Genomic DNA, 54,843 nt, shown 5'->3' on the forward strand with positions numbered 1-54,843 from the left:
GGAGTCCCTGGAGGGCCTGCTCGGCAAGGAGGGCGTGGCCACGGCGAACGGCCCGCGCCACCGGCGCCAGCGGCGCACCATACAGCCCGCCTTCCGGCTCGACGCCATCCCCGCCTACGGCCCGATCATGGAGGAGGAGGCCCACGCGCTGACCGAGCGCTGGAAGCCCGGCGAGACGATCGACTGCACCTCGGAGTCCTTCCGGGTGGCCGTGCGCATCGCGGCCCGCTGTCTGCTGCGCGGCGACTACATGGACGAGCGGGCGGAACGGCTGTGCGTCGCTCTCGCCACCGTGTTCCGTGGGATGTACCGGCGGATGGTGGTCCCGCTCGGGCCGCTCTACAACCTGCCGCTCCCGGCCAACCGTGAATTCAACCGGGCACTGGCCGATTTGCATCTCCTCGTCGACGAGATCGTCGCCGAGCGCCGGGCATCCGGTCAAAAGCCGGACGATTTGCTGACGGCATTGCTGGAGGCGACGGACGAGAATGGAGACCCGATCGGGGAACAGGAGATCCACGATCAGGTCGTCGCCATCCTCACCCCCGGCAGCGAGACCATCGCCTCCACGATCATGTGGCTGTTGCATATGCTCGCGGAGCACCCCGAACACGCCGACCGGGTACGCGACGAAGTGCTGGCCGTCACCGGTGGGAGGCCGGTGGCATTCGAAGACGTCCGAGGACTCAGGCACACCAACAATGTCGTCGTCGAGTCCATGCGTTTGAGCCCCGCCGTCTGGATTCTGACGCGCCGGGCGGTACGGGACACGGAACTCGGTGGATACCGCATTCCGTCCGGGGCGGACATCATCTACAGCCCGTACGCGATCCAGCGCGACCCGAAATCCTACCGACGGAACCTCGACTTCGACCCCGACCGCTGGCTTCCGGACCGGGTCAAGGACATTCCGAAACACGCCATGAGCCCGTTCAGCGTGGGAAACCGCAAGTGCCCGAGCGATCACTTCTCGATGGCCCAGCTGACGCTCGTCACGGCGGCCCTGGCCACCAGGTACCGGTTCGAGCAGGTCCCGGGGTCCAAGGACGCCACCCGCGTCGGCATCACGCTCCGGCCGCACGACCTGCGGGTGCGGGCGGTGCCGAGGTGACGGGGGGAGGCTTCAGGCGGCTTCGGGGCCTCTGAACGTCCGCCGGTAGGAGTTCGGCGTGGTTCCGATCGCCCGGACGAAGTGATGGCGCAGCGTGGCCGCGTTGCCGAACCCCGCTCGACCGGCGATCGCGTCCATCGTCTCGTCCGTCGCCTCCAGCAGCCGCTGGGCCAGCAGCACGCGCTGGCGCAGGATCCAGCGGTAGGGAGTCGTCCCGGTCTCCTGCTGGAAGCGGCGGGCGAAGGTGCGCGGGGACATGTGGGCGTGGGCGGCGAGCTGCTCGACGGTGACCTCCTCGTCGAGATGGCGCTCCATCCACGCCAGCACGTCGACGATCGTGTCGCCTTCGAGGTGGGGGAGCGGGCGCTCGATGTACTGGGCCTGGCCGCCGTCGCGGTGCGGTGGCACCACCATCCGCCGGGCGATCTTGTTGGCGACCTCCGAGCCCTGCTCCTTGCGCACCAGGTGCAGGCAGGCGTCGATGCCGGCGGCCGTGCCCGCGGAGGTGATCACCGGGTCCTCGTCGACGTAGAGGACGTCCGGCTCGACGATCACACGCGGGTACTGCCGGGCGAGGTCCTTCGCGTGCTTCCAGTGCGTGGCGCAGCGGCGGCCGTCCAACAGCCCGGCCGCGGCCAGCACGAAGACCCCGGAGCAGACGCTCAGCACCCGGGCACCGCGGTCGACCCCGCGCCGCAGGGCGCCCAGCAGCTCCGGGGGGAAGTCCCGGCAGGCGTAGCTGCGCCCGGCCGGCACGGCGATCAGGTCGGCCGTCTCCAGCCGCTCCAGGCCGTGCTCGGCCTGGAGCGAGAAGCCCGAGTTCATGCGGAGCACCGGGCCCTCGGCCGAGGCGACGGCGAAGTCGTAGACCGGCAGGCCATCGTCGCTCCGGTCGGTGCCGAAGACCTCGCACACCACACCCAGTTCGAAGGGGTTCACGCCGTCGAGCAGGGCGACGGCCACGTTCTGCAACATGCCTCCAGTGTGCCTCGCCGTTGGCAGTAATTCGAGGGTCTACGGCAGTACTGCCACTGACGGTAAGGAGTCATCGGCGCGACAGTGGTGTCCATGAACACGAACCAGATCGAAGCACTCATCGGACTGACCGCCACGCTGGGGATCCTGGTCCTCCTGGTCCTCCCGTCCGTGATCGGCCTGGTGCGCGAGCGGCGCATCGACCGTCAGATCAGGGAGGCTCAGGAGGCCCGGGGAGGCGTGCCGGCTCAGAAGTCCTCGTCCAGGTCGACGGTGCCCTCCACCGCCACCTGGTACGCGGAGGGCCGCCGCTCGAAGAAGTTGGTCAGCTCCTGAACCCCCTGGAGCTCCATGAAGGAGAAGGGGTTCTCGGAGCCGTACACGGGAGCGAAGCCGAGCCGGGTGAGCCGCTGGTCGGCGACGCACTCGAGGTACTGGCGCATCGACTCGGTGTTCATGCCCGGGAGGCCGTCCCCGCACAGGTCGCGCGCGAACTGCAGCTCGGCCTCGACGGCCTCCCGGAGCATGTCCGTCACCTCCTGCCGGAGCCGGTCGTCGAAGAGCTCCGGCTCCTCCTTGCGGACGGTGTCGACCACGTCGAAGGCGAAGGACATGTGCATCGTCTCGTCACGGAACACCCAGTTGGTGCCGGTGGCCAGGCCGTGCAGGAGGCCCCGGCTGCGGAACCAGTAGACGTACGCGAAGGCGCCGTAGAAGAACAGGCCCTCGATGCACGCGGCGAAGCAGATCAGGTTGAGCAGGAACCGGCGACGGTCGGACCGGGTCTCCAGCCGGTCCATCTTCTCCACCGAGTCCATCCACTTGAAGCAGAACGACGCCTTCTCGCGGATGGACGGGATGTTCTCCACGGCCGCGAAAGCCGCGGTGCGGTCCTCGTGGTCGGGCAGATAGGTGTCGAGCAGCGTCAGATAGAACTGGACGTGCACGGCCTCCTCGAACAGCTGGCGCGACAGGTACAGGCGCGCCTCCGGGGAGTTGATGTGCTTGTACAGCGTCAGCACGAGGTTGTTCGCGACGATCGAGTCGCCCGTCGCGAAGAACGCGACCAGCCGGCCGATCAGGTGCTGCTCCGCCGGTGACAGCTTGGCGAGGTCGGTGACGTCCGAGTGGAGGTCGACCTCCTCCACGGTCCAGGTGTTCTTGATGGCGTCCCGGTAGCGCTCGTAGAAGTCCGGGTAGCGCATGGGGCGCAGGGTGAGCTCGAAGCCGGGGTCGAGAAGGTTCTGAGTCATAGCAGTCGGCGCGAAGCGCCGTCCTCCAGGGGTGGCGGTCGGGTGGCGGCTGGGAATTACTGGCAGGCCTCGCAGGACTCGGGGTTTTCCAGGGAGCAGGCGACCGCTTCGGGATCCGGGGTGGCCTGCGCGGGGACGGTGGCCTGGGCGGCGCGGGCGATGCGGGTCGCCGGGCGCGAGCGCAGGTAGTACGTCGTCTTCAGCCCGGACTTCCAGGCGTAGGCGTACATCGAGGAGAGTTTGCCGATGGTCGGCGTCTCCAGGAACAGGTTCAAGGACTGGGACTGGTCCAGGAACGGAGTCCTGGCCGCCGCCATGTCGATCAGGCCGCGCTGCGGGATCTCCCACGCCGTGCGGTACAGGGCGCGCACGTCCTCGGGGATCCAGGCGAAGTCCTGCACCGAGCCGCTGGCCTCGCGCAGGGCCTCCCGGCTGCGGGCGTCCCACACTCCGAGCCGCTTCAGCTCGTCCACCAGGTAGGAGTTGACCTGGAGGAACTCGCCCGACAGCGTCTCGCGCTTGAACAGGTTGGACACCTGCGGCTCGATGCACTCGTACACGCCCGCGATCGAGGCGATGGTGGCCGTGGGGGCGATCGCGAGGAGCAGCGAGTTGCGCATGCCGGTCGTGGCGACGCGCTCCCGCAGGGCCGCCCAGCGCTCGGGCCAGGTCAACTCCACGTCGTAGTGGTCGGGGTGCAGCACGCCCCGGGCCGTGCGGGTCTTCTCCCAGGCCGGCAGCGGGCCGTTGCGCTCGGCCAGGTCGGCGGAGGCCTCGTACGCGGCGAGCATGATCCGCTCGGCGATGCGGGTGGAGAGGGCCCTGGCCTCGGGCGAGTCGAAGGGCAGGCGCAGTTTGAAGAAGACGTCCTGGAGGCCCATCGCGCCGAGGCCTACCGGGCGCCAGCGGGCGTTGGAGCGGCCCGCCTGCTCGGTCGGGTAGAAGTTGATGTCGACGACCCGGTCGAGGAAGGTCACGGCCGTACGGACGGTCTCGTCCAGCCGCTCCCAGTCCAGGTCGCCGGTCGATGTGTCGACAAAGGAACCCAGATTGACCGAGCCCAGGTTGCAGACCGCCGTCTCGCCGTCGCTGGTGACCTCCAGGATCTCCGTGCAGAGGTTCGAGGAGTGGACGACGTGACCCGGCTCGGCCGTCTGGTTGGCGGTGCGGTTGGCGGCGTCCTTGAAGGTCATCCAGCCGTTGCCGGTCTGCGCGAGGGTGCGCATCATGCGGCCGTACAGCTCACGGGCGGGCAGGGTCTTGCGCGCCAGGCCCTCCGCCTCGGCCGCCCGGTACGCGGCGTCGAACTCCTCGCCCCACAGGTCGACCAGCTCGGGCACGTCCGAGGGGGAGAACAGCGACCACTGCGCGTCGGCGTTCACGCGCCGCATGAACTCGTCCGGCACCCAGTGCGCCAGGTTCAGGTTGTGCGTGCGGCGGGCGTCCTCGCCGGTGTTGTCGCGCAGCTCCAGGAACTCCTCGATGTCGGCGTGCCAGGTCTCCAGGTAGACCGCGGCGGCGCCCTTGCGACGACCGCCCTGGTTCACGGCGGCGACCGAGGCGTCGAGGGTCTTCAGGAACGGGACGATGCCGTTGGAGTGGCCGTTGGTGCCGCGGATCAGGGAACCGCGGGCGCGGATGCGGGAGTACGCGAGTCCGATGCCGCCGGCGTGCTTCGACAGCCGGGCCACCTGGTGGTACCGGTCGTAGATGGAGTCCAGCTCGTCCTTGGGGGAGTCGAGGAGGTAGCAGGACGACATCTGCGGGTGCCGCGTGCCGGAGTTGAAGAGGGTGGGGGAGGAGGGGAGGTAGTCGAGGCGGCTCATGAGCCCGTAGAGGGCGGCGACTTCGTCGACGGAGCGGAGGGTGTCGTCCTCGGCGAGACCGGCGGCGACGCGCAGCATGAAGTGCTGGGGCGTCTCGACGACCTTGCGGGTGATGGGGTGCCGGAGCAGGTAGCGGCTGTGCAGCGTGCGCAGGCCGAAGTAGCCGAAGCGGTCGTCGGCGCCGGTGTCGACGAGCGCGTCGAGCCGCGCCGCGTGCAGCCGGACGAACGCGGCGGTCCGGTCGGCGATGAGGCCTTCGCGGTGGCCGGTCCGGACGGACTCGGTGAACGACGTGACGCCCTGCGAGGCGGCCTCTTCGCGGATGCCGATGGTCAGCAGCCGGGCGGCCAGCCGGGAGTAGGCGGGGTCCTCGGAGATCAGACCGGCCGCGGCCTCCGTCGCCAGCTCCCGCAACTCGCTCTCGTCCGCCTGCGCGGACCGGCCGCGCAGCGCGGCGGCGGCGACCCGGCCGGGCTCGGTGTCGGGGAGGTCGGCGGTCAGCTCGGTCAGGGTCCGCAGCAGCGCGGCACCGGGGGCATCGTGCTCTTCTTCGGTGGCTGAGACCGGTTCGGCTGGCGCGATGGTCACGTGGGGCTCTCCCTCGCTCGGCACGGGGGCCTCGTCGAGGGCAGGGGGCAGCACGCGAGCGCACGCGGCGTCGCGTCCACCGGCCCATTCCACGAGGCCCGGACGTCGGGGCACACCGGCCGGTGGCCGGGTGCGCTGTCGGCAGGTCCTCGGACTGACACCCATGCGCATATACGGGCATGGGTACACCGTTGCGGGACAGTTCCGGATTCGCACCGGATTCCCCTGCGGCGGCAGCGAGCATGAGCATACATCTTGTGTTGGGTTCCGGTGACACCCCCAGATGTTGTGTCGCGGTGGTTTCAGGGCGTCAACTCCACGCGACAGCGGGCCGCCGTGAATCCTTCTCACGGCGGCCCGCTGCGGGCTGTGTGGGGTTGTTCCGCGGCTTCCCGCGCCCCTAGTGGGCGCTACCGGCTGTGGCAGGCGGGAGTTCGACCTCGACCCCCGGGTCGCCCGCGTCGGCCGTGTAGTCCTCCGGCTTGGTCTCGTCGATGCCGTCGGGGGCCTTCAGGGCCCTCAGGACGAAGGTCAGGACCACCGTCACCACCACGTTCAGGACGAACGCCGTGAGGCCGATGTAGCCGATCTCCCCGATGCCCGGGATCTCCTTCGCGGAGCCGCCGAAGTGCTTCTGGGTCGGGGAGGCCACGCCGTACGCGGCGACCGTGCCGTAGACCATGCCGACCGCCCAGCCCGCGAGCAGGGCCCAGCGGTGGAACCAGCGGGTGAACAGGCCGCCGACCAGGGCCGGGAAGGTCTGCAGGATCCAGATGCCGCCCAGCAGCTGGAAGTTGATGGCGACCGTCTTGTCCATGGTGAGGACGAAGGCCAGGGCGCCGACCTTCACCAGCAGCGACACCAGCTTGGAGACCTTGGTCTCCTGCGCGGGAGTCGCGTCCGGCTTGATGAAGTCCTTGTAGATGTTGCGGGTGAAGAGGTTCGCGGCCGCGATGGACATGATGGCCGCGGGCACCAGCGCACCGATGCCGATCGCCGCGAACGCCACGCCCGCGAACCAGTCCGGGAACATCGTCTCGAACAGCTGCGGGATCGCCAGCTGCCCGTTCTGCACCTTGATCCCGGCCGCGATCGCCATGAAACCGAGCAGGGCCAGCAGACCCAGCATCAGCGAGTACAGCGGCAGGATCGTGGTGTTGCGCCGGATCACCTCACGGCTCTTCGAGGAGAGCGTCGCCGTGATCGAGTGCGGGTACATGAAGAGGGCCAGGGCGGAGCCCAACGCCAGCGTGGCGTACGTCCACTGACCCGCCTCGGCCGGCACCAGCGAGCCGCGCGGGGCGCCCGTCGCCGGGTTGGTCTGGCTGTACGCCTCGCTCGCCTTGGCGAAGATGTCGTCGAAGCCGCCCAGCTTGATCGGGATGTAGATGATCGCCACCGCGATGACGATGTAGATCAGCGTGTCCTTCACGAACGCGATGAGCGCGGGGGCCCGCAGACCCGACGAGTACGTGTACGCCGCCAGCACGCCGAACGCGATCAGCAGCGGCAGGTCCTTGATGAACCAGTTGGTGTTCTCGCCGCCGCCGACGCCCATCACGTCCAGCACGGCCTGGATGCCGACCAGTTGGAGCGCGATGTAGGGCATCGTCGCCAGGATGCCGGTGAGCGCCACCGCCAGCGACAGGCCCTTCGAGCCGAAGCGGCCGCGCACGAAGTCGGAGGTCGTGACGTAGCCGTGCTTGTGGGACACCGACCACAGGCGGGGGAGGAAGGTGAAGATCAGCGGGTACACCAGGATCGTGTACGGCACCGCGAAGAAGCCGGCCGCGCCCGCCGCGTAGATCGCCGCCGGCACGGCGACGAAGGTGTACGCCGTGTACAGGTCGCCGCCGAGCAGGAACCAGGTGACCCAGGTGCCGAACGAGCGGCCGCCCAGGCCCCATTCGTCCAGGCTGTGCTCGTTCTCGGCCTTGCGCCAGCGCGCGGCCAGGAAGCCCATGACCGTCACGGCCAGGAAGAAGAAGATGAAGACGCCGAGTGCGACGCCGTTCACACCGTCGTTCACTGCGACGCACCGCCCTTCGCGGCCGAGCGGGCGCGCTGGTCACGCTGCCAGAGCTTGTAGGCGATCACCGTCAGGACGGTGGAGATGGGCACCCACGCCATCTGGTACCAGTAGAAGAACGGGATCCCGATGAAGACCGGGTCGGTCTTGGCGTACGAGCCGACCCACAGCATGGCCACGAACGGCGCTATGAGGCAGACGGCGATGACGACGCGCATGGGCGTCACCACCGGCCCTCTGCTGACTTCCGGCGGTTGCGACATCAGGCGGCTCCGTCCCCTTGGTGATCACCCGTAGTGCGCAGGCAATCTAGGTCAGGGTGCGGCGACAGCGGAACCCCTCGTCCGCAATGCGGTACCCAACCGAAACCAGGCTCCAGCAGCGACGAAGGCCCTGCCGGCGCCGCTAGTCGACAGGGCGCTTCAGGCGGGCCACGAACTTGTAGCGGTCCCCCCGGTAGACCGACCGCACCCACTCCACCGGCCGGCCGTCCCGGTCCAGGGAGTGGCGGGAGAGCATCAGCATCGGCAGGCCGACGTCCGTGCCGAGGAGGCCGGCCTCTCGCGGGGTGGCGAGGGACGTCTCGATGGTCTCCTCGGCCTCCGCGAGGTGGACGTCGTAGACCTCGGCCAGCGCCGTGTAGAGGGACGTGTACTTCACCAGCGAGCGGCGCAGCGCCGGGAAGCGCTTCGCGCTCAGGTGGGTGGTCTCGATGGCCATCGGCTCGCCGTTGGCCATGCGCAGCCGCTCGATGCGCAGTACACGCCCGCCGGGCGTGATGTCGAGCAGCCCGGCCAGGCGGTCGTCCGCCGTGATGTAGCCGATGTCCAGCAGCTGCGAGGTGGGTTCGAGGCCCTGGGCGCGCATGTCCTCGGTGTACGAGGTCAGTTGCAGCGCCTGCGCGACCTTCGGCTTGGCGACGAAGGTGCCCTTGCCCTGGATGCGTTCCAGCCGGCCCTCGACGACCAGTTCCTGCAGAGCCTGGCGCACGGTCGTGCGCGAGGTGTCGAACTCGGCCGCCAGGGTGCGCTCGGGCGGGACCGGCGTGCCCGGCGCCTGCGTCTCCGTCATGTCGAGCAGGTGCTTCTTCAGGCGGTAGTACTTGGGCACGCGTGCGGTACGGACGGGCACCCCGTTCTCGTTCTCCGCACTGCTGACGTCGGTGCTCATGCTCCGCCTTCCCGGCTCGGTCTGCCGACACGATCCCACTTGTATACCGTCGGCGCCTCTTTTGGTCTAGTCCACCATTCCCTGTGGTCTACCCGCAGTATGCCGTGTCCACCGGGGTTTTCGCTGGGTTCTTACTTAAAGGTTCTTGCATATGTAGGTCGCATAACGGCTGGTCAGGGCGGTATCGGGAGCCTTGACAGGCTTCGTGGTCTGGTCCAAGCTCCCCGTACTGGTCTACACCATTGGTCCAGGCCCGGCCCCACGTTCACTGCGGGGAGCCAGGGGGGTTGTGGGATCCCTGAGGAGGGTGGCGTGAAGCGCAAGCTGATATCCGCGATCGGTATCGCGGGCATGGTGGTCTCCATCGCGGCGTGCGGGGGCGACGGCGACGGGGGTTCCGGCAAGGGCGCGGACGCCAAGGAGCTGACCGTCTGGCTCACCGTCGACGCCCAGAACAACTGGCCCGAGCTGGTGAAGGCCGCCGACGCCGCGGTGAAGAAGAAGCACCCCGGCCTCAAGATCGAACACGAGTACTACGGCTGGCCCGACAAGAACGCCAAGCTCGACGCCGTCCTCGCCACGGACAAGGCCCCCGACGTGGTCGAGATGGGCAACACCGAGATGCTCGGCTACATGGTCAAGGGCGCCTTCGCCCCCCTCGACCAGGCGGCATTCGACAACTCCGACGCCTGGCTGGACGGGCTCAAGGCCTCGGTCACCTACGAGGGCAAGACCTACGGCGTGCCGTACTACGCCGGCGGCCGCGTCGCCAACTGGCGCAAGGACGTGGCGGCGTCGGTCGGGGTGAAGTCCACGCCGAAGACGTACCAGGAACTGACCGACGCCCTGGACAAGATCCAGAAGAAGCAGGGCGACAAGTACAACGCGTGGTACCAGCCCACCCGCGACTGGTACGCGGCCATGTCCTTCGTCTACGACGCCGGCGGCGCCATCGCCACCGAGTCGGGCGGCCGGTGGAAGGCCTCCCTCTCCTCGCCCGAGTCCCTCAAGGGCCTGAAGGAGTTCAAGAACGTCGTCGACACGTACATGCACGGCGACAAGACCAAGGACGAATCCGACCGCTACATCGTCTACGGGCAGGGCAAGTCGTCCATGATCTTCGCCGCGGCCTGGGAGGGCGCGACCGCCGAGGACCCGAAGAACGACAAGACCGGCAAACTCAAGGGCAACCTCGAGAACTTCGTGATGCCCGGCCCGTCCGGCAAGAACATGCCCGTCTTCCTGGGCGGCTCCGACCTCGCCGTGCCCGTGAAGTCCGACGCCCAGGCGCTGGCCGCCGAGTGGATCAACGCCTTCACCGGCGCCTCCGGGCAGAAGGGCCTGATGGCCAAGGGCAACCTGCCCAACAACAAGACGGACCTCGCCACCCTCAAGAACGACCCGAAGACGGCCGTCCCCGCCACCGCGGCCGAGTCCAACTGGTTCGTCCCGATGGCCCCCGGCTGGGGCCAGGTCGAGAAGGCGCAGATCCTGCAGACCATGCTGCAGAGCATCGGCACCGGCAAGAAGTCCGTCGAGGCCGCCGCCGAGGAGGCGGACGCCGCGATCGACAAGGTCATCAACACCAAGTGACCTTCGGGCTGGGCCCCACCCGGTGGGGCCCAGCCGTCGTCAAGACCTGAGGGACCGCCGAGGAGCGCGCGATGAGTGCCGCAGACACCCACATCCCTGCCAAAGTGCCGCCACCGCGGCAGGCACCCCCGCCACCCCCCGACAACCGGCGGCCCCGCGGGCCGCGCACGTCGGGCGGGGCCGCGGTCCCCTGGCTGCTGCTCGCGCCCTGCCTGCTGATCCTCGCCCTGGTCATGGGCTATCCGCTGGCCCGCCTGGTCACCCTGTCCTTCCAGAAGTTCGGGCAGTCCCAGCTGTGGGGCTTCCAGCCGGCCGAGTCGGTCGGCTTCGACAACTTCGCCAAGGTGCTCGGCGACGGCGAGTTCTGGGCCGTCGTCCTGCGCACCATCGTCTTCGCGGGCGGCGCCGTCGTCCTCACGATGGTGATCGGCATGGCGCTCGCCCTGCTGCTCCAGCGGGTCTCGGGCTGGCTGAAGGTGCTCATCAACATCGTGCTGGTGGCCGGCTGGGGCATGCCGGTGATCGTCGCGACCACCGTCTTCAAGTGGCTCTTCGACTCGGACTACGGCGTCTTCAACGCGCTGCTGAGCAAGCTGCCCGGGGTCGACATGGTCGGCCACAACTGGTTCGCCAGCGGGCCCGAGGGTCTCGCCGTGATCATGCTGCTGGTGGTCTGGGGAGCCGTGCCCTTCGTGGTCATCACGCTCAGCGCCGGCCTCACCCAGGTCCCGAAGGAGTTGGAGGAGGCCGCCCGCCTGGACGGCGCCGGCTCCTGGGGCGTCTTCCGCTATGTCACCCTGCCCGTCCTCAAGCCGATCATCGTGATGCTCACGACCCTGTCGGTCATCTGGGACATGGGCGTCTTCCCGCAGGTGTTCGTCATGCGGGGCGGCCACCCCGAGCCGGAGTTCCAGGTCCTCAACACCTACTCCTACGACCGGGCCTTCGTCGTCAACGACTACGCCCAGGGCTCGGCCATCGCGCTGATCACCGTCCTGCTGCTGCTCGGCGTGGTCGCCGTCTACATGCGGCAGATGCTGAAGATCGGAGAGGTCGAATGAGTACGCTCGCCGGAGCCGGCCGCCGCAGGTCGCGGCTGGGCTGGAACCTCCTGGGCCTCCTGGTCTTCGTCACCGCCGGCTTCCCGCTCTACTGGATGCTCAACACCGCGTTCAAGCCCGCCAAGGACGCCATCGACGCGGACCCCAGCCTGCTGCCGACCGGCATCACCCTCGACAACTTCGGCCGGGCACTGGACATCTCCGACTTCTGGGGTCCGGTCGGACGCAGCATGGTGGTGTCGCTGGCGGTGGTCGTCATCGGCATGGTGGTCGGGCTGCTGGCAGCGCTCGCCATCTCCCGGTTCGCCTTCCGCGGACGCAAGATCGTGATCGTGGGCATCCTCGCGGTCCAGATGGTCCCGCTGGTCGCCATGATCATCCCGGTGTTCCTGCTGCTCAACGACCTGGGCCAGTACGACCGCCTCACCGGCCTCATCATCACGTACCTGACCTTCATCCTGCCGTTCACGGTGTGGACGCTGCGGGGCTTCATCGTCAACATCCCGAAGGAACTCGAGGAAGCGGCCATGGTCGACGGCTGCTCCCGCACCGGCGCCTTCCTCCGGGTCGTCTTCCCACTCCTCGCCCCCGGCATGGTCGCCACCTCGGTCTACGGTTTCATCCAGGCCTGGAACGAGTACCTCTACGCCCTGATGCTCCTCAGTCAGAAGAACCAGACCGCGACCGTCTGGCTCGGCAACTTCACCACCAAGCACGGCACCGAATACGCCCCGATGATGGCCGGAGCCACGATGATGGCCGTGCCGATCGTCGCCCTCTTCCTCCTCGTCCAGCGCAAGATGGCCGCGGGCCTGACCGCGGGCGCCGTGAAGGGATGACCTCACCCGATGACGACACTCACCAGCGGCACCGACACACTCACCCGCGACGCCCTGACGGTCCTCCAGCCCGGCTTCACCGGCACCACCGCCCCCGACTGGCTGCTGCGCCGCCTCGGTGAGGGCCTCGCCTCCGTCGGACTGTTCGGCCGCAACATCACCTCCCCCGGCCAACTGGCCGCCCTGACCGCCCAGCTGCGGGCCGAGCGCGACGACGTCCTCGTCGCCATCGACGAGGAGGGCGGCGACGTGACCCGCCTGGAGGTGCGCAGCGGCTCCTCCTTCCCGGGCAACCACGCCCTCGGCGCGGTCGACGACGTGGAGCTGACCCAGCAGGTCGCCCACGAACTGGGCCGCCGCCTCGCCGCCTGCGGCGTCAACCTCAACTGGGCCCCGTCCGCCGACGTCAACTCCGACCCGCGCAACCCGGTCATCGGCGTCCGCTCCTTCGGCGCCGACACGGGCCTGGCCGCCCGTCACACCGCCGCCTACGTGACGGGTCTGCAGTCCGCCGGGGTCGCCGCCTGCACCAAGCATTTCCCGGGCCACGGCGACACGGCCGTCGACTCCCACCACGCCCTGCCCCGCATCGACGTCTCCGCCGAGCTGCTGGGCGAGCGCGAACTGGCCCCTTTCCGCGCCGCCATCGCCGCGGGCACCCGGGCCGTCATGAGCGCACACCTCCTGGTCCCGGCCCTCGACCCCGAGCGCCCGGCCACCCTCTCCCGCCGCATCCTCACCGGCCTGCTCCGCGAGGAACTCGGCTACGACGGCCTCATCGTCACCGACGGCATGGAAATGCGTGCCATCGCCGGCACCTACGGCATCGAACGCGGCAGCGTCCTCGCCATCGCCGCCGGTGCCGACGCCATCTGCGTGGGCGGCGGCCTCGCCGACGACGCGACCGTACTGCGCCTGCGGGACGCCCTGGTCTCGGCCGTACGCGCGGGCGAACTCCCGGAGGAACGCCTCTCCGACGCCGCCGACCGCGTACGGGCACTGGCCCGCTGGGCGAGCACGGCGGGCCACCCGGCCGAGGACACCCACGGCACCGGGATCGGCCTGCACGCCGCCCGCCGCGCCCTCACCGTGACGGCCGCGCCCGGCCTCGGCGACCCCACGGCCTTCAAACCCCTCACCGAACCGCCCTACGTCGCCGCCCTCACCCCCGTCGCCAACATCGCGGTCGGCGACGAGACCCCGTGGGGCGTCGCCGCCGAGCTCATCCACCTCCTGCCCGGCACCGTGACCGGCGGCTTCTCCGCCGGAGACGGCCCGGAGAGCGAGGCCGGGGAAAGCGCCGCCCGCGCGGCCCTCCAGGCCGCCGGACCGCGCCGCATCGTGGCAGTCGTCCGCGACGAACACCGCCACCCCTGGATGGCCTCCGCCCTCGACGTCCTGCTGGCCGCCCGGCCCGACACCGTCGTCGTCGAGATGGGCGTCCCGCAGGCCGCGCCGCGGGGCGCCCTGCACATCGCCACCCACGGCGCGGGCCGCGTCTGCGGCCGGGCGGCGGCCGAGGTGATCGCCGGGAACACGGGCATGTGACAGCGCGGTCCGGACGGGACTTCGCGAACCCCCTCGCGGGCACCCTCTTCGCGCCGATGAGGTCCGGCCCGGGCCAAGTCACCTCCCTCGACCGCCGCAACGGCGTCGCGGGACGCCGCCCGGCACGGGACTCACGGAGGACTCACGGAGGACGCCCTGACGACCACCCCGGACGACCCCACCACCGCGCCACCCGGCAGACCGCCCGTGGTGGACCGGGCCACCCGGCAGGCCGACGAGTTGCTGGTCCGCGAGAAGGCCCACATCCGCGAGGGCGACGCCCTGACCGCGGCCCGCCGCCGGCTCCCGATGGTGCCCGACGGCACCGCCGAGGTCGTCGGACCCGACCGGCCGCCCCGTAGCGCAGCGGACCCGCACCCCCGGCGCGACCCTGTGGAGAGCCTCGGCCGGCAGGGTCACCACCACGGACCCGGCCTCGCCCACAGCGGCGACAACCAGACTGTGGTTGTAAACATGCCTCCGAATGTAGTACTTCTTATACATGAGCGAGCAGGTGCACAACAGGCTGGCCGTGGTGCGCGCCGAACACAAGGTGTCGCGCCAGAGCCTGGCCGAGGCAGTGGGAGCCCACTACCAGACCATCGGCTACATCGAGCGGGGGCAGTACAACCCGAGCCTCGACCTGGCGCTGAAGATCGCGAAGTTCTTCGGTCTGCCGGTCGAGGCACTGTTCTCCCTCGAACCGTTCCGGCCGCTCACGGACGAGCTCTACGGGAGGAAACAGCCATGACGACGACACGCCTGACCCGTTACGACCGGAGCATGCTGCGGCTGATGAACGACCGCCGCGCAGCGGCCTGGTACGCCACGGCAGCACGCCGCCGCCTGGCCGTCGCCGCCCATGTCACCCTCACCCTGGCCCTCGGCGGTCTGATGACCCACATGTTCCTCGCCGAGGGCGAGCCGCTGTGGACGGTGGCCGTGATGGCGGTGCTGCTGTTGCCCTGGATGGTCGCGACCGGCGTGATCAACGGCGCCACCCGCGGCCTGCTGGAACTGCGCGAACGCGCGCTGGACGAGCGCCAGTCGGCTGATCGCAGCCGCGTCCTGGCCCGGGCCCACCGTGTGACGACGCTGCTCCTCGCGGCAACGGCCGTCTCCCTGCTGATCACCGGCGGGGCCGCCGGAGACGCCCCGAAGGCCTATGCGGCACCCCTGCTCATCGCCGTCCTCGTCGTCCACTGGGTGATGCCCCTGTGGGTGGCCGGCTGGCTCGCCCAGGACGAGCCGGCCGACGACGACGTAATGGAGCCCAGCGCCCTGGGCCGCTGACGCCCGTTGCTCGGGGCGGGCCGCAGGGGAGCGACTGCACTGCCCGGTCCGGCCGGAGGTCTCAGATTCCCTGCCACTCCGGCTTGTTGGCATAGGTGTGCCGGAAGTAGTCCGCCAGCTTCAGCTTCGATGCGGCGGCCTCGTCCACGACGACGGTCGCATGCGGGTGGAGCTGGAGCGCGGACGCGGGGCACACCGCGGCGATCGGCCCTTCCACCGTCGCCGCGACCGCGTCCGCCTTGCCCTCGCCAGTGGCGAGCAGCACCAGATGCCGGGCCTCCAGGATGGTGCCGATGCCCTGCGTGATCACGTGATGCGGCACCTGGTCGATGTCACCGCCGAAGAAGCGCGCGTTGTCGATGCGGGTCTGCTCGGTCAGCGTCTTGATCCGTGTCCGCGAAGCCAGTGACGAGCACGGCTCGTTGAACCCTATGTGCCCGTCGGTCCCGATCCCGAGCAGCTGAAGGTCCACACCCCCGGCGTCCGACAGTGCCTTGTCATACGCCTCGCACGCCCCCTGCACGTCCTCCGCCGTGCCGTCCGGTCCTGTGAACTGGTCCATCCCGATCCCCAGCGGCTCCAGCACCTCGCGCCGCAGCACCGAGCGGTAGGACTCCGGGTGATCGGCGGGCAGCCCCACATACTCGTCGAGCTGCGCGATCCTCGCCCGCCGGACGTCCACGGCACCCGAGCGGACCTGCGCCGCCAGCGCCTCGTACACGGGCAGCGGCGTCGAGCCGGTGGCCACGCCCAGCAGGGCGCCGGGCCTGCGGCCAAGCAGCTTGGCCATGGCCTCGGCGATGAGCTCGCCGCCCGCCTTGGCGTCCGGAACGATGACAACTTCCACGCTGGGCCTGCCGATCTGGGAGGAATGCTCAACTGGGACCGGACCCGGAGGGGTCGTGTGGTTTAGACCAATCTAACAGAGCGGTCCCGTCCGTCCCAGGGTGAGAACCGCCGCTCCCACGCGGCCAAGGTCGGCGTGCCGACCAGGTCGGCGGGGGGTGAACCACCGATCCGCGAAAGGAGCGGATATGCCGATTCGAGGCCCTCCTGGTGGGCGCTGCCCGGCCCGGGGGAGTGGAATGGGGTCTGCAGTCGCCCGGCCCGCCCCTGGAAGGACCCGCCATGACCGCCGCCGCCACACCGGACCCCGTCAGCGAGCTCCCGGGCCGGACCATGGCCCGTGAGATGGCGGAGCAACCCGCCGTCATGCGCCGGATCCTGTCCGAGGGTGCCCCCGCCATCCAGGACGTCGCCCGGCGGATCGCCGCCCGCGCGCCCCGCTTCGTACTGCTGACCGCCCGCGGCACCTCCGACAACGCCGCCCTGTACGCCAAGTACCTCCTGGAGATCCGGCTCGGCCTGCCCTGCGGGCTCACCTCGATGTCCACCACCACGGCCTACGGCGCCCGGCCCGACCTCACCGACGTCCTCGTCGTCACCGTCAGCCAGTCCGGCGGCTCCCCGGACCTGGTCGCCTCCACCCGGGCCGCCCGGGAGGCCGGCGCGATCACGCTGGCCGTCACCAACAACGCGGACTCACCGCTCGCCGGCGTCTCCGAGTACCACATCGACATCATGGCCGGGCCGGAGAAGGCGCTCCCCGCGACCAAGACCTACACCGCCTCCCTTCTCGCTCTCTATCTCTTCGTCGAGGGCCTGCGCGGCGGCGACGGCGCGCCTGCGCAGATACTGCCGGATCTCGCCGCGCAGTTGCTCGCCCGGCAGGACGAGGTGCGCACCCTCGCCGCCCGATACCGCTTCGCCGAGCGCATGGTGATCACGTCCCGCGGCTACGGCTACCCCACGGCCAAGGAGGCCGCCCTCAAGCTGATGGAGACCAGCTACATCCCCGCCCTCTCCTACTCCGGCGCGGACCTGCTGCACGGACCGCTCGCCATGGTCGACAACGTCTCCCCGGTCATCGCCGTGGTCACCGACGGCAAGGGCGGCGAAGCGCTCCAGCCCGTCCTGGACCGGTTGCGCGGCCGCGGCGCCGACCTCGTCGTCATCGGCCCCAGGCATCAGGTGGAGCAGGCATCGGCCGGCTTCGTCCTGCCCACGGACGATGTGGCCGAGGAGGTCCAGCCCATGCTGGAGATCATCCCGCTCCAGCTCCTGGCCTACGAGGTCACCGTCGCCCGTGGCCAGGACCCGGACGCGCCCCGGGCGCTGGCGAAGGTGACGGAGACTCGCTGAGGCCGGGGAGCTACGGGCGTCAGCGCGGGCGGCAGGGTGGCGGCTGGGTGAGCGGCGGCCGTGGTCCGGCCGTCAGAGACACCGTCTCCTTCGGCCGCCTTGGCCTCCACGGCGGTATGGCGTGCGTGCCTCCATGGCATGGGAGGGCGTGCCTCCACGGCGTGGCGTGCGTGCCTTCCCGGCTGGGCGTGCGTGACTTCCCGGCTGGGCGTCGCGTCCGCAGCGCATCCCACCGCCGTGTCACCGCTTCCACAGCGCATCCCACCGCCTGGTCACCGCTTCCACAGCGCTCGACCTGGCCTCGGCAGCCCCTACCCCCTGCCCGCCCGTAAAGGGCTGGCTATGTGAGCGAACCCCCTGTCACATCCACCCAGCTCCCCGTCACCCATCGCCCCCCGTCCGACACCAGGAACGCCACCACGTCGGCGACCTCGGCGGGCTCGCCCACGCCGCCCAGCGCCGATATCGCCGCGGCCTTCGCCCAGCCGTCGGGGCTGCCGTGGAGCAGTGCCGCCGTGTTGTCCGTGTCGATGATCCCCGGGGCCACCGAGTTCACCGTGATGCCCCGGCTCCCCAGCACCTTGGACAGGTCGCGCGAGAAGACGTCCAGCGCGCCCTTGGTCATCGCGTACGCCACGTTGTCCGGCATCACCGCCGTCCGGGCCAGCCCCGACGAGATGTTGACGATCCGGCCGCCGTCCCGCAGGCGGGTCAGGCCGTGCTTGAGGATGAAGAACGGCGCCTTCACGTTCACCGCGAAGGCCTCGTCATACTCCCACTCCTCCAACTTCCCGATCGGCCGGGTGTTGCCGATCGCCGCGTTGTTGACCAGGATGTCCAGCCCGTCCGCGTGCCGGTCGAATTGCTCCCACAGTGCCAGGGCGTCCCCCGGTACCCCCAGCTCCACGCCCACCGCGAACGCCGAGCCCCCGGCCCTTTCGATCGCCGCGACCGTCTCCTTCGCCGCCGTCTCGTTCCTGCCGTAGTGCACCGCGACCCGAGCGCCGTCGCGCCCCAGCCGCTCGGCGATTCCTCGCCCGATGCCCCTGCTCGCCCCCGTGACGAGTGCCGTCCTGCCCGTGAGCACGCCCATGGCGGCGCCCCCTCATTTTTCTAGTGGTCGCTACAGAAATGACCGTACATCAGCCGTCCGTCATTTCTCTAGTGCCCGCTATAAAATGCACCCCATGGTGAACGACGACGGAACCGCCAAGGCCTCGACCGGGCCTGACACCGACAGTGCGGGAGCCGCTCGAGGTGGCAAGGCCAGGACCAAGTCCCGCGGCCGCCCCCGCTCCTTCGATCGCGAGACCGCCCTGGAGAAGGCCCTCCTCGCCTTTTGGGAGCACGGCTACGAGGCCACGTCCGTTTCCGACCTCACCCGCGTCATGGACATCGGGGCCCCCAGCCTGTACGCGGCCTTCGGCGACAAGCGGTCCCTCTTCGAAGAGGTCGTCCGCATGTACGGCACGAGGCACGGATCCTTCACCGACCGCGCCCTCGCCGAGGAGCCCACGGCGCGGGCCGCCGTCGAGCGCGCCCTGCGCGAGGCCGCCACCGCGTACACGGAACCCGGCCACCCGCACGGCTGCCTGGTCGTTCACGCCGCGACGAACTGCTCGACCCCCGAGGTGGAGAAGTCGCTGCGGGACCGCCGCAACGCCAACATCGCCGCGATCGAGAGCCGTATCCGGGCCGATGTCGCCGCCGGTGTGCTGCCGCCGGCCACCGACGCCGCCGCCCTGGCCCGGCACGCCGGAGCGATGATCCAGGGGATGTCGCAACAGGCGCGCGACGGGGCGAGCCGGGAGGAACTGGAGGCGGTCGCGGAAATTGCCCTCTCCATCTGGCCCCGCACAGGAACCCACACGGGTTAGGCTGCCTGCCGGACGACAGTGCGTCCGACGTGTCGCGGAAATGACAACAACGAACAGCCTCCAACGCATGGACACCCATAAGTGGTCTAGTCCACAAGGCGTAGCGAGAGCGCGTGTGCACGCGCACCAGCCTCCGTCTTCCCCGCACAGGAAGGCGGACCGAGGAACCGAGGCTCTCTGCCCTGACTGCCCCGGCTCCTCATCCTCGGCCGACCGGGACCGCACACCCCACGGCCGATGCTGCTCCGGGCTGCGGTGCCGGGAGGGTTGAGGGTCCCTCTCAGGCGCCGCGGCCCGCGGGTGTTTCAGGGCCGTACGAACCCCCGGGTACGCTCGCACACGTGCCCTCCATGAACGAACTCGTACGCCAGCACACCGCCCTCGACGACACCGATCTCGAGTGGCTGCACCTGCTGGTGTCGGAGTGGCAGCTGCTCTCCGACCTCTCCTTCGCCGACCTGGTCCTGTGGGTCCCCACCAGCGACGGCACCCGGTACATCTCGGTCGCCCAGATGCGCCCCAACACCGGTCCGACCTCGTACCAGGACGACATGGTGGGCCACCTCGTCCCGCGCGGCCGCCGGCCGATGCTGGATGTAGCCCTCGACGAAGGCCGCATCGTGCGCGAGGGCGACCCGGAGTGGCGCGAGGAGGTCCCCGTCCGGGTCGAGTCGATCCCCGTACGGCGGGAGGGGCGTGTCCTCGGGGTCATCGCACGCAACACCAACCTCCTCACCGTGCGCACCCCGAGCCGCCTGGAGCTCACCTATCTGCAGAGCGCCTCCGACCTCGCACAGATGATCGCGGCCGGGTCCTTCCCGTTCGCGAACCAGCAGCTCGACATGGACGCCTCGCCCCGCGTGGGCGACGGCCTGATCCGGCTCGACGCCGACGCCATCGTCCAGTACGCCTCCCCGAACGCCCTGTCCGCCTACCATCGGCTCGGCCTCGCCTCCGACCTCGTCGGCCAGCATCTGGGAAGGACCACCGCCGAACTCGCCCCCACCCGGGGCCCGGTGGACGAGGCGCTCGCCAAGGTCGCCAGCGGCTGGGCGCCGCGCGAGTTCGAGATCGAGGCCAGCGACGGGGTCATCCAGTTCCGGGCGATCCCGCTCAAACCGAAGGGCACCCGCATCGGTTCCCTCGTCCTGCTCCGTGACGTCACCGAACTGCGTCGGCGAGAGCGTGAGTTGATCACCAAGGACGCGACGATCCGGGAGATCCACCACCGCGTCAAGAACAACCTCCAGACGGTGGCGGCGCTGCTCCGTCTGCAGGCCCGGCGCATCGAGTCCGACCGCGGGCGCGAGGCCCTCGAAGAGGCGGTGCGGCGCGTCGGATCGATTGCGATCGTGCACGAGACGCTCTCCCAGAACCTGGACGAGCGGGTGGAGTTCGACGACATCGCCGACCGCGTGCTGGCCATGGTCGCGGAGATCTCCCCGGGCAAGGTCGCAGGCCGGCGCACCGGCCGCTTCGGCATTCTCGACGCCGAGGTCGCCACGCCGCTTTCGATGGTGCTGACCGAGGTGCTGCAGAACGCGCTGGAGCACGGTTTCAGCGAGGGTGACACCGGCAGGGTCGAGGTCTCGGCGGTCCGCGGCGGCACGAACAAGGAGGCCCGACTGCTGGTCACGGTCCAGGACGACGGGGTCGGCCTGCCGGAAGGGTTCGATCCGCACACCGCCGGAAATCTCGGCCTGCAGATCGTGCGGACCCTGGTGGAGGGGGAGTTGGGCGGCACCTTCGACATGGTGCCGGCCCCGGAGCGTGGCACCCGTGTGATCCTCGACATTCCGGTGCGGTCACAGAAGTAGCAGGGTCGGTGCGCCGCATAAGCAGCGGGACCCGAAGCCCTGCCCCAGGGGCCGGAAAGCAATGAGCCCCGGGCCACCAAGTGGCCCGGGGCTAAAGCTCGTTGCTGCTTAACTAAGCGCATCGGGGGAACTGCGCGCTGCGGCTCGGGGGCGGGAGATGCGTACTCGCTGTCAACGAAGTAATGCCGACAGGCACACGCGCCGCCAAGCTCAGGCTGTCAGCAGGGGTGGGTTGTCAGGCGGAGGCCTGACGAGCCCGGTTGCGGGCGGCGCGGCGCTTCATGGCGCGGCGCTCGTCCTCGCTGAGACCACCCCAGACGCCGGAGTCCTGGCCGGACTCGAGCGCCCACTGCAGACACTGCTCGATCACCGGGCAGCGACGGCAGACGGCCTTGGCTTCCTCGATCTGCAGCAGCGCAGGACCGGTGTTGCCGATGGGGAAGAAGAGCTCGGGGTCTTCCTCGCGGCAAACGGCGTTGTGACGCCAGTCCATGGCTGCTACCTCTCCTTGGTATTACGTGCAGGGCTTGCTTGTGAATGTGAACGCTTTCACGAATCCCTCAACAAGTGAAGGGCCGACTGCCAGGTTCCCCGGCGAAGGTCCTGTGAGTTGAAGAGGGGTTCTGGTGATCAGTGGAGGCCGGTGTTGCGGGCCGTCTCGATCGCCACGTAGAGACTCGCAAACCTCAGCGGCGGATACAACCCCTTCTGGAAAGTTTTTTTTGATTCTTCGGTGTCGACTAGGTCACAGCCGTACTTCCATGGGGTGGATCCTGGCCTAAACGTTCGAGTGAAAGGACTTTAGCCAGTTCTGCTCACACAATCACACGCAGTGCACGGCGTACGCCTGTGAACGTCACGCTTGTTCGCAGCCCCAGGTGGTCGCCGTCCATCTGGAGGGGGAGGGGGACCTTCGAATGCAAGGTGAACTCTGTCAAGTCGTGCAGAGAGGTGGCGTGCTTGCCATGGGGTCCACGCTCGGGGGACGAAGTGAGCAACTGGGTGCCATACCGGGCAACAGCCGCGGTGGACAGACGGCTGAGACCGAAGAGATCGAGGCCGGTATCGAACGAGGCTTTAGGCGCCGCGTAGATCGGGCGATTCCCCAGAAACGTCCACGGTGAGGTGTTCGAGACTATGGACAGCACCAGATCGGTGACCGGATCCTCGCCGGCCCGCTCCAGTGTGATCGTCCCGTTGCGGCGGTTCGGTTCGCCGAGGAGCTGGCGTACGACCTGGCGTACGTAGAGAGCGTGTGTGGATTTCCGCCCGCGCTCGCGATGCTGCTCCACACGACCCACCACACCGGCGTCGAAGCCGAGCCCGGCGTTGAAAGTGAACCACCGGGACGGCACCGCCTCGTCCTCCGTGCCCGGCGTGCCCGAGGCCAGCCCGAGGCCGACGGTCCGTTCGCTGCCGTCGCGCAGGGCGTCCAGCAGCGCGCCGGTGGCCTCCACGGCGTCGTTGGGCAGCCCCAGGGCGCGGGCGAAGACGTTGGTGGAGCCGCCCGGGACCACGGCGAGGCCAGGCAGCTGCTCCGGGGCGGGGCCGGCGTGCAGCAGGCCGTTGACCACCTCGTTGACCGTGCCGTCGCCGCCGAGGGCCACCACCAGATCGATGTCGTCGCTGTCCGCCGCCTGCCGGCCCAGGTCGCGAGCGTGACCGCGGTACTCGGTGGTGACCGCCTCCAGCTTCATCTCGCTGGCGAGCGCATGGATCAGTACGTCGCGTGTGCGCGCGCTCGTAGTGGTTGCCGCCGGATTGACCACGAGAAGTGCACGCATGACTGGCAGCGTACCTACTGGGTGGTACCGGGCCCATACCGAGGTAGTGATCAGGTAAGAGAGCGGAGGTGAACCGCGCCCCAGAGGCGTGTACGACGGGGGCTACTCTTCAGGGGTGAGCAGTGAGCAGACCCCCATCACCGAGACAAATCCCGGCCCCCGCCCCCGGCGTCTGATGTACGCCGCGCTGCTGGCCGCACTGGAGGGACTCGCGCTGGTCGTCGGAGGCGTCTGGATCCTCGTCCTCGGTCTCACGGGCCATCCGGACGACCGGCAGCAGGCCGTGACCGGAGGTATCACGCTGGTCGTGCTCGCGCTGCTGCCACTGCTCGCCGCGCGCGGGCTGCTCGGCCGCCGCAGCTGGAGCCGCGGCCCGGCCGTGATCACCCAGCTCTTGGCGCTGCCGGTGGCCTACAACCTGCTGCAAGCCGACAGCATGGCCATCCCGGCCGGGATCGCCCTCGCCGTCGTGGCCGTCGCATCGCTCGTCCTGCTGGTGAACCCCGAGACGACCCGGGCCCTCGGGATCCGCGGGCCCGGCAACCCCGGCAATCTGGAGAAGTAGGCGTCACTCCTCGACGAGGAGCTTCTCCCGCAGCTGAGCCAGCGTGCGCGCCAGCAGCCGGGAGACGTGCATCTGCGAGATGCCGACTTCCTGCGCGATCTGCGACTGGGTCATGTTGCCGAAGAACCGCAGCAGCAGAATCCGCTTCTCACGCGGCGGGAGATCCTCCAGCAGCGGCTTGAGGGACTCCCGGTACTCCACGCCCTCCAGCGCCTCGTCCTCCGCGCCGAGGGTGTCCGCGACCGCCGGAGACTCGTCGTCGGTGTCGGGGACGTCCAGGGACAGCGTGGAGTACGCGTTGGCGGACTCCAGGCCCTCCAGGACCTCCTCCTCCGAAATCGCCAGCTTCTCTGCGAGCTCGTGAACCGTGGGAGAGCGGCCGTGCAGCTGCGAGAGCTCGGCCGTGGCCGTGGTCAGCGCCAGGCGCAGCTCCTGCAGCCGACGCGGGACGCGCACAGCCCAGCCCTTGTCGCGGAAGTGCCGCTTGATCTCGCCGACGACCGTCGGGGTCGCGTACGTCGAGAACTCCACGCCGCGGTCCGGGTCGAATCGGTCGACCGACTTGATGAGGCCGATGGTGGCGACCTGGGTGAGGTCGTCCAGCGGCTCCCCGCGGTTGCGGAAGCGGCGCGCGAGATGCTCCACGAGCGGCAGATGCATCCGGACCAGCTGGTTGCGCAGCTCCGCGTACTCGGGGCTGCCGCTGCTCAGGGTGCGCAGCTTGAGGAACAGCTCGCGCGCACCGCTGCGGTCCGGAGAGCGGTGCTGCGCACCTGGTGCGTGGTGTGTGCGCGGCGCCTGATCCTCGGAGTCTCGCTCGTGCTCGCTCATCGTCCCGCCCGTCGCCCTTCCCCGAGCCCTCGCCTCCTCCGCCACTCTCGACTCCTCGCGAGTGGCGGGACCCCCCTGGGCCGGGGATGCGGCGATCCCTCCGCCCGGAGGCGCGCTCCGCACGGCGCCGTCCCGGTCAGGCCGCCCGCCGCCCGGGAGGACGGCCTCCGTGGAGTCGTCCTCGGGGTGCGGGCGGGCCTGCTCGGGGATGCCGTCGATGCCGTCCGCCATGCGCCGGGCACCGCTCGGGCCGCTCGTGCCCGTGCCCCCGGCCGGCAGCTCTCGTGTGCCGCGCTCTTCGTCCCGCACCGGCCCGTCCTCGCTCCTCACGCCGGCCCGGGTCCCGCGCCGCGCTGTTTGTAGAGGCTGATCGAAACGGTTTTGTCCTTGTCCACGGCGGAAGAGACCTTGCCCGCGAGGGCGGACAGGACCGTCCAGGCGAAGGTGTCCCGCGACGGGGCATGGCCATCCGTGGTGGGCGCCGAGACGGTGACCTCGAGTGAGTCGTCGACGAGGCGGAAGACACAGCTGAGCACCGAGCCGGGCACGGCCTGCTGAAGCAGGATCGCGCAGGCCTCGTCCACGGCGATGCGCAAGTCCTCGATCTCGTCGAGGGTGAAGTCCAAACGGGCCGCGAGACCGGCCGTGGCCGTACGCAGCACCGACAGGTAGGCCCCCGCGGCCGGCAGCCGGACTTCCACGAAGTCCTGGGTCGCGGGCTCGCCTGCGATCTGGGACACCCTCACCTCCATGGTGGTACAAGCGTTTCAGGGCCGAGGGTCGCCCCCCGGGGTAACGCGATACGTGGTTCAGCGGTGACGCTATCGCGCTCTTGACGGTCCTGTCCCCGGGACCCCAACCCCTTGTCGTCACTCACAGTAAACCTGTGGATACGCTCCGTGTCTAGGGGTCGGGCGGGCCCAAATGGGAAGAGCGCGCGCCGGGTTGACGTACCCAGACGTCAGACGGCTGAACCGTCCGGCGCCGGGGTCCTGTCGTGTCACACCAGGACATGGTCGACGAAGCACCAGCGCCAGGTTTCTCCGGGTTCGTGGGTCCGCATCACGGGGTGACCGGACTCCTTATGATGCTCCGCCGCGTGCCGTCCCGGCGAGGAGTCGCAGCAGCCGACGTGACCGCAGCTGAGGCACAGCCGTAGTTGCACCGGATCCATACCCTCCGCCAAGCACTCCGGACACGTCTCGCTGAGCGGGCCGGGTTCGGGGTGCGGCAGCGCGTCGGCGTGCGTGCACTGTTTCATGATTGCCAGGTTACGACGGTCAGGCGGAAGACCGCGTCGAAAACCGAGGGCGGGCGAGAACGATGGACGTGATGCCACTGCTGCTGCTCGTGGCGGGCAGTGCCGCGGTCGCCGGGGCAGCGCGGCGTACCCCGGTACCGGCGCCACTGCTGCTGGTGGCCGTGGGGCTGGCGGTCAGCTACGTCCCCGGGGTGCCCGACTACACGCTCGACCCGCACATCGTCCTGCCGCTCATCCTGCCCCCGCTGCTGCACACGGCCGCCACCGACAGCTCCTACCTCGACCTGCGGGCGCAGCTGCGCCCGGTCGCCATGCTGTCCGTCGGGTACGTGCTGTTCGCGACCTTCGTGGTCGGCTGGGCCCTGTACGTGATCGTGCCGGACATGCCGCTGACCGCGGCCCTGGTGTTCGGCGCGGTGGTGGCGCCCCCGGACGCGGTCGCGGCGACGGCGGTGGCCCGGCGGGTCGGACTGCCGTCGCGCATCACCACGATCCTCCAGGGCGAGTCCCTGCTGAACGACGCGACCGCGATCACCGCCTACCGCGTGGCCCTGGCAGCCGCCGTCGGCGAGGGTGCGACCTGGGCCGGGGGCATCGGCGAGTTCCTGCTCGCGGCGATCGGCGGTGTCGTGGTCGGTCTGCTGCTGATGGCGCCGATCCACTGGCTGCGCACACACGTGAAGGAGGCGCTGCCGCAGAACACGCTCTCCCTGCTGATCCCCTTCGTCGCGTACGCGACCGCCGAGCAGGTGCACGCCTCCGGTGTCCTCGCGGTCGTGGTCGTGGCGCTCTACCTGGGGCACCGCGCGTGGGAGGTCGATTTCGCCACGCGCCTGCAGGAGGAGGCGGTCTGGAAGATGGTCGCCTTCGTCCTGGAGTCGGCGGTGTTCGCCCTGATCGGCCTGCAGCTCCCGGTGGTCCTGAAGGGCCTCGGGGAGTACGAGGGCGTCGAGGCGGCCTGGTACGCGGTCGCCGTCTTCCTGGTCGTAGTAGCGGCCCGGTTCGTCTGGGTGTACCCGGCCACCTTCCTGCCGCGGCTGCTGTCGGCACGGGTGCGGGAACGGGAGCAGAACCCGAGCTGGAAGGGGCCGTTCATCGTCGCGTGGGCCGGGATGCGGGGCGTGGTCTCACTGGCCATCGCCTTCTCGATCCCGCTCACCATGCACGACGGCGAAGAGCCCTTCCCACAGCGCAACCTCATCCTCTTCCTGACGTTCACGACGGTCATCGGGACCCTGGTCGTGCAGGGCCTGACACTGCCCCCGCTGATCCGGCTGCTGAAGTTCCCCGGGCGGGACGCGCAGACCGAGACGCTCGCCGAGGCCAACGCCCAGGCGCAGGCCTCCCGGGCCGCCGAACGGCGCCTGGACGAGCTCCTCACCGACGAGCGCAACGCCCTGCCCGCCCCGCTCGCCGACCGGCTGCGCATCGTCCTGGAGCGGCGCCGCAACGCCGTCTGGGAGCGACTCGGGCAGGCCAATCCGATCAGCGGGGAGTCCGTCGACGACACCTACCGGCGGCTGGCGAGGGAGATGATCAGCGCCGAGCGCGAGGTGTTCGTCAAGCTCCGGGACGGCCGCCACATCGACGACGAGATGCTGCGGACCCTGCTGCGCAGACTGGACCTGGAGGAGGCGGCGGCCTTCCGGGAGGCGGCGTGACGAGGGTGCGGTACCTCAGGGGGAAGGCAGCGACACCTCAGGAGAAGGGGCGGCCGGTGACCACGGCCGCCACCGCCGTCCCACGCGGGAAGGCGCCTTCACCGGCCAGGGTGACCAGCCCGTACAGCAGCTTGGCGACATACAGGCGTTCGACGGGCAGGCCGTGCCGCTGCTCGAAGTCCGCAGCGAAGGCGTCGAGCTCGGCGGGCACGCGCGCGTAGCCGCCGAAAGGGAAACGGTCGTCCAGGCTCCAGGTGCCGCGCCGGCCACCGAAGGCCTCATGCTGCAGCGCTTCCGTCTCGGCGGTCAGGAAGCCACCCGCGAGTACCGGCACGCCCAGGGCGCGCTGGCCGGGAGCGAGACCGGCGGCCAGCCCCGCGAGCGTTCCGCCGGTGCCGCAGGCCACGGCGACGGCCTCGACGCGCCCGCGCAGTTCGGCGCCGAGCGCCCGGCAGCCCCGCACCGCCTCGGCGTTGCTGCCGCCCTCGGGGACGACGTAGGCCTCCTCGGCGTCCGCCGCGCGCAGGATGCCGGCCAGGGCGGGCGGCTCGGACTTGCGGCGGTACGTCGACCTGTCGACGAAGTGCAGCCGCATCCCGTCGGCCGTGCAGCGGGCCAGGGAGGGGTTGAGGGGCCGGCCGGCCAACTCGTCGCCGCGTACGACACCGATCGTGGGGATGCCGAGCAGCCGGCCGGCCGCGGCCGTCGCGCGCAGATGGTTGGACCAGGCTCCGCCGAAGGTGACGATGGTCCGGCCGGCCGCCGCTGCCACGTTCGGCGCGAGCTTGCGCCACTTGTTGCCGATCAGCTCCGGATGGATCAGATCGTCCCGCTTCAGCAGCAGCCGCACGCCCCGGCGCTCGAACCGGCCGTCCACGACCTCCTGCAACGGCGAGGGAAGACGGGGGCGCAGCGCGGCGGGTCCGGGAGTGTCGGGGCTGGTCACCGGGCCATTGTCACCCGGAAAGCGTGGGGGAGGGGGCTCGGGTACTGACGCCAAGTTCTGGGGACGGGCACCCGATCCGGCGTGCGGACGCGGGTGTCTTCCGACGCCGTGACGGGCCCCCTCTGCCCAGCGACGCAAAGATCCATTCCCGCTCTTTCGTGTAATAGCACCGCGACGCCGAGTGAGGAAGGCTTGCTCGTGCACATCGATGCCCGGGGCGTATGGGCGTCGGTCACAACCGGGAGGGCAGTTCTCTATGTCGGTAGGCGAAGAGGTCCGCACGGAGCAGACCAAGCCGCAGCAGAGTCTCGGCACGGCGGCCGCGCGGAACCTGGCCACCACGACCAAGTCCGTGCCACAGATGCAGGAGATCAGTTCCCGCTGGCTGCTGCGGATGCTGCCGTGGGTCGACATCCAGGGTGGTACGTACCGGGTGAACCGGCGGCTGACGTTCGCCGTGGGCGACGGCCGGCTGACGTTCGTGAAGACCGGCGACCGCGTCGAGATCATCCCCGCCGAGCTGGGCGAACTGCCGGCGCTGCGGTCGTACGACGACGAGGAGGTGCTCTTCGAGATCGCCCGCCGCTGCGAGCAGCGGGAGATCCCGGCGGGCGATGTCATCGCCTCGTTCGGCGGCCCGTCCGAGGAGGTGTACCTCCTGGCGCACGGCAGGGTGGAGAAGGTCGGCACGGGACCGTACGGGGAGGACGAGTCCCTCGGAGTCCTCGCCGACGGTGCCTACTTCGGCGACGACGCGCTGCTGAACGAGGACGCGATCTGGGAGTACACAGCCCGCGCCCTCACCGCGTGCACCGTGCTCGTGCTGCCCCGCCAGGAGTTCGAGCAGATCGCGGAGCGCTCGGACACCCTGCGCGAACACCTCCGGCAGCTCCGCTCCATCCCCTCGCAGCGCTCCAACAAGTACGGCGAGAAGGAGATCGACCTCTCCTCCGGCCACTCCGGCGAGCCGGACATCCCGCACACCTTCGTCGACTACGAGGCCCGGCCCCGTGAGTACGAGCTGAGCGTCGCCCAGACCGTGCTGCGCATCCACACGCGCGTGGCCGACCTCTACAACCAGCCCATGAACCAGACCGAGCAGCAGATCCGGCTGACGGTCGAGGCGCTGAAGGAGCGCCAGGAGCACGAGCTCATCAACAACCGCGACTTCGGTCTGCTGCACAACTGCGAGTACGACCAGCGCATCCAGCCGCACGACGGCGTGCCCGGGCCGGACGACCTGGACGAGCTGCTCAGCAGGCGCCGCGGCACCAAGATGCTCCTCGCCCACCCGCGCGCCATCGCCGCGTTCGGCCGCGAGCTCAACAACCGTGGGCTGGTCCCCGAGACCATCGACATGGCCGGCAACCGCATCCCGACCTGGCGCGGTGTGCCGATCTTCCCGTGCAACAAGATCCCGGTCTCGGACGCCCGTACGACGTCCATCATCGCCCTGCGTACCGGCGAGGCCGATCAGGGTGTCATCGGTCTGCGTGCTTCCGGCATCCCTGACGAGATCGAGCCGAGCCTGTCGGTCCGCTTCATGGGCATCAATGAACAGGCCATCATCAAGTACCTGGTCACGGCCTACTACTCGGCCGCGGTCCTGGTACCCGACGCGCTCGGGGTTCTGGAGAACGTCGAGATCGGCCGCTGGCGGTGACGCTCCCGGCACGCCGGCCGTGTCCCCGCCCGTCGGGGCGGGTACATCCTCGGGGTACGAGCCCAGCGGCAGCGGAAGCGCCACCGTCCGCTCATCCTCCGAGGCGGTCCCATGGGTGAGTCCCTCACGCGGTCCGGGGAGGGGACGACGCTGCCCGCCCACGCTGGGCAGCGTCGCGCCGAACCCGGGCGGTCGGCCGGGGCTCCGGAGGGGCAGGGGGGCATCGGGACACAGAGGGACGGCGAGCGGGGGCCGGCCGAAGAGCACGAGTCGGTCATGCTGCTGAAGCGGGCCCGGGCGGAGGTCGACCCGGTGCTGCGGGCCGCGCTCGGCTCGCTGCCCGCGCCGATGCGCCGGGTCGCGCTCCACCACTTCGGCTGGGAGCAGGCCGACGGCACCCCGGCGGACGGGGGGTCCGGCAAGGCGATACGGCCCGCCCTGGTCCTCGCCGCGGCGGCCGCACTCGGCGGGCAGAAGGCGCGCGCGGGGGCGGCTCGGGCGGCCGCAGCGGTGGAGTTGGTGCACAACTTCACGCTGCTGCACGACGACGTGATGGACCGGGACACCACACGCCGCCACCGCCCCACCGCGTGGACCGTGTTCGGCGACGCCGACGCCATCCTCGCCGGGGACACCCTGCAGGCGCTGGCCCTGCGGCTGCTCGCTCAGGATCCGCACCCGGCGTCCCGGGCCGCCGCCGCCCGGCTCGCGGACTGCGTGGTGGAACTGTGCGCGGGCCAGCACGCGGACACGGCGATGGAGCGGTGTGCCCCCGGAGAGGTCACGCTCGACGAGGTGCTCGCGATGGCGGAGGCCAAGACGGGCGCTCTGATCGGGAGCGCGTGCGCGATCGGAGGGCTGTACGCGGGTGCCTCTGACGAGGAAGTGGCGGCGCTGGACGCGTTCGGCAGGGAGGCGGGGCTCGCCTTCCAGCTCATCGACGACGTCATCGGCATATGGGGTGACCCGCGCCGCACCGGCAAGCCCGCCGGTGCCGATCTGGCCGCCCGGAAGAAGTCGCTGCCGGTGGTGGCGGCCTTCACTTCCGGCACACCGGCGGCGGCCGAACTCGCCGAACTGTACGCACGGACCAGCGGGCAGGAGGACCTCGACGACATCGCCCTGGCCGTGGAGCGCGCGGGGGGCCGTGACTGGGCGCAGGGCCAGGCGGCCGACCGGATGGCCCGGGCGATGCAGCAGTTGGCCCGGGCGGTGCCGGACCCGGAGGCGGCGGGCGGCCTGCTGGCCCTCGCCGAGTTCGTGACACGGCGCAGCGGTTGACGGGCCACAGCGTCGACGGGCCGCAGCGGTTGACCGGCCGCAGCGTCGACCGGCCACAGCGTTGACCGGCCGCAGCATTGGATGGCCCGCAGCAGTGAGCGGTCCGTCGGTAACGGCTGCAGACCGCCCGCACAGGCGACGCCCTTTCGGGTGGCCGAAGGGCAGGGCCCCGGAGCGACGGGGCCGTGCGGCTCCTGACCCCGCACGGCCACCGGCATCCGGTCGGCGGGTCCCGCACTGCCCCACGGTGTGCGGGGCCCGCCACCTCCCCGCATCCGTCGAGTTTGGGCAAATGTTCGATCGGATCTCGCCAAGATCCTGCTCGTACCCCTGGGCGAGGGCCAACCCCCCTACGATCAACGCCGGTCGGGACGAGCGAAGGGGTGCGGCATGGGTGTGGCCATCCGGACGGCGGGCGAAGGGGACAGGGAGCTGATCGTCCGGCTGCTGGACGAGGCGTTCCAGGACGACCCCGTGAGCGGCTGGGTCTTCCCCGGCGTGGAGGACCGCCGTGCCAAGCACCCCCGGCTCATGGCAGCCTTCACCGACATCGTCCTCGCGGCCGGCCGCATAGATGTCACCGAGGACGGCTCGGCCTGCGCGCTGTGGCTCTCCGTGCCCGCCGACGAGGGCCACGGGGACGCGGAGGACGAAGGACCGGCCCAGGTGCGGGAAGCCGTCGACCCGGACAACGAGCGCGTGGAGAGGATCGGCCGGCTGATGGCCGCCATCCACCCCACCGGGCGGGCCCACGAGTACCTGTGGATGATCGGTGTGGCCCCCGGCCGTCAGGACGAGGGCCTCGGCACCGCGCTCATCGAGGCCGTCCTCGACCGCTGCGACCGCGAAGGGCTGCCCGCCTACCTGGAGGCCAGCAACGCCCGTAGCCGCAACCTGTACGAGCGCCTGGGTTTCGAGCCGGCCGGTCCGGCCCTGGACCTGCCGGACGGCCCGTCGATGTGGCCCATGTGGCGCGAGCCCAGGACCCACCGGCCCGCCTAGGCCATACCCCGAGAGGGGCACCTGCCGCGCCGTCCCGCGAACGCGGCACCTGCCGCGCCGTCCCGCGCACGCGGCACCTGCGGCGCCGTCCCGCGGGATGCCGCGCCGCCCTTACTCCACCGCGCAGCCGCCCTCCAGACAAGCGACGCGACCTCGCGGGCGTCCTTTCAGGCCTCGGGGCCGCCGTCCCCCCGGCCCTCCTCCGGCAATACCGTCGCCACGATCCGCTGGCGCGCAGGTACAGGAGGCAGCGCTGAGCCCCCGACCGGCCTACTCTGAGGACATGGGCAGCGAAGAACAGGTCTGTCCGGACTGCGGACAGCCGGTGGAGACGGTCGTCCGGCGTCACAAGACGCTGGGCGCCTGGGTCCCTCGCTGGGTGGCGGGACCGTGCCGCAACCCCGAGTGCGGGGCCTATGAGGCGGAGGACGCCGACAGCGGTCACACCGCCGAAGGCACCCGGTCGGCGCGAGCCCGCACGGCCCCCGGGGAAACCACCCCACCTGTCACGAACCCGCCCGAACCGGCTCCCGGAGACTCAGCCGTCAAACATCTCTGAGCCCGTGTCGAGATACGCGGACCGGCTCCGACGTCCCCTGTGAAGTACCGCCCACCGGGGCGGTGAGAGCCGAAGGAGCGGACTGATGAAGTACCTGGTCATGGTTCAGGGCACACAGGCGGACTACGACGCCATGCGTGGCAAGGCGTCGACGCACTCCCCGGCCTGGAGCGAGGAGGAGCTGCAGACGATGTTCGCCTACATGGGTGCCATCAACGACGATCTGGCCGAGACGGGCGAGCTCGTCGACGGGCAGGGCCTGGCCGAGCCGGCGCAGACCCGGCACGTCACCCTCGGCGACGACGGCAAGGCCGTGATCACCGACGGCCCGTACAGCGAGACCAAGGAGCTGCTGGCAGGCTACTGGGTCCTGGAGTGCGAGAGCCTGGAGCGGGTCACGGAGATCGCCGACCGCGTCGCTCGCTGCCCCCAGCCGGCCGGCGCCCCCGACTACCCCGTCGTGATCCGCCCGATCATGGACGGCTCCGGGGACATCTGACGAGCCGGCCGACGCCGACGGACGCACTGGTGAGGAACTCACCGGAGATCGAGGACCTGCTGCGCCGAGACGCGCCGCAGGTCCTCGGTGCGCTGGTCAGACGGTACGGGCACTTCGACGCCGCCGAGGACGCCGTGCAGGAGGCGCTGCTCGCGGCAGCCGGGCAGTGGCCCTCGGCGGGGCTGCCAGGCAATCCGCGCGGCTGGCTGATCAAGGTCGCCTCGCGGCGGCTCACCGACGCCCTGCGCAGTGATCAGGCCCGGCGGCAGCGCGAGGAGCGGGCGGCCGCCCTCACGCCCCGGGACGCCTTCACCGCGCCGCCCCCCGGGGAGCGGGCGCCGCGTGCGGACGACACGCTCTCGCTGCTGTTCCTGTGCTGCCATCCGGCCCTGTCGCCGCCCGCGCAGATCGCGCTCACGCTGCGTGCCGTGGGCGGTCTGACCACGGCGGAGATCGCGCGGGCCTGCCTGGTCCCGGAGGCGACGATGGCCCAGCGAGTCAGCCGGGCCAAGCAGAGGGTGCGGGGTGTGCGCTTCGGTCGGCCGGACCGTTGGGAGGAGCGGCTGCCGTCCGTCCTGCAGACCCTCTACCTGATCTTCAACGAGGGCTACACGGCGACTTCGGGCGCCGCGCTCCAACGCCGCGACCTTGCCGGGGAAGCCGTACGGCTGACCCGCACGGTCCACCGGCTGCTGCCCGGCGACTGCGAAGTGGCCGGTCTGCTCGCGCTGATGCTGCTCACCGACGCCCGGCGCGACGCGCGCAGCGGTCCGCGCGGCGAGCTGATCCCCCTCGACGAGCAGGACCGCGACCGCTGGGACCGGGCGGCGATCGAGGAGGGCGTCGCGCTGGTCACCCGGGCCCTGTCCCGGGGCCGCCCCGGGCCGTTCCAGCTGCGGGCCGCGATCGCCGCCGTGCACGACGAGGCATCCTCACCCGAGTCGACCGACTGGGACGAGATCCTGGGCCTGTACGACATCCTCGTCGGTCTGGTCCCCGGCCCGGTCGAACGCCTCAACCGCGCGGTCGCCGTCGCCATGGTCCACGGTCCGCGCGCAGGTCTGACCGAAGTGGACGCCCTGTCCGGTGAGTTGAAGGGGCATCGCCTGGACGCCGTGCGAGGCCATCTGCTGGAGCGGGTGGGCGAACCGGAAGCCGCCCGCGCCGCCTACGAGTCGGCGGCCGCGCAGACCCTGAGCCTGCCCGAGCAGCGCTACCTCCGGGCCCGGGCGGCGCGGTTGGCCGACTAGCGTGTGCGGCATGGGCCTGCCGGGGGAGCGGCATGGCGCGGTGTCGCGACCGGCTGGGCGCATATGTCAGCAGTTCCTAGCCGCGCAGCCCGCCCGTCACCGGATCCCGGCCTGTCAGGCAGTACGTGCCGCCCGCCGGGTCGCGCATCACCGTCCAGCCGGGGAAGCCGGTCACGAAGACGGCCCCGAGCTCCTCGTGCAGCGCCCGGGTCGCCGCGACGTCCGCGCAGGCGAGGTCGAGGTGGGCGGATGCCGGGCGTTCCTCACCGAGGCGTTGCAGGAGCAGACGGACCGGCAGGCCCGGCGGCGGCTTGACCACGTGAAACTCCGGGAGGGAGCCCGGTAGCGACTCCCAGCCGTCGAGCAGGGCGCTCCAGAAGGCGACTTCCGTGGCGTAGGCCGAGGCGGGGACGTCCAGGCACACCTGGTCGAGCCGGCTGCCCCGCACCACGCCCGGACGCGACGACTGCTCGCGCCAGGGGTCCGCGCAGAACAACTGTCCGCCGGGCGAGCGCAGCACCACGAGCGATCCCAGATCGGCCACCACATCCGCGCCGAGCCGCACCGCCGCGGCGGCGAACTCCGGTACGTCGTCCACGCAGAAGTCGACGTGTGCACCGCCCGGCCCCGGACCCACCGCCTGCACCTTCACGAACGCGTCGGCGCTGTCGGGGAGCAGGGTGAGGAACTCGTCGTGTTCGCCGCGCGGTTCGGACAGGCGGGTGTCCGTGACCGTCGTCCAGAAGTCGCAGGCGGGGCCGAGGGCGTCACGCGGGCGGTCGATGAAGGCGTACGTCCAGCTGATCCTCATGAGCGCGATCCTAGAGGGACGCGCCACCGCCACCTGCGTGAACCTTGACCAGCCTTTGCCCCACCGTTCCCCGTCCATTGGCTCGCGCTTGTTTGCATTCAGGAATGGACCACATCACGTTCCTCGTGGCGGTCGTCATCGTCACCGCACTCGCCTTCGACTTCACCAACGGATTCCACGACACGGCGAACGCGATGGCCACGTCCATCGCCACCGGCGCGCTCGCTCCCCGTACGGCGGTCCTGATCAGCGGTGTCCTCAACGTCGTCGGTGCCTTCCTGTCCACTGAGGTCGCCAGGACCATCTCCGGCGGCATCGTGGACGACACCCTCGTCTCCCCGGGCATGATCTTCGCGGGGCTCATCGGCGCGATCCTGTGGAATCTGCTGACCTGGCTGGCCGGTCTCCCCTCGAGCTCCTCGCACGCGCTGTTCGGCGGTCTGATCGGGGCCGTGTGGGTCGGGGCGGGCAGCCGCGGCGTCGACTTCGACAAGGTCGTCGAGAAGGTGCTGGTGCCGGCGGTGGCCTCGCCGGTCGTCGCCGGTGTCGCCGCGCTGCTCGCCACCTACCTCGCCTACCGGCTCACCGACCGGGCCCGCAAGGACTCCGTCACCAAGGGCTTCCGCATCGGCCAAGTCGCCTCCGCCTCGCTCGTCTCGCTCGCCCACGGCACGAACGACGCGCAGAAGACCATGGGCGTCATCACCCTCACCCTGATCTCGGCCGGAGCGCTCGGCCACGACGCCGGCCCGCCCCTGTGGGTGATCGCGTCCGCGGGCCTCGCCATCGGGCTCGGCACGTACCTCGGGGGCTGGCGGATCATCCGCACGATGGGCAAGGGCCTCACCGAGATCCAGTCGCCGCAGGGGTTCGCCGCCGAGACCGCTTCCACGACCGTCATCCTGACCTCCGCCCACCTCGGATTCGCCCTGTCCACCACGCAGGTGGCCTCCGGCAGCATCCTCGGCGCGGGGCTCGGCCGGCGGCTCGCGGAGGTCCGCTGGGGCGTCGCGGGCCGGATGGCGGTCGCCTGGGTGATCACCCTGCCCGCCGCCGCACTGGTCGGGGGGCTGGCCGCCGCGGTCGTACAGAACGGCGGGGACCTCGGTACGGCGGTCGTCGCGCTGGTCGGCGCGGCCCTCGCCGCGGGCATCGTCGTCATCTCGCGCCGCAACCCGGTGCACGCGCACAACGTCAACGACGCGCACGACGTCAGCATCCGCACCGAGCCGCCGGCCAAGGTCGGCGCGGCCGCCTGAGCGATGGGGATCGGACATGCATCTGGACTGGACCGCACTCGCACTGGTCGCCGCGGTGAGCGTCGGCGCGACCGTCGCCGTGGCCGTCGTCTTCGCACTGGGCGTCCTCGGCCTCGCCCGCCTGGAAGGCACTCGCGCCCGGACGGGCGGCACCTTCGCCCTCGCCCTCACCCAGGCCACCCTGTGCTTCCTGGCCTGCGCGGCCGTGGTGGCCTACGGGATCTACCTGATCGTCCCTCAGTTCCGCTAGCGCCACTGGTTCGGCCGGCCTCACTGTGGAACACCCGACGTAGCCGCCCACCGAGTAGCCCCAGGGGAACCGGAAGGACGGGAAGGTCGGAAGACAACAGCGGAGCCCCGCACCCGTTGCCGGGTGCGGGGCTCCGCTGTTTCCTCCTGCCCGGCCAGCGAAATCGCCGGTCCGGCCACCTTGAGGAAGATCAGGCCTTCTTGGTCTCCCAGAAGATCTTGTCGATCTGGGCGATGTAGTCCAGCGCCTTCTGGCCGGTGGCCGGGTCGGTCGAGCCCTTGGCGGCCGAGAGGGCCTTGAGGGTGTCGTTGACCAGCTGGTGCAGCTCCGGGTACTTCTCGAAGTGCGGGGGCTTGAAGTAGTCGCTCCACAGCACCGAGACGTGGTGCTTGGCGAGCTCGGCGCGCTGTTCCTTGATGACGGTGGCGCGCGCCTGGAAGTGCGGGTCGTCGTTGGCGGCCATCTTCTCCTGCACGGCCTTCACCGACTCCGCCTCGATGCGGGCCTGGGCGGGGTCGTACACACCGCAGGGAAGGTCGCAGTGGGCACTGACCTTGACCTTGGGGGCAAACAGGCGGGAAAGCATGAAGCATTCCTTCCTCGTGATCGTCTTCTCACAGGGGACATTACTCCGTGAGGGACGGCTTTTCGCGGGTGCCCCCATGGGCTTAGGACAAAAGTCCGGGGTGAGACTGAGACTGGTGGAGGAAGAACCGGGGAGGTGCCGGGTGATGCCGGAGCTGTCGCAGGAGTCCGAGCGGGGCAGGCCCGCCCCGCCCTTCGGGGTGGCCGAGGTGACCGGGCCGTCCATGGTGCCCACGCTGTACCACGGGGACCGGCTCCTGGTGCACTACGGGGGCCGGGTCAGGCCCGGGGACGTCGTCGTACTGCGGCATCCCTTCCAGCAGGACCTGCTGGTCGTCAAGAGGGTGGCGCAACGGCGCGAGAGCGGCTGGTGGGTGCTCGGGGACAACGCCTACGCCGGCGGCGACAGCACCGACTACGGCGTCGTCCCCGACGACCTGGTGCTGGGACGGGTCCGGTTCCGCTACCGGCCGCGCAGGTCCGGACGGCGGTCGCCGTGGGCGCTGCTGGGCTGGGCGCTGTCGGCCGCCAGGCCGGTCCTCTCCGACCGGTCGGCTTCCAGGCGTTTGCGGGCGCGGTAGGCCGCCACGTTCGCCCGGGTCGCGCAGCGGTCGGAGCAGTAGCGCCGGGAGCGGTTGGTTGAGGTGTCGAGGTAGGCGTTGCGGCAGGGGGCGGCCTCGCACAGGCCGAGGCGGTCCACGCCGTACTCGGTCAGGTGGAACGCGAGGCCCATCGCCGCGATCGCCGCGTAGCCCGCCGTGGCGTTCGACGGGTGGTCCGCCAGGTGCATGTGCCACAGCGGGCGGCCGTCGTCGTCCCGGAAGTCGTGCCCGGAGACCTGCGGGCTCACCGGGAACTCCAGCAGCAGCGAGTTCAGCAGGTCGACGGCGAGCCTCTCCTCGCCCGCGTCGGCCGCCTCGAAGACCGCGCGCAGCCGGGCCCGGACCGAGCGGAAGCGGGTCACGTCCGCGTCGGTGGCCCGGCGGGCCGCCGACTGGCTGCCCCCGAACAGATCGCGGACGGCCTCGACCGACGTCAGTGCGTCCTTGCCCCGGGCCGGTTCCTCGGTGTTGACGAGACGCACGGCGTAGTCCGAGTAATAGGCCAGTTCCACTTGTAGTCCTTACGGAGGGGCTTTAGGGTCGTGAGTGCGCACTTGTAACAGCTGATGGTGCTTCCAGGGTATTACGAGGGAGGGGCTCGATGACGGACGCGGACATCACGACGGCCACCACGGACTGGCAGGCCTGGCAGGAGAGCTGGGACCGGCAGCAGGAGTGGTACATGCCCGACCGCGAGGAGCGGTTCCGGATCATGCTCGACATGGTCGAGGCCCTCGTGGGCACCGCCCCGCGCGTCCTCGACCTCGCCTGCGGCACGGGCACCATCACGGCCCGGCTGCTGGCCCGCTTCCCAAACGCCACCAGCACCGGGGTCGACCTCGACCCGGCGCTCCTCGCCATCGCCGAGGGCACCTTCGCGGGCGACGACCGGGTCCGCCTCGTCACCGCCGACCTCAAGGACCCCGACTGGCCGGCGAGGCTGCCGTACGACTCGTACGACGCCGTCCTGACCGCGACGGCCCTGCACTGGCTGCACCGGGAACCCCTCGCGGACCTCTACGGCCAGGTCGCGGAACTCGTCCGCGCCGGCGGTGTCTTCATGAACGCGGATCACATGATCGACGAGTCGACGCCGCGGATCAACGCGGCGGAGCGGGCACAGCGGCACGCCCGCATGGATCAGGCCAAGCGGGACGGCGTCCTCGACTGGGCAGAGTGGTGGCAGCTCGCCGCGAAGGACCCGGTCCTCGCCGAACCCACTGCCCGGCGCTACGAGATCTACGGCGAACACGCGGACGGCGACATGCCGTCGGCGGCGTGGCACGCGCGCGTGCTGCGCGAGAAGGGCTTCGGCGAGGCCAGGCCGGTGTGGTGCTCGCCCTCGGACACCCTGCTGCTCGCCATGAAGTAGCCCGCGCGAAGGGGGCGGCACGGAGATTCCGTACCGCCCCCTCGCCGTGCGTACCGTCAGAGCACCTTGGACAGGAACGACTTCGTCCGCTCGTGCTGCGGGTTCGTCAGCACCTCGCGCGGGTGACCGGATTCGACCACCACACCGCCGTCCATGAAGACCAGGCTGTCGCCCACCTCGCGGGCGAAGCCCATCTCGTGCGTGACGACGATCATCGTCATGCCGGACTCGGCCAGGTCGCGCATGACGTCCAGGACGTCACCGACCAGCTCCGGGTCGAGCGCCGAGGTCGGCTCGTCGAACAGCATCAGCTTCGGGTCCATGGCGAGGGCCCGGGCGATGGCGACGCGCTGCTGCTGGCCGCCGGAGAGCTGCGAGGGGTAGCTGCCCGCCTTGTCGGCCAGGCCCACTCGGTCCAGAAGCTCCAGGGCACGCTGCCGGGCCTGGCCCCTGCTCACGCCCTTGACCTGGACCGGCGCCTCCATGACGTTCTCCACGGCCGTCAGGTGCGGGAACAGGTTGAAGCGCTGGAAGACCATGCCGATGTCCCGCCGCTTGACGGCGACCTCGCTGTCCTTCAGCTCGTAGAGCTTGTCGCCCTTCTGGCGGTAGCCGACCAGCTCTCCGTCGACGTACAGACGGCCGGCGTTGATCTTCTCCAGGTGGTTGATGCACCTGAGGAAGGTCGACTTGCCGGAGCCGGAGGGGCCGATGAGGCAGAACACCTCGCCGGACTTCACCTCCAGGTCTATGCCCTTGAGGACCTCTACGGGGCCGAAGGACTTGTGGACGCCCTCGGCCTTGACCATGGCGGTCATGCGGTGCCTCCCGTCGACGCCGAGCGGTTGGACAGGGACAGCAGGTTCGCCTTGATCTTCTGGAGCGGCGTGGCCGGGAGCGAATGGCTCGAACCACGCGCGTAGTACCGCTCCAGGTAGTACTGGCCGATGCTGAAGACGGACGTCATCAGCAGGTACCAGGCCGCCGCCAGGAACAGCATCTCGGCCGGGGCGCCGGAGGTCTGTCCGATGTCCTGAGCCGCTCGGAGCAACTCGGGATACTGGACGACCGAGACCAGCGAGGTCGTCTTCAGCATGTTGATGACCTCGTTGCCCGTCGGCGGCACGATCACGCGCATCGCCTGCGGGATGACGATCCGGCGCAGCGTCTTGGCGTGGCTCATGCCCAGCGCGTGCGACGCTTCCGTCTGGCCCTCGTCGACCGAGAGCAGGCCGGCCCGGCAGATCTCCGCCATGTACGCGGCCTCGTTGAGGCCGAGCCCCAGCAGCGCCGTCAGGAACGGGGTCATGAAGTCCGACCACTCGTCCTTGTAGAACGGCCCGAGGTTGATGTACTCGAAGACCAGGCCCAGGTTGAACCAGACGATCAGCTGCACCAGGACCGGGGTGCCGCGGAAGAACCAGATGTAGAACCATGCGATCGACGAGGTCACCGGGTTCTTCGACAGGCGCATCACGGCGAGCAGGACGCCGCCGACGATGCCGATCACCATGGACAGCACGGTCAGCAGAAGAGTCTTGCCGACGCCGTCCAGGATGCGGTCGTCGAAGAAGTAGTCCGGGATCGCATCCCAGTTGATCTTGCCCTGGGAGAACGCGTACACGACCCCGACCAGCAGGGCGATGGCGACGACGGCGGAGACGTACCGCCCGTAGTGCCGGACCGGGATGGCCTTGATGGCCTCCGGTCCGGCCGGGGGCGTGTCGGCCGGCGTCTTGTCGATGTCAACAGTCACGGGTGTTGCCTTTCAGTGCCGCTGACCTGCGGTCACTTGCCGCCGTTGATGGTGGCCGCGTCGATGGAGCCGTCCGTCACGCCCCACTTCTTCATGATCTTCTCGTAGTCGCCGTTCTCGATGACGGCGTCCAGCGCGGCCTTGAGGGCGTCCCGCAGCTGCGTCTGGTTCTTGGCGACCGCGATGCCGTACGGGGCGGCCTCGATCTGCTCGCCGACCAGCTGGAAGTCCTTGCCGCCGCCGGAGGTCTTCACCGCGTACGCGGCGACCGGGAAGTCGGACGAGCCGGCGTCGGCGCCGCCCGCGCGCAGGCGGGTCTGGGCCTGCTGGTCGTTGTCGAAGGGCTCGATGGCGATCTTCTTGCCGGCCGGGCACTTCTTCGACTCCGCCTTGGCGAGGTCCTCGGAGACCGTGCCGCGCTGCAGCACGATCTTCTTGCCGCACAGGTCGGACCAGGTCTTGATGCCCTGGTCGTCGCCCTTCTTGGTGTAGATCGAGACACCGGCGGTGAAGTAGTCCACGAAGTCGACGCCCTCGCCGACCTTCTTGCCGGTGTCGGAGTCGATGCCCTCCTGGCGGTCCTTGGTGTCGGTCATCGCGGACATGGCGATGTCGTACCGCTTGGAGCGCAGACCCGTGATCAGCGTGTCGAACGTGCCGTTCTCGAACTGGAAGTCGACCCCGAGCTGCTTGCCCATGGCGGCGGCGAGGTCCGGGTCGATGCCGACGACCTTGCCGGAGCTGTCCTTGAACTCGACCGGGGCGTAGGCGATGTCGGAGCCGACCTTGATGACACCCTTGTCGCGGATGGCCTGCGGCAGCTTGTCGGCGAGCGGGGCCGAGGCCGCGGTGTCGCTCGAGCCGGTGTCCTTGGTCTGGTCACCGCATCCGGTGAGCATCAGCGCGCCTGCGACCGCGATCGCACCGACCGCTGCTAGCCGGGAGTGCGCGGCGGTCGTACGACGGGTGGAGCTTGCGGTCATGGTGGGTTCCTCCGGCGGATGGGTGGAGTTGCCGATGGGGCGGGCTGCTGCCGATGGGGTTCGGCAGCGCCGTGGCACACCGAAGGTTTCGGCAGTGCCGTGGGTCGACGAGAGCACACCTCTTCGAGTGTCGCTACCTCGTGTGATGACGGCATCTTGCCATTCGGACTGCGCGATTCTGGGGGCCAGCCATGTCAAAATCGGATAACGGGCGACCCCCGAACCGCATCACTCCGGTACATCACGGCCGGACCTTCTATGGGAATCACCCCTTCCGGCCGGAAGATCTTCGGTATATCCCGGGATTTCAAGACGGTGAACGCGAGTTTTGCTGATGCTTGAGTGGTTATGGCTGCCTTGTCCAGGCCTTGTCCCGATTTTGGACGAAGAGTCAGGTCGCCGTCATGTGACCTTCGCGTTATGGACTCGTCGTCGGTGCGGTCCGTCCGGTAAGAAGGGTCCTTACACCCCTCATCCGGGGCTCAGGGCGCGTGTGCGGCGCGCCCATCGCGTACGCGCCCGTACGTATACACGTACAAGCACGACAGGGGCCTGCGCGGTGCCCGCCCACCCCTCACCAGGAGTGGCCACCCTCAAAACAATGAAGATTTAAGGGGTAAAACGAAGTGGCAGCGGAGATCGTCAATCCTCGCAGCGAGAGCAAGACCGGCGACACGGACCACGAGGGCGGTGCGGAGCCCCTCGACTCCTTCGACCCGGCGTTCGCGTTGCACCGCGGCGGCAAGATGGCTGTGCAGGCCACCGTGCCGGTCCGCGACAAGGACGACCTGTCCCTGGCGTACACGCCCGGCGTCGCGAAGGTGTGCAGCGCGATCGCGGAGCAGCCGGAGCTCGTGCACGATTACACGTGGAAGTCGTCGGTCGTGGCCGTCGTGACGGACGGTACGGCCGTGCTGGGCCTCGGCGACATCGGGCCCGAGGCCTCCCTCCCGGTGATGGAGGGCAAGGCGATCCTGTTCAAGCAGTTCGGCGGCGTGGACGCGGTGCCGATCGCCCTGAACTGCACGGACGTCGACGAGATCGTCGAGACCGTGGTGCGGCTCGCACCGTCCTTCGGCGGGGTCAACCTGGAGGACATCTCGGCACCCCGGTGCTTCGAGGTCGAGCGGAAGCTGCAGGAGCGACTGGACATCCCGGTCTTCCACGACGACCAGCACGGCACGGCCGTGGTGACGCTGGCGGCCCTGCGGAACGCCGCGCGGCTGAGCGGGCGAGCGCTGGGGGAGCTGCGGGCCGTCATCTCCGGCGCCGGTGCGGCCGGTGTCGCCATTGCGAAGATGCTGGTCGAGGCCGGGATCGGGGATGTCGCGGTGGCCGACCGCAAGGGTGTCGTGTCGGCGGATCGGGACGACCTCACACCGGTCAAGCAGGACCTGGCCGGGTTCACGAACAAGACCGGGATCACCGGGTCGCTGGAGGCGGCGCTGGACGGCGCCGACGTGTTCATCGGTGTTTCCGGCGGGACGGTGCCGGAGTCCGCGGTGGCGACGATGGCCGAGGGCGCGTTCGTCTTCGCCATGGCGAACCCGAACCCCGAGGTGCACCCCGAGGTCGCGCACAAGTACGCGGCGGTCGTCGCGACCGGGCGGTCGGACTTCCCGAACCAGATCAACAACGTGCTGGCGTTCCCGGGGATCTTCGCGGGGGCGCTGCAGGTGCGGGCCTCGCGGATCACCGAGGGGATGAAGCTGGCCGCCGCGGAGGCGCTGGCCGCCGTGGTCGGGGACGATCTCGCCGCCGACTACGTCATCCCGTCGCCGTTCGACGAGCGGGTCGCTCCGGCGGTCACGGCCGCGGTGGCGGCTGCGGCCCGTGCCGAGGGTGTGGCCCGGCGCTGACGCCGACGCTGGTGTGACGTGGCCCTGCCCGGGACGGGCGGGGCCATTTCTTTGCGTTCCGGTGGGGCTGTTCGGGTGGTGTGCGGGTGCCTCCGGCGGTGGTGCGGGTGCCGCTCCGTCCTCTCGCCGGTGGGGTGCGCCTTCGCTTGGCGTGTGGGCCTGTCGCTCGTTCGGCGGCACCGACTCCTGGACGTTGGCAAGAGGGTGTGTCTCACAGACGCCGGTGGTTCCACTCGGCAGGTGGTGGAACCTATCGTCGAGGTCATGTTCGCTGTCTACGCCGCCCGAATCGACCGCGACCAGCCGCTTTCCGGCCTGGAGTTGGGAGAGCGTCCGGCTCCCGAGGCCCGCCCCGGCTGGAGTACCGTCACGGTCAAGGCCGCCTCCCTCAACCACCACGACCTCTGGTCCCTGCGTGGCGTGGGCCTCGCAGAGGACAAGCTGCCGATGATCCTCGGCTGTGATGCCGCCGGTGTCGACGAGGACGGCAACGAGGTCGTTCTGCATTCCGTGATCGGACAGAGCGGGCACGGGGTCGGCCCGAAGGAGCCCCGGTCCATCCTCACCGAGCGCTACCAGGGCACCTTCGCCGAGCAGGTCGCCGTGCCGACCTGGAACATCCTGCCCAAGCCCGAGGAGCTCTCCTTCGAGGAGGCCGCCTGCCTGCCCACGGCGTGGCTGACCGCGTACCGGATGCTGTTCACCAACGCGGGTGTCCGCCCCGGCGACTCCGTGCTGGTGCAGGGCGCCGGCGGTGGTGTCGCCACGGCTGCCATCGTGCTGGGCAAGGCTGCCGGGCTCCGGGTCTTCGCCACCAGCCGCGACGAGGCCAAGCGGAAGCGGGCCGTGGAGCTCGGGGCCGTCGAGGCGCTGGAGTCCGGGGCGCGGCTGCCGCAGCGGGTCGACGCCGTGATCGAGACCGTCGGGGCCGCCACCTGGTCGCATTCCGTGAAGTCGCTGAAGCCCGGCGGCACGCTGGTCATCTCCGGTGCCACCAGTGGCGACAGGCCCTCGCACGCAGAGCTGACCCGGATCTTCTTCCTTGAACTCAAGGTCGTCGGATCCACGATGGGCACCAAGGACGAACTGGAGGACCTGCTCGCGTTCTGTGCGGCGACCGGAGTGCGGCCCGTCATCGACGAGGTCATGCCCATGGACCGCGCGCGTGAGGGCTTCGAGCGGCTGGCTTCGGGAGAGCAGTTCGGGAAGGTCGTGCTGACGAATCACTGAATCCTCCTGTAGGTGCGTCGACGGCCGGTCCCGGGTGGGCCGGCCGTTTTCTATGTCAACTGTGATTGACGCGGGCCGATTGTCAACGTAGGTTGACGGCATGACCGAAGCAACCGATCTGGCCGAACGTGCCGGTGACCGTGATCCACGGGTCGGCCTGCGGGCCGTCGCCGCGCTGCGCCGGCTGCTGGAGCAGTTGGAAGCCGTGCAGGTGCGCAACGCGCGCAATCAGGGCTGGTCGTGGCAGGAGATCGCCACCGAACTCGGTGTGAGCAGGCAGGCCGTGCACAAGAAGTACGGGAGGCATTGATGTTCGAGCGGTTCACGAAGGACGCCCGCGACGTGGTGAAGAGCGCGTACGCGTACGTGGACGGGGGTGGTGAGGGCGGGCAGGTCGTGGAGCCGGAGCATCTGCTGCTGGCGCTGCTCGACCGGGAGGGCAGCCGGGGCTCCTTCGCGCTCGCGGCTCTCGGACTCGGTGAACGGCGGGAGTCCGTGCGGCAGGCGTTGCGTGAGGCGCGGCGGCGGGCCGGGCTGACGCAGGCCGAGACCGATGCGCTCGCCGGGCTGGGGATCGATGTGGAGGAGATCGTCGCCCGGGTGGAGGAGACTCACGGGGTCGGCGCCCTCGCCGGCGACCGGAAGGACAAGCGGTGGTGGTCGGGGCGTACCTCCTTCGGCCGAGGGGCCAAGGACGTGCTGGAGCGCTCCCTGAGGGTCGCCCTCGCCCAGCGGGACCGGCACATCGGGGACGAGCACATCCTGCTGGCCCTGACCCTGCGCCCCGGAGTGCCGGCCGAGGTCCTCGCCGATCACGGGGTGACGTACGAGCACCTGGTGCGGGTGCTGTATGGCAGTGGTGGCGAGGCCAAGGCCGGCTGAAGAACCGGGCCCCGGGCGCGCTACTTGTTCTGTGTGCGCAGGAGGGCTCCTATGTGGGCCGCCGCCGTCGACAGGTGGCGGCGGGCGTCGCGCAGCTGGTCGGGGGTGACGCCGTGGTCGCGGGCCGCGTCACGGATGTCGTCCCGGAAGCGGTCGAGCAGCCGGTCCAGGTCGCGGGCCGGGTCGCCTGTGGAGTCCGCGGCATCCTCGTGGGCCCAGGCCGGTTCGTAAGCGGCGGGGAAGTCCTCCGGGGGCTGTGAGGGCGTCGGTTCCGCGGCCGGCCTGCCGGTGCCGGTCCAGTCGAAGCCGAGGTCCTTGCCGAAGTCCTTGCCGTAGTCCTTTCCGAACTCGCCCACTTCCTTGGCCAGTTCGGTCAGGCCCTCGCGCAGGCCCGTCGGCCAGTCACCGCGGGCGAAGTGGTCCTGCACCTGCTCCTGCACGCGGCGGGTGATGCGCTGCACCTGCTCCTGGGCCTGTGCTCGGGCCTGTTCCTGGGCCTCCTTCGCCTGGCGGCGGGCACGCTGGGCGTCCTCGCGGGCACGGCGGCTCTCGTCCTTCGCCCGCCGGGCCTGCTCCTTCCACTCCTGCCGGGCCCGGCGCATCTCCTCCTTGGCGATGCGCCAGGTCTCCTTGTCGCCGTACTGCGAGAAGTCGCCGTAGGGTGCCCCGGCCGTGCCGTCGTCCCTGGTGCCGCTGTCCTGGCGGGCCTCGGTCGCCGCCGCGCGCATCTCGCGGCGCAGGTCGCCGGCGGCTCCGCGCACGTCGGCGCGGATCTCCGCGGCCAGCTCCGCGACCGACTCCCGGATCTCCAGTTCCAGGTCGGCCAGCTCGCCGCTGCGGTCGGCCAGTTCGGCGCGGCCCGCGTCGGTGATCGAGTAGACCTTGCGGCCGCCCTCGGTGGTGTGCGTGACCAGGCCCTCGGCCTCCAGTTTGGCCAGGCGCGGGTAGACGGTGCCCGCCGAGGGTGCGTACAGCCCCTGGAAGCGCTCCTCCAGCAGGCGGATCACCTCGTAGCCGTGGCGGGGGGCCTCGTCCAGCAGCTTCAGCAGGTACAGGCGGAGGCGGCCGTGGGCGAAGACGGGGGGCATGTCAGAGCACCTTCTTGTCGGTCGTGCCGTCGGCCGGGACGGTGGTGGGGGCATCACCCGGGCCGGAGACGGAATTGTCCCCCGAGCCGCCCCCGGGACCGCTCGCCGGGGCGGCCGCCGCACTGCTGCCGGCGGGCGGGGTGTCCCTCGGTCCGCTGTGCTCGTCCTCTCCGGACGGGCGGCGCAGCAGGGCGATCGAGCCGGAGACGGTGGTGGCCCGCAGTTTGCCGGTGCCGGCGCCGAGGCGGCCTGTGATCTTGTGAGCGCCCCACTGGCCGTGCACCCGGAGACCTTCGAAGGCGTTGGAGACGGAGCCGCTCGCCGTGTTCGCCTCGACCTCGGTGTCCGCCGGATACGGCAGCCGGATGGCGATCTCGCCGGAGACGCTCGTCAGCCGTACGTCCGTCGGGCCGTCCGGGTCGAGGTCGACGATCATCGAGCCGCTCACCGACTCCGCCCGCACGGAGGGGCCGGAGCCCTCGACCACCGTGAGGTCGCCGGAGACGGAGTTGAACCGGAGGTCGCCGGTCACGTCCTGGGCCTCCAGGCTGCCGGAGACCGTGTCGGCGCGGACCGGGCCGGAGAGGCCCACGAGTGTCGTGTCGCCGGTGACGCCCTTCACCACCGACGGGCCGTGGATGCCGGAGACGACGGCTGCCGCGCCGACCACACCCACCTCCACGCGCGTGCCGGCCGGGACGGCCAGGGAGACCACCGCGCTGCGGCGCCAGCCCTTGCGGTCCAGCCACTTGAGGAAGCCCTTCCAGGGCAGGTCCTCGTAGGCCACCGTGAGGACGCCGTCCTGCTGGGTCACCACCAGGGGCGGCCCCTCGATCTCGGAGATCTCCAGGCGGGCGGAACCTTCGTCCGTGCCCACCACGTTCACCGTTCCGTTGACCAGACGCACGTGCAGATCGCTCACGGGGTCGTCGAAGGTGAGCTTCCTCGGTTCCGTGACGGACCACTCGGACATGGTGCAGACCTCCCCGTCTCGACGCGCCATATCGCGTCATCTCGTATTCACGATATATCGCGGTCGGGGAAAGTCAAGACACCCGTCCGGGGAGAAGGGGGCGGGCATAAGGCCTCAAACGCTGAGGATTCGACCTACCGTGTGACCATGTCGACGGAACCCGCCCGCACGGAACCCGCACCCGGGGCGCTGCTGTTGTGCCGGGCGGCGCCCGGGTGCGTGGCCCCCGTCGCCGATCTGCTGCGCGAGCCGATGCAGCTCACGCCCGCGGGTGACGCGTGGAGCGTGCTCGTCCCCGAGGGTCGGCCCTGGCGGGACGGCGCCGAACCCGTCGACCGCGTGGCCACCGGTTGGGCCACGGCCCTCGCCGTAGGAGCTCCCTGGCCCGTCCTCGCCCTGTGGTGGGACACCGACCACGCCGGCTTCACGCTCGCGTCCGGCTTCCGCCGACCCGTCGGGTTCGTCTGGCTCGCGAGCGGTGTCCCGGTGGGGGAGGACGAGGCGATGCGCACCTTCGCCGCGCGTATGGGCCTCGACCCCGTCCTGGACGGACAGGACCTCGACCGGCTGACCGCACCCGATCCGGCGGCCGACGCACGCAGCCGGCTGCGCGGCCTGCTCGCTGTCCTCTTGCGCGTGGGCGTCTCCCTGCCCGCGGAACTGGCCCCCGGCGAACCAGCCGGCCGCCTCCGGGAAGCGGCCGCCCGCCGGCCGGACAGTATGCAAGTCGAGTGGCCCGGCCGACGCGAGGCGGGCGCGGAACGCGACCCTGTCGGCAGCACCCGTCTCGGCTCCTGGATGCCCTGGGCGGGCGGCCCCAGGGCCCGCGCCCTGGCCCTGGCGCAGCTGGCGGCGGGCCTGCCGCTCCTGGTCAGGGGCCTGCGACGGCGGGGCGGCGGCTGGGCCACGGCCGGGGCGCTGCTCCTCGCGCACGGCGCACTGGGGCTGACCTGCGACCTCACACGCCCGGGCGACTGACGCCGCCCGGGAGCGGCCGGATCCGGTCCCTGCTCGTCGTCCTCGTCGTCCAGCCGCGCGGCCGGATCCGGTCCCTACTCGTCGTCCTCGTCGTCCAGCCGCGCCAGCCACGTCGCCAGCCGCTCCACCGGTACCTCGAAGTCGGGATTGAGATCGACGAACGTCCGCAGCTGCTCGGCGAGCCACTCGAAGGTGACTTCCTCCTCGCCGCGCCGCTTCTCCAGTTCCTCGATGCCACGGTCCGTGAAGTACATGCCCTCAAGGATATGTGCGCGCAAACGGCCGGGCCGCACCCCCGAAGCGGGGGATGCGGCCCGGCCGCGCACGAACTGCGCGAAGGCGGTTACGCCTCGAACACCTCACGCACCAGCTGCTCCTGCTCGGCCTGGTGACGCTTCGCGGAACCCACCGCCGGGGACGAGCCGTGCGGGCGCGAGATGCGCCGCAGCCGCTCGCCGTGCGGGACGTCCGCGCCGACCGCGAGGTCCAGGTGGTCGATCAGGTTGAGCGCGATGAACGGCCAGGCACCCTGGTTCGCCGGCTCCTCCTGGGCCCACAGGTACTTCTCGGCGTTCGGGTACTTCTTGATCTCCGCCTGGAGCTCGGTACCCGGCAGCGGGTACAGGCGCTCGATGCGGATGATCGCCGTGTCCGTGGCACCGCGCTTCTGACGCTCGGCCTCCAGGTCGTAGTAGACCTTGCCGGCGCAGAAGACGACCTTCTTGACGGCGGCCGGGTCGACCGAGGAGTCGCCGATGACCGGCTGGAACTGCCCGGTCGTGAACTCGTCCGCCTTCGCCGCCGCCGCCTTCAGCCGCAGCATCGACTTCGGCGTGAAGACCACCAGCGGCTTGTGGTGCGGGTTGTGCACCTGCCACCGCAGGAGGTGGAAGTAGTTCGACGGCGACGTCGGCATCGCGACCGTCATGTTGTTCTGCGCGCACATCTGGAGGAAGCGCTCCGGGCGGGCGGACGAGTGGTCCGGACCCTGGCCCTCGTAACCGTGCGGCAGGAGCAGGACGACACCGGAGGTCTGGGCCCACTTCTGCTCGGCCGACGAGATGAACTCGTCCACGACCGTCTGCGCGCCGTTGACGAAGTCGCCGAACTGCGCCTCCCACATCACGAGCGCCTCGGGGCGGGCCAGCGAGTAGCCGTACTCGAAGCCCATCGCCGCGTACTCGGAGAGGAGGGAGTTGTAGACGTTGAGCCGCGCCTGGTCCTCGGAGAGGTACTGCAGCGGCGTGTACTCCTCGCCGGTGCTGCGGTCGATGATGACCGCGTGGCGCTGGCCGAACGTACCGCGCTGCGAGTCCTGGCCGGCCAGGCGGACCGGGACGCCCTCCAGCAGGAGGGAGCCGATCGCGAGGGTCTCGCCCATGCCCCAGTCGATCGTGCCGTCCTCGACCATCGATGCCCGGCGCTGCAGCTGCGGCAGCAGACGCGGGTGGACGGTGATGTTGTCGGGGATGTTGACCTGGGACTCGGCGATCCGCTTGACGACCTCCGTGGTCACCGCGGTGTTAACGGCGACCGGGAACTCGGCCTGCGGGTCGGTGGACTCGACCGTGCCCGGCTGGGACGTGGCCTCACGGACCTCCGTGAACACCTTCTCCAGCTGGCCCTGGTAGTCCTGCAGCGCCTGCTCGGCCTCTTCCAGGGTGATGTCGCCGCGACCGATGAGGGACTCGGTGTAGAGCTTGCGCACCGAGCGCTTCTTGTCGATCAGGTCGTACATCAGCGGCTGGGTGAAGGCCGGGTTGTCCGACTCGTTGTGACCGCGGCGGCGGTAGCAGATGAGGTCGATCACCACGTCCTTGTTGAACGCCTGGCGGAACTCGAAGGCGAGCCGCGCGACGCGGACCACGGCCTCCGGGTCGTCGCCGTTCACGTGGAAGATCGGGGCCTCGATCATGCGGGCCACGTCCGTCGCGTACATGGAGGAACGCGAGGATTCGGGGGCCGCGGTGAAGCCGACCTGGTTGTTGATGACGATGTGGACCGTGCCGCCGGTGCGGTAGCCGCGCAGCTGCGACATGTTCAGCGTCTCGGCCACCACACCCTGGCCCGCGAAGGCCGCGTCGCCGTGGATCGCCACCGGCAGGACGGTGAAGTCCGTGCCGCCCTTGCCGATGATGTCCTGCTTGGCGCGCGAGACGCCCTCCAGGACGGGGTCGACGGCTTCGAGGTGCGACGGGTTGGCGACCAGGGAGACCTTGATCTGCTCGCCGTCGAGGCCGGTGAAGGTGCCCTCGGCGCCCAGGTGGTACTTCACGTCACCGGAGCCGTGCATCGACTTCGGGTCGAGGTTGCCCTCGAACTCGCGGAAGATCTGCGCGTACGACTTGCCGACGATGTTGGCGAGGACGTTCAGCCGGCCGCGGTGGGCCATGCCGACGACGACCTCGTCCAGGCGCGACTCGGCGGCCGAGTCCAGCACCGCGTCCAGCAGCGGGATGACGGACTCGCCGCCCTCCAGGGAGAAGCGCTTCTGGCCGACGTACTTCGTCTGCAGGAAGGTCTCGAAGGCCTCCGCCGCGTTCAGCCGGCGCAGGATGCGCAGCTGCTCCTCACGCTCCGGCTTGGTGTGCGAGCGCTCGATGCGGTCCTGGATCCACTTGCGCTGCTTCGGGTCCTGGATGTGCATGAACTCGACGCCGGTGGTGCGGCAGTACGAGTCGCGCAGCACGCCGAGGATGTCGCGCAGCTTCATCAGGGACTTGCCGGCGAATCCGCCGACGGCGAACTCGCGCTCCAGGTCCCACAGGGTGAGCCCGTGCTCGGTGATGTCCAGGTCGGGGTGCTTGCGCTGCTGGTACTCCAGTGGGTCGGTGTCGGCCATGACGTGGCCGCGGACCCGGTAGGAGTGGATCAGCTCGAAGACGCGGGCGGCCTTCGTGACGTCGTCGTCGTGCGACGCGTCGATGTCCTTGAGCCAGCGGACCGGCTCGTAGGGGATGCGCAGCGCCTCGAAGATGTCGTCGTAGAAGCCGTTCTCACCGAGGAGGAGGTTCGCGACGATCCGCAGGAACTCGCCGGAGGCGGCGCCCTGGATGACCCGGTGGTCGTAGGTCGACGTGAGCGTCATGACCTTCGAGATGCCGAGCTTGTTCAGCGTGTCCTGGGACGTGCCCTGGAACTCCGCCGGGTAGTCCATGGAGCCGACGCCCATGATCACCGACTGGCCGGGCATCAGACGCGGCACGGAGTGGACGGTGCCGAGGCCGCCGGGGTTGGTCAGGGAGACCGTCACACCGGTGAAGTCGTCCATGCCCAGCTTGCCGTCGCGGGCGCGGCGGACGATGTCCTCGTAGGCCTGCCAGAACTCGAAGAAGTTCAGCGTCTCGGCCTTCTTGATGCCCGCGACCACGAGCTGGCGGTCGCCGTTGGGCTTGACCAGGTCGATGGCGAGGCCGAAGTTGACGTGCTCCGGCTTGACCAGGGTCGGCTTGCCGTCCTTCTCCGCGAAGGAGTAGTTCATCGACGGCATGGCCTTGATGGCCTGCACCATCGCGTAGCCGATCAGGTGCGTGAAGGAGATCTTCCCGCCCCGGGCGCGCTTCAGGTGGTTGTTGATGACGATGCGGTTGTCGAACAGCAGCTTCACCGGGACAGCGCGCACGGACGTGGCCGTGGGCACCTCCAGGGAGGCGTTCATGTTCTTCGCGACCGCGGCGGCCGGGCCGCGCAGCACGACCTGCTCGGGGCCCGAGGGGGCCTCGGCGGCGGGCTCGGCCTTCTTCGGGGCCGCGGCCGGCTTGGCGGCGGGCTTCGCGGCCGGCGCGGCCTGCGCCGGAGCGGGGGCCTGGGCCGGGGCCTGCGCGGCGGGCTTCGCCTGGGCCGGAGCCGGGGCGGGGGCCGGAGCGGCGGCGGGCTTCTCGGCGGCCGGGGCGGGAGCCTGCGCGGGAGCGGTGGTGGTCCCCGCGGCCCCCGCGGCCGCGGTACCCGCCGGAGCCGAGGCGGCAGCCGCCCCCGGCTTGTAGTCGGCGAAGAAGTCCCACCAGGCTCGGTCTACGGAATTCGGGTCCTGGAGGTACTGCTGATAGATCTCGTCGACGAGCCACTCGTTGGCACCGAACGACGCGGCAGGGTTCTTCCCCGCTTGGTCGGTGTCGGTCGAGATGCTCGAGTTACTGGGGGACTGTGGCGACACGGCGGCAACCGCCCTCTTCCGCTTCACAAGATGATGGACAGCGGGAATCAAGGCTACGCCCCCTGGACGGGGAAGGTCAGGCCGGGCCGGTGCAACGTCGTGCAAGTCACATCTGGAACCGTGTTTCGGGGCTTGAAATGGCGGGAAACAAGCGTGGTTCCGCTGGACGAGGGAAGGGCTCGGCACGGCCCCGGGCGCCGATGGCGCGGGCCTGTGCCTGATCACACGTGTCCGTCAGCGCGGACGTCCGTGGATCTTGTGGCTCCGCTTCGAACTTTACGTCAACTTGGCACAGATGACAGTCCCGGAAGGGTGACAAGAATCCGGCAACCCCGCTCGGATTCGGCCACTCCGATCCGGCCCCCGTGCAGGTCCACCGCCCAGCGGGCGATCGCGAGGCCGAGACCGGTGCCGCCGTCGCTGCCCGGCCCCTGCGGCCGCTTGGCGCTGCCGCGGTTGAACCGCTCGAAGACGCGGTGCCACTCGGACTTCGGAATGCCGGGGCCCTCGTCCAGGACCTCCAGCTCCAGCGACTCCGGCACGGGGCCGCGCCGCGCCTTGACCGTCACCCGGCCGTGCGGCGGGCTGTGCTTGACCGCGTTGTCGATGAGGTTGGCGACGACCTGGTGGATGCGCTCCGGGTCCGCGTGCGCGGTCAGCTCCGGTGGGTGGACGTCGAGGTGCAGATGGACGTCCGTACGGGTGTGGCTGCCCGAACCGGTGGCGATCCCCGCGCGCACCGAGGCGACCATGTTGGCCTCCTTCAGCACGCCCGACAGATACGGCCACACCTCGAACCGCCGCTGTTTCAGCGGGACGACGCCGTTGTCCAGGCGCGACAGGTCCAGCAGCGTCTCCACCAGCCGGCCGAGGCGCTCGGTCTGCTTCAGTGCCGTGCGCATGGTCTCCGGGTCGGCCCGTGTGACCCCGTCGACGATGTTCTCCAGCACCGCGCGCAGCCCCGCGATGGGTGTGCGCAGCTCGTGCGAGACGTTCGCCACCAGCTCCTTGCGCTGGCTGTCCTGGGCCTCCAGCTCGTCGGCCATGGCATTGATCGTCACGGCCAGATCGCCCAGCTCGTCACGGCGGTTCTCCCGCGTCCGGCGGGTGTAGTCGCCCTGCGAGATGGAACGGGCCACCGCGGTCATCTCGTCCAGCGGCGCGGTGAGCGAATGGGCCACGAACTGCGTAATGAGCAGTGTGGCGATCATCGAGAAGACCGTGATGAAGCGCAGCTCCGTCTTCGTGTGCACCGCGATCACCGACAGGCCCGTGGTGATCAGCACCGAGATGACGACCAGCGCGCCCAGTTTGGTCTTGATCGAGAACGGGCTCACCCCGCCCCAGGGTTCCGGCTCCCCGGGGTTTCTCCGTCCGGCCGGCCCGCCGCTCATGGCGTCGGGGTCTCCAGGGCGTAACCCACGCCGTGCACCGTACGGATCCGCTCGGCGCCGATCTTCCGGCGCAGCGCCTTGATGTGGCTGTCGACCGTGCGGGTGCCGGAGGCGTCCGCCCAGTCCCAGACCTCCGCGAGCAGCTGCTCACGGGAGAGCACCGCGCGCGGGGTGTTCGCGAGGC

The 54,843-nt window shown here is 70.2% G+C and carries 53 protein-coding genes, 1 pseudogene and 1 riboswitch (2 of these 55 only partly in view); of the genes and pseudogenes, 28 read left to right on the top strand and 26 right to left on the bottom strand.

Features of this window, described 5'->3' with window-relative positions; genetic code table 11:
* Positions 1–1,111, top strand: partial view of a cytochrome P450 gene (locus ACFY9S_RS21230; protein ID WP_391130789.1) — the 3' portion only. Its footprint begins 260 nt before the window's first position; 1,111 of the gene's 1,371 nt are visible here — the last part of the coding sequence; the start codon falls outside the window, past its left edge; it ends in the stop codon at positions 1,109–1,111.
* A gap of 12 nt (positions 1,112–1,123) precedes the next feature.
* On the opposite strand, the gene ACFY9S_RS21235 is transcribed toward ACFY9S_RS21230, so the two are convergent.
* Positions 1,124–2,086, bottom strand: a complete 963-nt coding sequence (locus ACFY9S_RS21235; RefSeq protein ID WP_391130792.1) for a helix-turn-helix domain-containing protein — start codon at positions 2,084–2,086, stop codon at positions 1,124–1,126.
* 93 nt (positions 2,087–2,179) lie between these two features.
* Between ACFY9S_RS21235 and ACFY9S_RS21240 the strand changes: the two genes are divergently transcribed.
* Positions 2,180–2,422, top strand: coding sequence for a hypothetical protein (locus ACFY9S_RS21240; protein ID WP_391130795.1), 243 nt, complete (start codon positions 2,180–2,182; stop codon positions 2,420–2,422).
* Here ACFY9S_RS21240 and ACFY9S_RS21245 read toward each other — a convergent pair.
* The 5 genes from ACFY9S_RS21245 to ACFY9S_RS21265 all read right to left on the bottom strand — a co-directional run bounded on the left by ACFY9S_RS21245 (position 2,335) and on the right by ACFY9S_RS21265 (position 8,952).
* Entirely contained in the window at positions 2,335–3,339 is a 1,005-nt protein-coding gene (locus ACFY9S_RS21245) for a ribonucleotide-diphosphate reductase subunit beta (protein ID WP_102908805.1), read from the bottom strand. The two genes, ACFY9S_RS21240 and ACFY9S_RS21245, sit on opposite strands and share 88 nt — an antisense overlap.
* A gap of 56 nt (positions 3,340–3,395) precedes the next feature.
* Positions 3,396–5,753: a ribonucleoside-diphosphate reductase subunit alpha gene (locus ACFY9S_RS21250; protein ID WP_391130798.1), complete on the bottom strand. Its 2,358-nt coding sequence runs from the start codon at positions 5,751–5,753 to the stop codon at positions 3,396–3,398.
* Positions 5,754–5,875: 122 nt separating this feature from the next.
* A riboswitch (cobalamin riboswitch) is annotated at positions 5,876–6,010 on the bottom strand.
* 143 nt (positions 6,011–6,153) lie between these two features.
* A complete protein-coding gene (mctP, locus tag ACFY9S_RS21255; RefSeq protein ID WP_391130801.1) occupies positions 6,154–7,782 on the bottom strand; it encodes a monocarboxylate uptake permease MctP in 1,629 nt (542 codons plus the stop codon).
* Positions 7,779–8,045, bottom strand: a complete 267-nt coding sequence (locus ACFY9S_RS21260) for a DUF3311 domain-containing protein (RefSeq protein ID WP_391130804.1) — start codon at positions 8,043–8,045, stop codon at positions 7,779–7,781. Before ACFY9S_RS21260 ends, mctP begins: the two co-directional genes overlap by 4 nt.
* A gap of 142 nt (positions 8,046–8,187) precedes the next feature.
* On the bottom strand, positions 8,188–8,952 hold the full coding sequence (locus ACFY9S_RS21265; protein WP_102908809.1) for a GntR family transcriptional regulator: 765 nt from the start codon (positions 8,950–8,952) through the stop codon (positions 8,188–8,190).
* Positions 8,953–9,264: 312 nt separating this feature from the next.
* On the opposite strand from ACFY9S_RS21265, the gene ACFY9S_RS21270 reads away from it, so the two are divergent.
* The 7 genes and pseudogenes from ACFY9S_RS21270 to ACFY9S_RS21300 all read left to right on the top strand — a co-directional run bounded on the left by ACFY9S_RS21270 (position 9,265) and on the right by ACFY9S_RS21300 (position 15,286).
* Positions 9,265–10,545, top strand: coding sequence for an extracellular solute-binding protein (locus tag ACFY9S_RS21270; RefSeq protein ID WP_391130807.1), 1,281 nt, complete (start codon positions 9,265–9,267; stop codon positions 10,543–10,545).
* Positions 10,546–10,616: 71 nt separating this feature from the next.
* Positions 10,617–11,606, top strand: a complete 990-nt coding sequence (locus tag ACFY9S_RS21275) for an ABC transporter permease subunit (RefSeq protein WP_391130810.1) — start codon at positions 10,617–10,619, stop codon at positions 11,604–11,606.
* Complete coding sequence (locus ACFY9S_RS21280; protein ID WP_391130813.1) at positions 11,603–12,445, top strand: ABC transporter permease subunit; 843 nt, start codon at positions 11,603–11,605, stop codon at positions 12,443–12,445. Before ACFY9S_RS21275 ends, ACFY9S_RS21280 begins: the two co-directional genes overlap by 4 nt.
* Positions 12,446–12,454: 9 nt before the next feature.
* Positions 12,455–13,993 (top strand): glycoside hydrolase family 3 N-terminal domain-containing protein, encoded by a 1,539-nt coding sequence (locus ACFY9S_RS21285; RefSeq protein WP_391130816.1) that lies wholly within the window; start codon positions 12,455–12,457, stop codon positions 13,991–13,993.
* 156 nt (positions 13,994–14,149) lie between these two features.
* A pseudogene (locus ACFY9S_RS21290) lies at positions 14,150–14,347 on the top strand (DUF899 family protein); the annotation flags it as partial.
* A gap of 148 nt (positions 14,348–14,495) precedes the next feature.
* Positions 14,496–14,744 (top strand): helix-turn-helix transcriptional regulator, encoded by a 249-nt coding sequence (locus ACFY9S_RS21295; protein ID WP_102908814.1) that lies wholly within the window; start codon positions 14,496–14,498, stop codon positions 14,742–14,744.
* Positions 14,741–15,286, top strand: a complete 546-nt coding sequence (locus ACFY9S_RS21300; RefSeq protein ID WP_391130819.1) for a hypothetical protein — start codon at positions 14,741–14,743, stop codon at positions 15,284–15,286. Before ACFY9S_RS21295 ends, ACFY9S_RS21300 begins: the two co-directional genes overlap by 4 nt.
* Positions 15,287–15,347: 61 nt before the next feature.
* On the opposite strand, the gene nagB is transcribed toward ACFY9S_RS21300, so the two are convergent.
* Positions 15,348–16,133 (bottom strand): glucosamine-6-phosphate deaminase, encoded by a 786-nt coding sequence (nagB, locus tag ACFY9S_RS21305; RefSeq protein WP_391130822.1) that lies wholly within the window; start codon positions 16,131–16,133, stop codon positions 15,348–15,350.
* Between the two features lie 281 nt (positions 16,134–16,414).
* Here nagB and ACFY9S_RS21310 point away from each other — a divergent pair, with 281 nt between their 5' ends.
* Positions 16,415–17,488, top strand: coding sequence for an SIS domain-containing protein (locus ACFY9S_RS21310; RefSeq protein ID WP_391130825.1), 1,074 nt, complete (start codon positions 16,415–16,417; stop codon positions 17,486–17,488).
* Positions 17,489–17,828: 340 nt separating this feature from the next.
* On the opposite strand, the gene ACFY9S_RS21315 is transcribed toward ACFY9S_RS21310, so the two are convergent.
* Positions 17,829–18,581, bottom strand: a complete 753-nt coding sequence (locus ACFY9S_RS21315) for an SDR family oxidoreductase (RefSeq protein ID WP_391130827.1) — start codon at positions 18,579–18,581, stop codon at positions 17,829–17,831.
* 94 nt (positions 18,582–18,675) lie between these two features.
* Here ACFY9S_RS21315 and ACFY9S_RS21320 point away from each other — a divergent pair, with 94 nt between their 5' ends.
* Positions 18,676–19,365, top strand: a complete 690-nt coding sequence (locus tag ACFY9S_RS21320; protein WP_391130830.1) for a TetR family transcriptional regulator — start codon at positions 18,676–18,678, stop codon at positions 19,363–19,365.
* 350 nt (positions 19,366–19,715) lie between these two features.
* A complete protein-coding gene (locus ACFY9S_RS21325; RefSeq protein ID WP_391131183.1) occupies positions 19,716–21,182 on the top strand; it encodes a histidine kinase N-terminal domain-containing protein in 1,467 nt (488 codons plus the stop codon).
* A gap of 235 nt (positions 21,183–21,417) precedes the next feature.
* On the opposite strand, the gene ACFY9S_RS21330 is transcribed toward ACFY9S_RS21325, so the two are convergent.
* Positions 21,418–21,675, bottom strand: a complete 258-nt coding sequence (locus tag ACFY9S_RS21330) for a WhiB family transcriptional regulator (RefSeq protein WP_003992873.1) — start codon at positions 21,673–21,675, stop codon at positions 21,418–21,420.
* 322 nt (positions 21,676–21,997) lie between these two features.
* Positions 21,998–22,966: a diacylglycerol kinase family protein gene (locus ACFY9S_RS21335; RefSeq protein WP_391130833.1), complete on the bottom strand. Its 969-nt coding sequence runs from the start codon at positions 22,964–22,966 to the stop codon at positions 21,998–22,000.
* Positions 22,967–23,081: 115 nt separating this feature from the next.
* Between ACFY9S_RS21335 and ACFY9S_RS21340 the strand changes: the two genes are divergently transcribed.
* A complete protein-coding gene (locus tag ACFY9S_RS21340) occupies positions 23,082–23,531 on the top strand; it encodes a hypothetical protein (RefSeq protein WP_391130835.1) in 450 nt (149 codons plus the stop codon).
* 3 nt (positions 23,532–23,534) lie between these two features.
* Here the strand turns inward: ACFY9S_RS21340 and ACFY9S_RS21345 are convergent, their stop codons facing one another.
* The 3 genes from ACFY9S_RS21345 to ACFY9S_RS21355 all read right to left on the bottom strand — a co-directional run bounded on the left by ACFY9S_RS21345 (position 23,535) and on the right by ACFY9S_RS21355 (position 25,623).
* Complete coding sequence (locus ACFY9S_RS21345) at positions 23,535–24,671, bottom strand: SigB/SigF/SigG family RNA polymerase sigma factor (protein ID WP_391130838.1); 1,137 nt, start codon at positions 24,669–24,671, stop codon at positions 23,535–23,537.
* Between the two features lie 17 nt (positions 24,672–24,688).
* Positions 24,689–25,102 carry a hypothetical protein gene (locus tag ACFY9S_RS21350; RefSeq protein WP_003992877.1) on the bottom strand — a complete coding sequence of 138 codons (414 nt, stop codon included), beginning with the start codon at positions 25,100–25,102 and terminating at the stop codon, positions 24,689–24,691.
* A gap of 260 nt (positions 25,103–25,362) precedes the next feature.
* Positions 25,363–25,623: a UBP-type zinc finger domain-containing protein gene (locus ACFY9S_RS21355; protein ID WP_053672413.1), complete on the bottom strand. Its 261-nt coding sequence runs from the start codon at positions 25,621–25,623 to the stop codon at positions 25,363–25,365.
* A 62-nt stretch (positions 25,624–25,685) separates the two neighbouring features.
* Here ACFY9S_RS21355 and ACFY9S_RS21360 point away from each other — a divergent pair, with 62 nt between their 5' ends.
* Positions 25,686–27,284 (top strand): Na+/H+ antiporter, encoded by a 1,599-nt coding sequence (locus ACFY9S_RS21360; RefSeq protein ID WP_391130841.1) that lies wholly within the window; start codon positions 25,686–25,688, stop codon positions 27,282–27,284.
* A 37-nt stretch (positions 27,285–27,321) separates the two neighbouring features.
* Here ACFY9S_RS21360 and ACFY9S_RS21365 read toward each other — a convergent pair whose 3' ends face one another.
* Positions 27,322–28,230 carry a pyridoxal-phosphate dependent enzyme gene (locus ACFY9S_RS21365; protein WP_391130843.1) on the bottom strand — a complete coding sequence of 303 codons (909 nt, stop codon included), beginning with the start codon at positions 28,228–28,230 and terminating at the stop codon, positions 27,322–27,324.
* Between the two features lie 256 nt (positions 28,231–28,486).
* On the opposite strand from ACFY9S_RS21365, the gene ACFY9S_RS21370 reads away from it, so the two are divergent.
* The 5 genes from ACFY9S_RS21370 (at position 28,487) to ACFY9S_RS21390 (ending at position 34,484) form a co-directional block, all read left to right on the top strand.
* A complete protein-coding gene (locus tag ACFY9S_RS21370) occupies positions 28,487–29,893 on the top strand; it encodes a family 2B encapsulin nanocompartment shell protein (protein WP_391130847.1) in 1,407 nt (468 codons plus the stop codon).
* Positions 29,894–30,004: 111 nt separating this feature from the next.
* The gene (locus ACFY9S_RS21375; RefSeq protein WP_391130850.1) at positions 30,005–31,174 is read left to right on the top strand and encodes a family 2 encapsulin nanocompartment cargo protein polyprenyl transferase; all 1,170 of its coding nucleotides are present in this window, start codon (positions 30,005–30,007) and stop codon (positions 31,172–31,174) included.
* Positions 31,175–31,564: 390 nt separating this feature from the next.
* On the top strand, positions 31,565–32,176 hold the full coding sequence (locus tag ACFY9S_RS21380; protein WP_391130853.1) for a GNAT family N-acetyltransferase: 612 nt from the start codon (positions 31,565–31,567) through the stop codon (positions 32,174–32,176).
* A gap of 644 nt (positions 32,177–32,820) precedes the next feature.
* Positions 32,821–33,234 carry a YciI family protein gene (locus tag ACFY9S_RS21385; RefSeq protein WP_102908979.1) on the top strand — a complete coding sequence of 138 codons (414 nt, stop codon included), beginning with the start codon at positions 32,821–32,823 and terminating at the stop codon, positions 33,232–33,234.
* A 29-nt stretch (positions 33,235–33,263) separates the two neighbouring features.
* Positions 33,264–34,484, top strand: a complete 1,221-nt coding sequence (locus tag ACFY9S_RS21390; RefSeq protein WP_391130856.1) for a sigma-70 family RNA polymerase sigma factor — start codon at positions 33,264–33,266, stop codon at positions 34,482–34,484.
* A gap of 76 nt (positions 34,485–34,560) precedes the next feature.
* On the opposite strand, the gene ACFY9S_RS21395 is transcribed toward ACFY9S_RS21390, so the two are convergent.
* Entirely contained in the window at positions 34,561–35,295 is a 735-nt protein-coding gene (locus ACFY9S_RS21395) for a VOC family protein (RefSeq protein ID WP_391130859.1), read from the bottom strand.
* 104 nt (positions 35,296–35,399) lie between these two features.
* Between ACFY9S_RS21395 and ACFY9S_RS21400 the strand changes: the two genes are divergently transcribed.
* Together ACFY9S_RS21400 and ACFY9S_RS21405 are read left to right on the top strand one after the other, a co-directional pair.
* Positions 35,400–36,554, top strand: coding sequence for an inorganic phosphate transporter (locus ACFY9S_RS21400; protein ID WP_391130862.1), 1,155 nt, complete (start codon positions 35,400–35,402; stop codon positions 36,552–36,554).
* A gap of 16 nt (positions 36,555–36,570) precedes the next feature.
* On the top strand, positions 36,571–36,804 hold the full coding sequence (locus ACFY9S_RS21405) for a hypothetical protein (RefSeq protein ID WP_391130865.1): 234 nt from the start codon (positions 36,571–36,573) through the stop codon (positions 36,802–36,804).
* 190 nt (positions 36,805–36,994) lie between these two features.
* Here the strand turns inward: ACFY9S_RS21405 and sodN are convergent, their stop codons facing one another.
* Positions 36,995–37,390: a superoxide dismutase, Ni gene (sodN, locus tag ACFY9S_RS21410; RefSeq protein ID WP_031140564.1), complete on the bottom strand. Its 396-nt coding sequence runs from the start codon at positions 37,388–37,390 to the stop codon at positions 36,995–36,997.
* Positions 37,391–37,535: 145 nt separating this feature from the next.
* On the opposite strand from sodN, the gene sodX reads away from it, so the two are divergent.
* Positions 37,536–37,970 (top strand): nickel-type superoxide dismutase maturation protease, encoded by a 435-nt coding sequence (gene sodX / locus ACFY9S_RS21415; protein ID WP_102912064.1) that lies wholly within the window; start codon positions 37,536–37,538, stop codon positions 37,968–37,970.
* On the opposite strand, the gene ACFY9S_RS21420 is transcribed toward sodX, so the two are convergent.
* Positions 37,853–38,503, bottom strand: a complete 651-nt coding sequence (locus tag ACFY9S_RS21420; RefSeq protein WP_146046278.1) for an ABATE domain-containing protein — start codon at positions 38,501–38,503, stop codon at positions 37,853–37,855. The two genes, sodX and ACFY9S_RS21420, sit on opposite strands and share 118 nt — an antisense overlap.
* 89 nt (positions 38,504–38,592) lie before the next feature.
* Here ACFY9S_RS21420 and ACFY9S_RS21425 point away from each other — a divergent pair, with 89 nt between their 5' ends.
* Positions 38,593–39,363, top strand: coding sequence for a methyltransferase domain-containing protein (locus tag ACFY9S_RS21425; RefSeq protein ID WP_391130869.1), 771 nt, complete (start codon positions 38,593–38,595; stop codon positions 39,361–39,363).
* Positions 39,364–39,419: 56 nt separating this feature from the next.
* Here the strand turns inward: ACFY9S_RS21425 and ACFY9S_RS21430 are convergent, their stop codons facing one another.
* Genes ACFY9S_RS21430 through ACFY9S_RS21440 form a run of 3 tightly spaced genes read right to left on the bottom strand, consistent with a single transcriptional unit; the run spans position 39,420 to position 42,102 of the window.
* Positions 39,420–40,181: an ATP-binding cassette domain-containing protein gene (locus ACFY9S_RS21430; protein ID WP_391130872.1), complete on the bottom strand. Its 762-nt coding sequence runs from the start codon at positions 40,179–40,181 to the stop codon at positions 39,420–39,422.
* Positions 40,178–41,119 carry an ABC transporter permease subunit gene (locus ACFY9S_RS21435; RefSeq protein WP_391130875.1) on the bottom strand — a complete coding sequence of 314 codons (942 nt, stop codon included), beginning with the start codon at positions 41,117–41,119 and terminating at the stop codon, positions 40,178–40,180. The genes ACFY9S_RS21430 and ACFY9S_RS21435 overlap by 4 nt, the downstream gene beginning before the upstream one ends.
* A gap of 32 nt (positions 41,120–41,151) precedes the next feature.
* The gene (locus tag ACFY9S_RS21440) at positions 41,152–42,102 is read right to left on the bottom strand and encodes a transporter substrate-binding domain-containing protein (protein WP_391130878.1); all 951 of its coding nucleotides are present in this window, start codon (positions 42,100–42,102) and stop codon (positions 41,152–41,154) included.
* 626 nt (positions 42,103–42,728) lie between these two features.
* On the opposite strand from ACFY9S_RS21440, the gene ACFY9S_RS21445 reads away from it, so the two are divergent.
* From ACFY9S_RS21445 to ACFY9S_RS21460, 4 genes are all read left to right on the top strand, one after another.
* On the top strand, positions 42,729–43,961 hold the full coding sequence (locus tag ACFY9S_RS21445) for an NADP-dependent malic enzyme (protein WP_102912070.1): 1,233 nt from the start codon (positions 42,729–42,731) through the stop codon (positions 43,959–43,961).
* Between the two features lie 264 nt (positions 43,962–44,225).
* Positions 44,226–45,191: a zinc-binding dehydrogenase gene (locus tag ACFY9S_RS21450; RefSeq protein ID WP_102912071.1), complete on the top strand. Its 966-nt coding sequence runs from the start codon at positions 44,226–44,228 to the stop codon at positions 45,189–45,191.
* A gap of 100 nt (positions 45,192–45,291) precedes the next feature.
* Positions 45,292–45,501: an HTH domain-containing protein gene (locus ACFY9S_RS21455; protein ID WP_003992902.1), complete on the top strand. Its 210-nt coding sequence runs from the start codon at positions 45,292–45,294 to the stop codon at positions 45,499–45,501.
* A complete protein-coding gene (locus tag ACFY9S_RS21460) occupies positions 45,501–46,073 on the top strand; it encodes a Clp protease N-terminal domain-containing protein (RefSeq protein WP_391130883.1) in 573 nt (190 codons plus the stop codon). Before ACFY9S_RS21455 ends, ACFY9S_RS21460 begins: the two co-directional genes overlap by 1 nt.
* 20 nt (positions 46,074–46,093) lie before the next feature.
* Here the strand turns inward: ACFY9S_RS21460 and ACFY9S_RS21465 are convergent, their stop codons facing one another.
* Together ACFY9S_RS21465 and ACFY9S_RS21470 are read right to left on the bottom strand one after the other, a co-directional pair.
* On the bottom strand, positions 46,094–47,161 hold the full coding sequence (locus ACFY9S_RS21465) for a helix-turn-helix transcriptional regulator (RefSeq protein WP_391130886.1): 1,068 nt from the start codon (positions 47,159–47,161) through the stop codon (positions 46,094–46,096).
* 1 nt (position 47,162) lies between these two features.
* Entirely contained in the window at positions 47,163–48,134 is a 972-nt protein-coding gene (locus ACFY9S_RS21470) for a DUF4097 domain-containing protein (RefSeq protein ID WP_391130889.1), read from the bottom strand.
* 147 nt (positions 48,135–48,281) lie between these two features.
* On the opposite strand from ACFY9S_RS21470, the gene ACFY9S_RS21475 reads away from it, so the two are divergent.
* Positions 48,282–49,112, top strand: coding sequence for a hypothetical protein (locus ACFY9S_RS21475; RefSeq protein ID WP_391130892.1), 831 nt, complete (start codon positions 48,282–48,284; stop codon positions 49,110–49,112).
* A 74-nt stretch (positions 49,113–49,186) separates the two neighbouring features.
* Here the strand turns inward: ACFY9S_RS21475 and ACFY9S_RS21480 are convergent, their stop codons facing one another.
* From ACFY9S_RS21480 to ACFY9S_RS21495, 4 genes are all read right to left on the bottom strand, one after another.
* Positions 49,187–49,366, bottom strand: a complete 180-nt coding sequence (locus ACFY9S_RS21480) for a DUF6104 family protein (RefSeq protein ID WP_003992906.1) — start codon at positions 49,364–49,366, stop codon at positions 49,187–49,189.
* An 89-nt stretch (positions 49,367–49,455) separates the two neighbouring features.
* Positions 49,456–53,265: a multifunctional oxoglutarate decarboxylase/oxoglutarate dehydrogenase thiamine pyrophosphate-binding subunit/dihydrolipoyllysine-residue succinyltransferase subunit gene (locus tag ACFY9S_RS21485; RefSeq protein ID WP_391130895.1), complete on the bottom strand. Its 3,810-nt coding sequence runs from the start codon at positions 53,263–53,265 to the stop codon at positions 49,456–49,458.
* A 281-nt stretch (positions 53,266–53,546) separates the two neighbouring features.
* Positions 53,547–54,659 carry a cell wall metabolism sensor histidine kinase WalK gene (locus ACFY9S_RS21490; protein ID WP_102911777.1) on the bottom strand — a complete coding sequence of 371 codons (1,113 nt, stop codon included), beginning with the start codon at positions 54,657–54,659 and terminating at the stop codon, positions 53,547–53,549.
* Positions 54,656–54,843: the final stretch of a response regulator transcription factor gene (locus ACFY9S_RS21495; RefSeq protein WP_030851757.1), read on the bottom strand. Its footprint extends 553 nt past the window's final position; the window shows 188 of its 741 coding nt (coding positions 554–741); its start codon lies off the right edge, out of view; it ends in the stop codon at positions 54,656–54,658. The genes ACFY9S_RS21490 and ACFY9S_RS21495 overlap by 4 nt, the downstream gene beginning before the upstream one ends.

Source organism: Streptomyces sp. NPDC012474 (assembly GCF_042955185.1).
Taxonomy (GTDB): domain Bacteria; phylum Actinomycetota; class Actinomycetes; order Streptomycetales; family Streptomycetaceae; genus Streptomyces; species Streptomyces cahuitamycinicus.

Excerpts from the sequence above, each read along its gene's own strand:
- ACFY9S_RS21370 (WP_391130847.1), top strand. The coding sequence starts at position 28,487 with ATGTCGGTAGGCGAAGAGGTCCGCACGGAGCAGACCAAGCCGCAGCAG.
- ACFY9S_RS21400 (WP_391130862.1), top strand. The coding sequence starts at position 35,400 with ATGGACCACATCACGTTCCTCGTGGCGGTCGTCATCGTCACCGCACTC.
- ACFY9S_RS21285 (WP_391130816.1), top strand. The coding sequence starts at position 12,455 with ATGACGACACTCACCAGCGGCACCGACACACTCACCCGCGACGCCCTG.
- ACFY9S_RS21450 (WP_102912071.1), top strand. The coding sequence starts at position 44,226 with ATGTTCGCTGTCTACGCCGCCCGAATCGACCGCGACCAGCCGCTTTCC.
- ACFY9S_RS21380 (WP_391130853.1), top strand. The coding sequence starts at position 31,565 with ATGGGTGTGGCCATCCGGACGGCGGGCGAAGGGGACAGGGAGCTGATC.
- ACFY9S_RS21310 (WP_391130825.1), top strand. The coding sequence starts at position 16,415 with ATGACCGCCGCCGCCACACCGGACCCCGTCAGCGAGCTCCCGGGCCGG.
- sodX (WP_102912064.1), top strand. The coding sequence starts at position 37,536 with ATGCCGGAGCTGTCGCAGGAGTCCGAGCGGGGCAGGCCCGCCCCGCCC.
- ACFY9S_RS21245 (WP_102908805.1), bottom strand. The coding sequence starts at position 3,339 with ATGACTCAGAACCTTCTCGACCCCGGCTTCGAGCTCACCCTGCGCCCC.
- sodN (WP_031140564.1), bottom strand. The coding sequence starts at position 37,390 with ATGCTTTCCCGCCTGTTTGCCCCCAAGGTCAAGGTCAGTGCCCACTGC.
- ACFY9S_RS21425 (WP_391130869.1), top strand. The coding sequence starts at position 38,593 with ATGACGGACGCGGACATCACGACGGCCACCACGGACTGGCAGGCCTGG.
- ACFY9S_RS21490 (WP_102911777.1), bottom strand. The coding sequence starts at position 54,659 with ATGAGCGGCGGGCCGGCCGGACGGAGAAACCCCGGGGAGCCGGAACCC.
- ACFY9S_RS21315 (WP_391130827.1), bottom strand. The coding sequence starts at position 18,581 with ATGGGCGTGCTCACGGGCAGGACGGCACTCGTCACGGGGGCGAGCAGG.
- ACFY9S_RS21325 (WP_391131183.1), top strand. The coding sequence starts at position 19,716 with ATGAACGAACTCGTACGCCAGCACACCGCCCTCGACGACACCGATCTC.
- ACFY9S_RS21405 (WP_391130865.1), top strand. The coding sequence starts at position 36,571 with ATGCATCTGGACTGGACCGCACTCGCACTGGTCGCCGCGGTGAGCGTC.
- ACFY9S_RS21265 (WP_102908809.1), bottom strand. The coding sequence starts at position 8,952 with ATGAGCACCGACGTCAGCAGTGCGGAGAACGAGAACGGGGTGCCCGTC.
- ACFY9S_RS21330 (WP_003992873.1), bottom strand. The coding sequence starts at position 21,675 with ATGGACTGGCGTCACAACGCCGTTTGCCGCGAGGAAGACCCCGAGCTC.
- ACFY9S_RS21355 (WP_053672413.1), bottom strand. The coding sequence starts at position 25,623 with ATGAAACAGTGCACGCACGCCGACGCGCTGCCGCACCCCGAACCCGGC.
- ACFY9S_RS21360 (WP_391130841.1), top strand. The coding sequence starts at position 25,686 with ATGGACGTGATGCCACTGCTGCTGCTCGTGGCGGGCAGTGCCGCGGTC.
- ACFY9S_RS21300 (WP_391130819.1), top strand. The coding sequence starts at position 14,741 with ATGACGACGACACGCCTGACCCGTTACGACCGGAGCATGCTGCGGCTG.
- ACFY9S_RS21375 (WP_391130850.1), top strand. The coding sequence starts at position 30,005 with ATGGGTGAGTCCCTCACGCGGTCCGGGGAGGGGACGACGCTGCCCGCC.
- ACFY9S_RS21475 (WP_391130892.1), top strand. The coding sequence starts at position 48,282 with ATGTCGACGGAACCCGCCCGCACGGAACCCGCACCCGGGGCGCTGCTG.
- ACFY9S_RS21465 (WP_391130886.1), bottom strand. The coding sequence starts at position 47,161 with ATGCCCCCCGTCTTCGCCCACGGCCGCCTCCGCCTGTACCTGCTGAAG.
- ACFY9S_RS21235 (WP_391130792.1), bottom strand. The coding sequence starts at position 2,086 with ATGTTGCAGAACGTGGCCGTCGCCCTGCTCGACGGCGTGAACCCCTTC.
- ACFY9S_RS21295 (WP_102908814.1), top strand. The coding sequence starts at position 14,496 with ATGAGCGAGCAGGTGCACAACAGGCTGGCCGTGGTGCGCGCCGAACAC.
- ACFY9S_RS21480 (WP_003992906.1), bottom strand. The coding sequence starts at position 49,366 with ATGTACTTCACGGACCGTGGCATCGAGGAACTGGAGAAGCGGCGCGGC.
- ACFY9S_RS21470 (WP_391130889.1), bottom strand. The coding sequence starts at position 48,134 with ATGTCCGAGTGGTCCGTCACGGAACCGAGGAAGCTCACCTTCGACGAC.
- ACFY9S_RS21440 (WP_391130878.1), bottom strand. The coding sequence starts at position 42,102 with ATGACCGCAAGCTCCACCCGTCGTACGACCGCCGCGCACTCCCGGCTA.
- ACFY9S_RS21455 (WP_003992902.1), top strand. The coding sequence starts at position 45,292 with ATGACCGAAGCAACCGATCTGGCCGAACGTGCCGGTGACCGTGATCCA.
- ACFY9S_RS21460 (WP_391130883.1), top strand. The coding sequence starts at position 45,501 with ATGTTCGAGCGGTTCACGAAGGACGCCCGCGACGTGGTGAAGAGCGCG.
- ACFY9S_RS21395 (WP_391130859.1), bottom strand. The coding sequence starts at position 35,295 with ATGAGGATCAGCTGGACGTACGCCTTCATCGACCGCCCGCGTGACGCC.
- ACFY9S_RS21320 (WP_391130830.1), top strand. The coding sequence starts at position 18,676 with ATGGTGAACGACGACGGAACCGCCAAGGCCTCGACCGGGCCTGACACC.
- ACFY9S_RS21275 (WP_391130810.1), top strand. The coding sequence starts at position 10,617 with ATGAGTGCCGCAGACACCCACATCCCTGCCAAAGTGCCGCCACCGCGG.
- ACFY9S_RS21240 (WP_391130795.1), top strand. The coding sequence starts at position 2,180 with ATGAACACGAACCAGATCGAAGCACTCATCGGACTGACCGCCACGCTG.
- ACFY9S_RS21260 (WP_391130804.1), bottom strand. The coding sequence starts at position 8,045 with ATGTCGCAACCGCCGGAAGTCAGCAGAGGGCCGGTGGTGACGCCCATG.
- ACFY9S_RS21385 (WP_102908979.1), top strand. The coding sequence starts at position 32,821 with ATGAAGTACCTGGTCATGGTTCAGGGCACACAGGCGGACTACGACGCC.
- ACFY9S_RS21280 (WP_391130813.1), top strand. The coding sequence starts at position 11,603 with ATGAGTACGCTCGCCGGAGCCGGCCGCCGCAGGTCGCGGCTGGGCTGG.
- ACFY9S_RS21430 (WP_391130872.1), bottom strand. The coding sequence starts at position 40,181 with ATGACCGCCATGGTCAAGGCCGAGGGCGTCCACAAGTCCTTCGGCCCC.
- ACFY9S_RS21335 (WP_391130833.1), bottom strand. The coding sequence starts at position 22,966 with ATGCGTGCACTTCTCGTGGTCAATCCGGCGGCAACCACTACGAGCGCG.